Annotated in this window: 45 protein-coding genes and 1 tRNA gene (1 of these 46 only partly in view); 25 read left to right on the forward strand and 21 right to left on the reverse strand. The window is 39.1% G+C overall.

Going from position 1 to position 49,024, the window contains the following annotated elements; genetic code table 11:
• A protein-coding gene (bglX, locus tag RT138_RS02525) for a beta-glucosidase BglX (RefSeq protein WP_313189390.1) crosses the window boundary here: on the forward strand, window positions 1-1,632 show its 3' portion. It extends 651 nt beyond the left edge of the window; the window shows 1,632 of its 2,283 coding nt (coding positions 652-2,283); its start codon lies beyond the left edge, outside the window; its stop codon occupies window positions 1,630-1,632.
• A 62-nt stretch (window positions 1,633-1,694) separates the two neighbouring features.
• On the opposite strand, the gene RT138_RS02530 is transcribed toward bglX, so the two are convergent.
• The 3 genes from RT138_RS02530 to RT138_RS02540 form a co-directional block, all read right to left on the reverse strand.
• Entirely contained in the window at window positions 1,695-2,312 is a 618-nt protein-coding gene (locus RT138_RS02530) for a hypothetical protein (RefSeq protein WP_313189391.1), read from the reverse strand.
• Window positions 2,313-2,383: 71 nt separating this feature from the next.
• The gene (locus RT138_RS02535; RefSeq protein WP_313189392.1) at window positions 2,384-2,914 is read right to left on the reverse strand and encodes a YfiT family bacillithiol transferase; all 531 of its coding nucleotides are present in this window, start codon (window positions 2,912-2,914) and stop codon (window positions 2,384-2,386) included.
• Between the two features lie 24 nt (window positions 2,915-2,938).
• On the reverse strand, window positions 2,939-3,793 hold the full coding sequence (locus tag RT138_RS02540) for a tetratricopeptide repeat protein (protein WP_313189393.1): 855 nt from the start codon (window positions 3,791-3,793) through the stop codon (window positions 2,939-2,941).
• A 192-nt stretch (window positions 3,794-3,985) separates the two neighbouring features.
• Between RT138_RS02540 and RT138_RS02545 the strand changes: the two genes are divergently transcribed.
• Both RT138_RS02545 and RT138_RS02550 read left to right on the forward strand, forming a co-directional pair.
• Window positions 3,986-4,070: transfer RNA gene (locus RT138_RS02545), tRNA-Ser, on the forward strand.
• Window positions 4,071-4,516: 446 nt separating this feature from the next.
• Window positions 4,517-5,290 (forward strand): alpha/beta hydrolase, encoded by a 774-nt coding sequence (locus RT138_RS02550; RefSeq protein WP_313189394.1) that lies wholly within the window; start codon window positions 4,517-4,519, stop codon window positions 5,288-5,290.
• Window positions 5,291-5,341: 51 nt separating this feature from the next.
• Here RT138_RS02550 and RT138_RS02555 read toward each other — a convergent pair whose 3' ends face one another.
• Window positions 5,342-5,698 carry a hypothetical protein gene (locus RT138_RS02555; RefSeq protein WP_313189395.1) on the reverse strand — a complete coding sequence of 119 codons (357 nt, stop codon included), beginning with the start codon at window positions 5,696-5,698 and terminating at the stop codon, window positions 5,342-5,344.
• A 162-nt stretch (window positions 5,699-5,860) separates the two neighbouring features.
• Between RT138_RS02555 and RT138_RS02560 the strand changes: the two genes are divergently transcribed.
• Both RT138_RS02560 and RT138_RS02565 read left to right on the forward strand, forming a co-directional pair.
• Complete coding sequence (locus tag RT138_RS02560) at window positions 5,861-6,205, forward strand: n-acetylglutamate synthase (RefSeq protein ID WP_313189396.1); 345 nt, start codon at window positions 5,861-5,863, stop codon at window positions 6,203-6,205.
• 168 nt (window positions 6,206-6,373) lie between these two features.
• Complete coding sequence (locus RT138_RS02565) at window positions 6,374-6,991, forward strand: hypothetical protein (RefSeq protein WP_313189397.1); 618 nt, start codon at window positions 6,374-6,376, stop codon at window positions 6,989-6,991.
• A gap of 52 nt (window positions 6,992-7,043) precedes the next feature.
• On the opposite strand, the gene RT138_RS02570 is transcribed toward RT138_RS02565, so the two are convergent.
• The 4 genes from RT138_RS02570 to RT138_RS02585 form a co-directional block, all read right to left on the reverse strand.
• Complete coding sequence (locus tag RT138_RS02570; protein WP_313189398.1) at window positions 7,044-8,333, reverse strand: sugar porter family MFS transporter; 1,290 nt, start codon at window positions 8,331-8,333, stop codon at window positions 7,044-7,046.
• A gap of 22 nt (window positions 8,334-8,355) precedes the next feature.
• Window positions 8,356-9,519, reverse strand: a complete 1,164-nt coding sequence (locus RT138_RS02575; RefSeq protein ID WP_313189399.1) for a glycoside hydrolase family 130 protein — start codon at window positions 9,517-9,519, stop codon at window positions 8,356-8,358.
• A gap of 105 nt (window positions 9,520-9,624) precedes the next feature.
• Complete coding sequence (gene pdeM / locus RT138_RS02580; RefSeq protein ID WP_313189400.1) at window positions 9,625-10,275, reverse strand: ligase-associated DNA damage response endonuclease PdeM; 651 nt, start codon at window positions 10,273-10,275, stop codon at window positions 9,625-9,627.
• Entirely contained in the window at window positions 10,268-12,712 is a 2,445-nt protein-coding gene (locus tag RT138_RS02585; protein ID WP_313189401.1) for a ligase-associated DNA damage response DEXH box helicase, read from the reverse strand. The genes pdeM and RT138_RS02585 overlap by 8 nt, the downstream gene beginning before the upstream one ends.
• A gap of 83 nt (window positions 12,713-12,795) precedes the next feature.
• Between RT138_RS02585 and RT138_RS02590 the strand changes: the two genes are divergently transcribed.
• Window positions 12,796-13,353 carry an NAD(P)H-dependent oxidoreductase gene (locus tag RT138_RS02590; RefSeq protein ID WP_313189402.1) on the forward strand — a complete coding sequence of 186 codons (558 nt, stop codon included), beginning with the start codon at window positions 12,796-12,798 and terminating at the stop codon, window positions 13,351-13,353.
• A 74-nt stretch (window positions 13,354-13,427) separates the two neighbouring features.
• Here RT138_RS02590 and RT138_RS02595 read toward each other — a convergent pair whose 3' ends face one another.
• Both RT138_RS02595 and RT138_RS02600 read right to left on the reverse strand, forming a co-directional pair.
• The gene (locus RT138_RS02595; RefSeq protein WP_313189403.1) at window positions 13,428-14,066 is read right to left on the reverse strand and encodes a carbohydrate-binding family 9-like protein; all 639 of its coding nucleotides are present in this window, start codon (window positions 14,064-14,066) and stop codon (window positions 13,428-13,430) included.
• Window position 14,067: 1 nt separating this feature from the next.
• Window positions 14,068-15,183: a phosphotransferase gene (locus tag RT138_RS02600; RefSeq protein WP_313189404.1), complete on the reverse strand. Its 1,116-nt coding sequence runs from the start codon at window positions 15,181-15,183 to the stop codon at window positions 14,068-14,070.
• Window positions 15,184-15,404: 221 nt separating this feature from the next.
• On the opposite strand from RT138_RS02600, the gene RT138_RS02605 reads away from it, so the two are divergent.
• Window positions 15,405-16,724 (forward strand): hemolysin family protein, encoded by a 1,320-nt coding sequence (locus tag RT138_RS02605; RefSeq protein ID WP_313189405.1) that lies wholly within the window; start codon window positions 15,405-15,407, stop codon window positions 16,722-16,724.
• A 385-nt stretch (window positions 16,725-17,109) separates the two neighbouring features.
• On the opposite strand, the gene trxA is transcribed toward RT138_RS02605, so the two are convergent.
• A complete protein-coding gene (gene trxA, locus RT138_RS02610) occupies window positions 17,110-17,406 on the reverse strand; it encodes a thioredoxin (protein WP_093096417.1) in 297 nt (98 codons plus the stop codon).
• A gap of 99 nt (window positions 17,407-17,505) precedes the next feature.
• On the reverse strand, window positions 17,506-18,351 hold the full coding sequence (locus RT138_RS02615) for a GH25 family lysozyme (RefSeq protein ID WP_313189406.1): 846 nt from the start codon (window positions 18,349-18,351) through the stop codon (window positions 17,506-17,508).
• A 49-nt stretch (window positions 18,352-18,400) separates the two neighbouring features.
• Between RT138_RS02615 and RT138_RS02620 the strand changes: the two genes are divergently transcribed.
• Window positions 18,401-19,285, forward strand: coding sequence for a bestrophin family ion channel (locus RT138_RS02620; RefSeq protein WP_313189407.1), 885 nt, complete (start codon window positions 18,401-18,403; stop codon window positions 19,283-19,285).
• Between the two features lie 475 nt (window positions 19,286-19,760).
• Here RT138_RS02620 and leuS read toward each other — a convergent pair whose 3' ends face one another.
• Window positions 19,761-22,544: a leucine--tRNA ligase gene (gene leuS, locus RT138_RS02625; RefSeq protein WP_313189408.1), complete on the reverse strand. Its 2,784-nt coding sequence runs from the start codon at window positions 22,542-22,544 to the stop codon at window positions 19,761-19,763.
• 171 nt (window positions 22,545-22,715) lie between these two features.
• Between leuS and RT138_RS02630 the strand changes: the two genes are divergently transcribed.
• The 5 genes from RT138_RS02630 to RT138_RS02650 all read left to right on the forward strand — a co-directional run bounded on the left by RT138_RS02630 (window position 22,716) and on the right by RT138_RS02650 (window position 26,635).
• Window positions 22,716-23,594, forward strand: coding sequence for a cell division protein FtsX (locus RT138_RS02630; RefSeq protein ID WP_093096407.1), 879 nt, complete (start codon window positions 22,716-22,718; stop codon window positions 23,592-23,594).
• A gap of 29 nt (window positions 23,595-23,623) precedes the next feature.
• Window positions 23,624-23,878: a DUF3098 domain-containing protein gene (locus RT138_RS02635; RefSeq protein ID WP_313189409.1), complete on the forward strand. Its 255-nt coding sequence runs from the start codon at window positions 23,624-23,626 to the stop codon at window positions 23,876-23,878.
• Complete coding sequence (locus RT138_RS02640) at window positions 23,878-24,696, forward strand: undecaprenyl-diphosphate phosphatase (RefSeq protein WP_185214436.1); 819 nt, start codon at window positions 23,878-23,880, stop codon at window positions 24,694-24,696. The genes RT138_RS02635 and RT138_RS02640 overlap by 1 nt, the downstream gene beginning before the upstream one ends.
• Window positions 24,697-24,905: 209 nt before the next feature.
• Window positions 24,906-25,628, forward strand: a complete 723-nt coding sequence (gene truB, locus RT138_RS02645) for a tRNA pseudouridine(55) synthase TruB (protein WP_313189410.1) — start codon at window positions 24,906-24,908, stop codon at window positions 25,626-25,628.
• A 26-nt stretch (window positions 25,629-25,654) separates the two neighbouring features.
• Entirely contained in the window at window positions 25,655-26,635 is a 981-nt protein-coding gene (locus RT138_RS02650) for a bifunctional riboflavin kinase/FAD synthetase (RefSeq protein WP_313189411.1), read from the forward strand.
• 120 nt (window positions 26,636-26,755) lie between these two features.
• Here the strand turns inward: RT138_RS02650 and bshB1 are convergent, their stop codons facing one another.
• Genes bshB1 through RT138_RS02665 form a run of 3 tightly spaced genes read right to left on the reverse strand, consistent with a single transcriptional unit; the run spans window position 26,756 to window position 28,679 of the window.
• Window positions 26,756-27,475, reverse strand: a complete 720-nt coding sequence (gene bshB1, locus RT138_RS02655) for a bacillithiol biosynthesis deacetylase BshB1 (protein WP_313189412.1) — start codon at window positions 27,473-27,475, stop codon at window positions 26,756-26,758.
• A 49-nt stretch (window positions 27,476-27,524) separates the two neighbouring features.
• A complete protein-coding gene (locus tag RT138_RS02660; RefSeq protein WP_185214432.1) occupies window positions 27,525-28,022 on the reverse strand; it encodes a glutathione peroxidase in 498 nt (165 codons plus the stop codon).
• Between the two features lie 12 nt (window positions 28,023-28,034).
• Window positions 28,035-28,679 (reverse strand): DUF4294 domain-containing protein, encoded by a 645-nt coding sequence (locus RT138_RS02665; protein WP_237219462.1) that lies wholly within the window; start codon window positions 28,677-28,679, stop codon window positions 28,035-28,037.
• A gap of 137 nt (window positions 28,680-28,816) precedes the next feature.
• Here RT138_RS02665 and RT138_RS02670 point away from each other — a divergent pair, with 137 nt between their 5' ends.
• From RT138_RS02670 to RT138_RS02695, 6 genes are all read left to right on the forward strand, one after another.
• Entirely contained in the window at window positions 28,817-31,021 is a 2,205-nt protein-coding gene (locus RT138_RS02670; RefSeq protein ID WP_185214431.1) for a RelA/SpoT family protein, read from the forward strand.
• An 81-nt stretch (window positions 31,022-31,102) separates the two neighbouring features.
• A complete protein-coding gene (locus tag RT138_RS02675) occupies window positions 31,103-31,597 on the forward strand; it encodes a Fur family transcriptional regulator (RefSeq protein ID WP_093096388.1) in 495 nt (164 codons plus the stop codon).
• A gap of 125 nt (window positions 31,598-31,722) precedes the next feature.
• Window positions 31,723-32,994, forward strand: a complete 1,272-nt coding sequence (locus RT138_RS02680) for an adenylosuccinate synthase (protein WP_185214429.1) — start codon at window positions 31,723-31,725, stop codon at window positions 32,992-32,994.
• A 5-nt stretch (window positions 32,995-32,999) separates the two neighbouring features.
• A complete protein-coding gene (locus RT138_RS02685; protein WP_313189413.1) occupies window positions 33,000-34,280 on the forward strand; it encodes a chorismate-binding protein in 1,281 nt (426 codons plus the stop codon).
• A 143-nt stretch (window positions 34,281-34,423) separates the two neighbouring features.
• Window positions 34,424-35,428: an aspartate--ammonia ligase gene (gene asnA, locus RT138_RS02690; protein ID WP_185214427.1), complete on the forward strand. Its 1,005-nt coding sequence runs from the start codon at window positions 34,424-34,426 to the stop codon at window positions 35,426-35,428.
• Between the two features lie 70 nt (window positions 35,429-35,498).
• Entirely contained in the window at window positions 35,499-36,890 is a 1,392-nt protein-coding gene (locus RT138_RS02695; RefSeq protein ID WP_313189414.1) for an exonuclease domain-containing protein, read from the forward strand.
• Here the strand turns inward: RT138_RS02695 and dinB are convergent.
• Window positions 36,882-37,949, reverse strand: coding sequence for a DNA polymerase IV (dinB, locus tag RT138_RS02700; RefSeq protein ID WP_313189415.1), 1,068 nt, complete (start codon window positions 37,947-37,949; stop codon window positions 36,882-36,884). The two genes, RT138_RS02695 and dinB, sit on opposite strands and share 9 nt — an antisense overlap.
• 109 nt (window positions 37,950-38,058) lie before the next feature.
• On the opposite strand from dinB, the gene RT138_RS02705 reads away from it, so the two are divergent.
• From RT138_RS02705 to RT138_RS02725, 5 genes are all read left to right on the forward strand, one after another.
• Window positions 38,059-38,934 carry a carbon-nitrogen hydrolase gene (locus tag RT138_RS02705; protein ID WP_313189416.1) on the forward strand — a complete coding sequence of 292 codons (876 nt, stop codon included), beginning with the start codon at window positions 38,059-38,061 and terminating at the stop codon, window positions 38,932-38,934.
• A gap of 73 nt (window positions 38,935-39,007) precedes the next feature.
• Window positions 39,008-40,081 (forward strand): agmatine deiminase family protein, encoded by a 1,074-nt coding sequence (locus tag RT138_RS02710; protein ID WP_313189417.1) that lies wholly within the window; start codon window positions 39,008-39,010, stop codon window positions 40,079-40,081.
• 1 nt (window position 40,082) lies between these two features.
• Entirely contained in the window at window positions 40,083-41,285 is a 1,203-nt protein-coding gene (locus RT138_RS02715) for a porin (RefSeq protein ID WP_313189418.1), read from the forward strand.
• Window positions 41,286-41,414: 129 nt separating this feature from the next.
• Entirely contained in the window at window positions 41,415-42,533 is a 1,119-nt protein-coding gene (lpxB, locus tag RT138_RS02720; protein ID WP_313189419.1) for a lipid-A-disaccharide synthase, read from the forward strand.
• Window positions 42,534-42,578: 45 nt separating this feature from the next.
• Window positions 42,579-43,208, forward strand: a complete 630-nt coding sequence (locus RT138_RS02725) for a hypothetical protein (protein WP_313189420.1) — start codon at window positions 42,579-42,581, stop codon at window positions 43,206-43,208.
• A 233-nt stretch (window positions 43,209-43,441) separates the two neighbouring features.
• Here RT138_RS02725 and RT138_RS02730 read toward each other — a convergent pair whose 3' ends face one another.
• From RT138_RS02730 to RT138_RS02745, 4 genes are all read right to left on the reverse strand, one after another.
• Window positions 43,442-44,632 carry an ABC transporter permease gene (locus RT138_RS02730; RefSeq protein ID WP_313189421.1) on the reverse strand — a complete coding sequence of 397 codons (1,191 nt, stop codon included), beginning with the start codon at window positions 44,630-44,632 and terminating at the stop codon, window positions 43,442-43,444.
• Window positions 44,633-44,637: 5 nt separating this feature from the next.
• On the reverse strand, window positions 44,638-45,603 hold the full coding sequence (locus tag RT138_RS02735; protein WP_313189422.1) for a biotin/lipoyl-binding protein: 966 nt from the start codon (window positions 45,601-45,603) through the stop codon (window positions 44,638-44,640).
• Between the two features lie 2 nt (window positions 45,604-45,605).
• A complete protein-coding gene (locus RT138_RS02740; protein WP_313189423.1) occupies window positions 45,606-46,997 on the reverse strand; it encodes a TolC family protein in 1,392 nt (463 codons plus the stop codon).
• 179 nt (window positions 46,998-47,176) lie between these two features.
• Window positions 47,177-47,737 (reverse strand): Crp/Fnr family transcriptional regulator, encoded by a 561-nt coding sequence (locus RT138_RS02745; RefSeq protein WP_313189424.1) that lies wholly within the window; start codon window positions 47,735-47,737, stop codon window positions 47,177-47,179.
• Window positions 47,738-47,917: 180 nt separating this feature from the next.
• Here RT138_RS02745 and RT138_RS02750 point away from each other — a divergent pair, with 180 nt between their 5' ends.
• The gene (locus tag RT138_RS02750) at window positions 47,918-48,664 is read left to right on the forward strand and encodes a head GIN domain-containing protein (RefSeq protein WP_313189425.1); all 747 of its coding nucleotides are present in this window, start codon (window positions 47,918-47,920) and stop codon (window positions 48,662-48,664) included.
• The last annotated feature ends 360 nt before the right edge of the window (window positions 48,665-49,024 follow it).

The raw sequence follows: 49,024 nt of genomic DNA on the forward strand, positions 1-49,024 counted from the left end.
GATTATAATACCACTGATATGAGCTTGCATAGGATGTACAATGAATATCTACCACCCTATAAAGCGGCTCTAGATGCAGGTGCAATGTCGGTAATGACTTCATTTAATGATATCAACGGTGTTCCCGCAAGTGCAAACCATTGGTTGTTGACCGATCTTTTGCGTAAAGACTGGAAATTCAATGGGCTTGTTGTAACGGATTATACAGCAGTCAATGAATTAATCGACCATGGCTTAGGTGATCTTCAGAAGGTGTCTGAATTATCCTTGAAAGCCGGAGTGGATATGGATATGGTCGGTGAAGGATTTTTGACAACCCTTAAGAAATCATTGGGTGAAGGTAAAGTTTCTGAGGATGAAATCAATAGGGCGTGTCGTTTCGTATTGGAGGCTAAATATAGATTAGGATTATTTGAGGATCCGTTTAAATATTGCAGTGAAGATCGTGCGAAGAAAGAAATCTTGACTCCTGATCACTTGAAACTGGCTAGAGAAGCCGCAGGTAAATCCTTCGTGCTCCTGAAAAATGCAAGCAATACATTGCCCTTGAAAAAACAGGGAACTGTTGCTGTTATTGGTCCATTGGCTAATACTGGAGCAAATATGCCAGGAACATGGAGCGTCAGTGCTGATCTGAATAACACGCAGTCCTTGGTGGAAGGCATGCAATCTGTTTTAGGTGATAAAGTGAAAATTGTGACTCATTTAGGCGCCAATCTTACCGATGACGCTGCCTTACAAGAGCGTTCTACAATGTTTGGTCGAACCATTCCAAGAGATGACCGTAATCCAGAGGATATCATAGCTTCAGCCATCCAGGTTTCTCAGGCAGCGGATGTAATCGTTGCTGCTTTGGGTGAAAGTTCTGAAATGAGCGGTGAAAGCTCAAGCCGTACTGACCTCAATATTCCTGAAAGCCAAAAACGCTTGTTAGAAGCTTTAGTGAAAACTGGAAAACCGGTGGTATTGGTGTTATTCGCAGGCAGACCTATGACGCTTTCCTGGGAAAGTATAAATGTCCCAGCAATATTAAATGTATGGTTTGGTGGAACTGAAACCGGCAAAGCTGTAGCTGATGTGCTATTTGGCGATGTAAATCCTTCAGGAAAACTTCCTGCAACCTTTCCTCAGAACGTTGGTCAAGTACCCATGTACTATAGTCAAAAGAATACTGGAAGGCCTTTGGCTAAAGATGCCTGGTTTCAGAAGTTTAGGTCTAATTACCTAGATGTGAGCAATGAACCTTTGTATCCTTTTGGATACGGATTGAGCTATTCGAAATTTGAATATGCCGCTGTAAAACTGGATAAATCAAGCATCCATAAAGCAGATAAACTAAAGGTTTCGGTTACAGTGAAGAATAACGGCAATTTTGATGGCGAGGAAATCGTTCAGTTGTACCTTCAAGACTTAGTAGGCTCACAAACAAGACCTGTTAAGGAATTAAAAGGCTTCCAAAAGATCTTTATTGAAAAAGGGAAATCAAAAGAAGTTGAATTCATAATTGAAGAAGAAGATCTTCGATTCTATAATCAACAGTTAGAATTTGTATCAGAACCAGGAAAATTCAAGGTCTATGTTGGCACCAATTCAAGAGATGTACAGGAAGCTGAATTTGAATTAATGGACTAGAAGAACTTGCATAATAATAGTTAGAACAATGAGTAAGAGCGACCAATTATGGTCGCTCTTCTTTATTTTGCTTCGCTGAAAAAGTCTACTTCAATAAACTTCTGGAATTCGCTTTCGTCATCCTGCGCCAATTGAAACTGTTTGATTACTCCAGCAATATTCAATTTTGTTTCTGCCAAAAGTCCCGCATCTTTATCATGAGCTACCAGGACTGATTGACCAGAAAGCTCATCTTTTATTTCATAGACAATATAGGTCTCACTGATTGGTATCAGGGTAAATACATCAATTACCGGAATCGAGATATAACCAGAAATAACTCCTTCTCCTTCGATTTTTCTCGGTACTCCAGTAATAATAACTCCAGTTCCAGCTTCCAATGATTCCAATTCTCCATGTGAGTTTATTACTTGAGGTGCATACTTCTGGAAACTATCAGAAAGATTATCATCAAACCTTCCTTCAATTTCCTGTTGTTCCCTAGAGGAAAGGTTTTTCATGGCTAAATTCAAGAACAGGACTGCCTTTTGTTTTTGAAGCACTGCACCAGCGACCTTTGAAACCTCTGACTGTGAGATAAGGTCATCATCTGCTTTTGTGAAAATATTATAAAATTGACCACCATTGTCCAAGGCATCGATGGCTTGACTGGCACTATTGAAAGGTGTTATTTGTTCCATGTGTGAATTTATTATTGATATACTTAAATCTAAGTATTTTATTGTTCTAATAACAGCGATTTACCGATTATCTAGGTTTTTTTGGCATTTATGACATGGGTAAGATGATGATTACAATGCCAAGCATAGATCCCGATGGCAGTTTCAATACTGATTGCCTTCTTGCTTTCAGGATTGATAAATTGCTTTTTCAAATCCTCTTCCGAAAGGCTTTCCAGTAGTGTCGCCCAGCGCTGATGTAGTCCTTCCAAGATCTTTATCGAACTTTCAATAGGTTGCAAACTATCTGCAAGGCTAGCCCATTTGTCTTCCTTATAAGGTTTTATTATCGGTGTATCTTCCGTGAGTGCCAGTTTAAAACGAATAAAACTATTCATATGGCTATCAGCGCAATGATGAACCAATTGTCTGATGGTCCAGCCTCCTTCCCTATACCTCAATTCCAAATCCTTTTCCTGAAGCTTCTGTACTTCATTTTTTAGGTATTCAGGAAACTTAGCTATGGTATTGATCCAGCTTTCGATGGTTTCTTTACTAATATTTTCAGGTTGACTGAACTTACCGATGGGGTACCTCAGCTTTTCAAGTTGATCTTTTAGCATTTCATTAGGCTTTTATTCCTCAATTTAATTGGATTTATGCCAATTTTCCTCGAAGTAGTTAATGTATTGACGGTATTGTGATTCTGGTTCAGCATTCTGTACAACAATGCTTTTCCACTCATCAAATTTAGCTTTATCCTTCGCATGAAAGTAACTCTGAGCCATATTAATGGCCATTTCAGCGATTTGATTTTTATCAGAAGCGAGTTCTATTCCTTTTCTATAAACCTTTTCGGCTTCAGGTAAGTTATTGAGGTGTTTTAAGGAAAATCCGAGTTCACGGTAATACCAAAAGTTACTCGGATCATTTTCAATCGCCTTATTTAAAACGATTACAGCCTTATAGAAGCTTCCTGTAGCATTATAGGCATAACCCAGTTCAAATTCCAATCCCGGATAGTGTGGATCCTCCTGATAGGCTTTTTGCAGGATTGGCAAAGCTTTGATACTTGCGCCAGCACCATTCATCATTGAAGCTTTATGAACCCTTGTCTCAATGAAATCAGCATTCTGTTTATAATTCTGGAGCCATTCCGGTGGATTTGCTAAGCCTAGTTTTGTGACTTGTTCATCAGTCAGGACCCTCACATTAAAAGAGTTGCGATCAAGCCTCATGATAATGTTGCTGCTTGTGTCCAATCTAGGTACTTTATGGAATTCACTGTTTTTATATTCCAGTTCCCCCTGATAGTTAAAAGAATAACCAGCTTCAGAGTCCAGATAGATAAATCCTAATGCATAGGTATTCTGATTCTCCTTTTTATCAAAGATTACCCACTTGTCCTCGGCATCATAAAACTTGGTTTCAAAAGTCAGAGAGGACTTTTGAGCAAAGGCAATTTGTATCAGAGAAATAAAAAGGATAAGAAATTTTTTCATGCCGTATGACTTTATGCTAAAATCGGGAAATAAACGGTAAAAACTAAAAGTTGCCATGTATTTTAAGGGTATTTAACTGAAAATATATCGTTAATCATGGTTTTTTTCGTTGAATAAAAAATAATCAGGCTCATTTTCAGGCTAATAATAATTAAGTTTTGGAGAGCGTACAAAAATTTCTACTTTTGTCGCGGAGAGTTGGCAGAGTGGTCGAATGCGGCGGTCTTGAAAACCGTTAACTGTCACAGGTTCGGGGGTTCGAATCCCTCACTCTCCGCACAAAAAGCCTTCATCGCAAGATGAAGGCTTTTTTGCGTGAGTGAGGGATCGAACCTTGTGATGGCCAGGGTTCGACCCGAAGGGGGTTCAGGGTTTGCGTTGGGGGTATGTGGGGCTGAACCAATCCCTCACGGGTGCTGGTCGAAAATGTTTCTGGAAAACGAAATACAAAAAGAACCACAAAATCCGAAGTTCATCCGAAGTATCTCATCCTGTAAAACTTCAAAATCAAGAACATTATAATTTTCACTGATGTACAGTTCCTTAACCGAAGGTTAAGGATGACAAGGTCTATGAGAGTAAAATCATACAAACTCTTCACTTGTCGTTCGGAATCAGAAGTAAACAAAAGATTGATGAATGGCGTTAGTAATAGTTAAAAAAATATATGCCCACCTTTCCCTCCCATTTCTTAAATTTATCCTATCAAAAATCCTCTTCACCATGCAACCATCAATTTCCAATATCACTCCCATCAACGGAATCCAAATCTACTACGAAATATACGGAACCGGTTCCCCATTAATCCTGCTACATGGTGGGGGATCTACCATCCAAAGCAGTTTTGAACGAATCATCCCACTTTTAGCAAAATCCCACCAAATCATAGCCATAGAATCCCAAGCCCACGGTAGAACCTCCGACAGAAACTCCCCTTCATCTTTTACCCAAGACGCCGAAGATGTTGCTCAGCTGATGGACCACCTAAAGATCAAAAAAGCAGATATTCTGGGTTTCAGCAATGGAGCAACCACCGCTCTTCAATTAGCCATACATCATCCGGAAAAAGTGAACAAACTTATTTTAGGATCACCTTTAGCAAAACGTAATGGCGTAGCAGATGGCTTTTGGGAATTTATGAAGAATGCCAGCTTAGAGAATATGCCTTCGCAACTAAAAGAAGCATTCCTTAAAGTAAATCCTTCCGAAGAAGGATTAAAAATCATGCATGACAGGGATGCGGCAAGAATGGTTAATTTCAAGGATATCTCTGATCATGATCTACAATATATCCAAGCTCCGACATTAATAATATTAGCAGAGCAAGATGTAATACTTCCAAAACATGGAAAGGACCTTGAAAAATTAATTCCAAATTGCCAGTTGGCGATTGTTCAGGGCGTACATGGTGAGTATTACGGAGAAATCACTACTGTAGGTCCAGATTTCAAAGAAGAGGACCTTCCAGTTCCCTTGATTGAAAGGTTCCTGAATTAAATAAAAAAGCTGAATTAATCCTTAAGTCAGCTTTTTGTATCTAGGAAGATATTATTTAATCTTCAGTAACCGGATGGTATCCCCCTCTAAACTAAAAAACCTTAGGGTATCGACCTTAATATTAAATGGTATTTGCCTGTCAGCAGTATCAATGATAATACCTTCATTCGATTCCAAATTGAAATTATAGGTTCCCTCCCATTTTGTTGTATCATAAACCGCTTGGAGCATCCCATCTTTTAAAAAGCTTAATTCCAGTTCAACAGAATCTGAATCTGAATCCAATATTCCTTTACCTTTCCATTCCGTTCCAATAATGGCGATTTCTTCATCAACATTAAAATCATCCTTTACACAAGACGTAAATCCAATTGAAACCATTATCAAACCAAAAACCAGCTTTCTCATATTTTCCTAAATTATCTTGATTAGCCCTCCAATCATCAAGATTAATGCCAATATAGGGTTAGTGGATTTGACCTTCGGAATATTATATTTTAAATTTTTTCTTTGGAAGAATTATGATTTTAAAGATGAATGAAATAAATTTATTAAAAAATTATTCCTACTATGTTAATGGTAAACTATCATAACAAAACTTTCCGTACCGTCAGCAATTCTCAGAATGGCGAAACTTCCTCAGAAACCATATTTCATTATAAACAAGTTGGCAATATAGTATTTGCAGACTATCAGGGCGGCAATATTAAATACGGACATCTACTGGGACTAGTCAGTGAATATGGAACCATTGAAATGACTTATCATCAGGTAAATAGTTCCTGTGAACTGATGACAGGAAAGTGTGAATCGATTCCTGAAATATTGGACAATGGGAAAGTCAGGCTACACGAAAACTGGGAATGGACCTCCGGAGATTTTTCTAAAGGAAAGTCCATTGTGGAAGAACAATAATTTGCTTTGAGATCATTAATTATCCATAAGGATCCTATTAAAGATTTACTGAAGTCAAATGCTTGATTCTTGAATAAAACTCTTACTGGAACAAAACTAAATCCCCTACTTCTATTAATTGTTTATTATCAACAGATTTTATTCTTTAATCAATTTTTAATAATTTGAATGAAATCACGCTATATCAATATGGAAGAACAAAATCAAGCATTTAGAGCGATCATAGAAGAATTCAGGGTTAATCAAGATCCATCAATATTAGATCGCTTTAAACTGGATACACATCCTACCCCAGACAATAAATGGTCTTATGATCTAAATGCTTGGGATCGGGCCATGTTGATCCTGGAACTGTTCAATGAAAACAATGCCGCCGATAAACCCTTGATCAAATGGATCCTTGACGAAGAGATCAAAGGTCAAGAACTTGAAATTCCATATTATGCCTTAGATGTCATTGCCTATCTTTTGTATAAGCATATGGACAATGAAGATGTCTATCAACTCTTTATGTCCAAATTTGCCTATGGAAATGTATTCCATTTGGATGTTGAATTAATCTTTGGTCATGACAGGGAAGAAATGAAGGCATACCTGAAAGATTCCCAAAATGCAAACCCATTGAGCAAGGATATATTGGCAACTATTTCATCATATGAGCAAAATCCAGATGCAAAATTCAAGAGTCGTGAGGAGTATGTCAATTATTATGAAAACAGAAAAATAAAGCATATCCGCAATGATATTGAAGCCAGCAAAAAATATATGCAAACTGGAGATTATTGATCATTCATGCTCCAAACATAAATGGGCCACAAGATATTGTAGCCCATTTTAGTTATTTTAATTCTTCTTGAATCTGTTCTAGAGACTTTCCTTTGGTCTCTGGCATCCGCATCACAAAGAAGAAGGATACTACCACCATGATGGCATAGAACAAGAAGATATAGAAACCACCTGAAGCAAAATTCTCGACCACGATTGGGAATACCCAAGATATTAATGCAGCCATCACCCAATGTGTGGTACTACCTAAGGAGGTGCCTTGAGCTCTTACGGCATTCGGGAAAATCTCAGAGATAAAGACCCAAATAACGGCTCCCTGAGATAGTGCAAATGATGCAATAAATCCTATGATATAGAATAATAGAAACTCCGAAGCCCCACCTTTCAAGCCAAATGCGGTCAATAACAAAAAGATAAACATACCAACTGCCCCACTTAACAAGAGTTTCTTACGGCCATATTTATCGATAATGCTCATCCCGATCAGGGTAAACAACAGGTTGGTACCACCTATGAAAATAGGTTGTAGGAATGCCAGTTCCCTACTGAATCCTGCCATTTCAAATATTCGTGGCGCATAGTACAGAATGGCATTGATTCCAGTAAATTGATTAAAAACCGCTAATAGGACCGCATATATGATCGGTTTCCTATATTTCGCCTGGAACAAAGGAACTTTTTCTGAACCCGCATTTTCAGTGTTGAGCGTTTCCTCATACGCTTGGCCTAAATCATCAAATACTTTCTTGGCCTCTTCCCTTCTGTTGTTCAATGCTAGCCAGCGAGGAGAAAACGGAATGGTATTGAGCAATAATAGAAAAGCTAATGAAGGTATGGCCATGATTCCTAACATGTATCGCCAAGCATCGTCTCCGAAATTTGCAAATAAGTAATTCGTCAGGAAAGCGATAAAGATACCGCTGACAATCATAATCTGGAACATACCAGTCATTCTTCCTCTTAGTTTGGCAGGTGCTATTTCTGATATATACAGAGGACCTACCACGGAACTTACCCCAACAGATAATCCGCCCAAGAACCTGAAGAATAAAAACATATACCAGTTAAAAGATAGTCCACAGCCTATTGCTGAAAACAGGTACATCACGGCAACCACCTGTAGCACTCTTTTCCTGCCGTATTTTTGGGCAGGTTTTGCAGCAGCGATGGCTCCAAAGATGGTTCCGATCAAGGATATCGAAACTGTAAATCCATGCCAGAAAGAATTAAGATGCCACAGTTCCTGTATGATCTTTTCGGCTCCTGATATAACAGCAGTCTCAAAACCGAAAAGGAATCCTCCTAAAGAGGCGATAAATACATATTTCCAAATTTTACTCATAGGTTTAGGTGTTTGTCAGTGGTTATTTATTTTCGGGTACTGGATCAAAATCTGTTAATTTTGTGGGGTCATAGACGGCAACTGCCACTCTAGAATCCGCACAGCCATAATAGAGATACCATTTATTCTTAAAATAGGTCAATCCTTGAATGAACACTGTCCCATCCTTATACTGACCTGACTTCTCAAATTCTTCCATAGGTCTCAGGAAAGGGACATCCATACGTTGGATGACATGCGTAGGATCGGTATTGGAAAACAATACCTGCCCTGCACTGTAAGTGCCAATATTAAATCTAGGATCTGCTAATTCTTTTTTATCATGGTTCTTACCATTATACAATAGTAATATACCCTTATCGGTTAGGACAGCTGGAGGACCACATTCGGTCAGGGCTGAATCAAAATACCCTTCGCGAGGAGAAATAAATTTCGCTAGGTTTCCCTGTTCATCCAATACCGGTTCCCAATTGATCAGGTCTGTGGAAGTTGCTCCGGATACGCCATGTTCACCCCAATACATAAAATATTTGCCATTTACTTTGGTTATGACCAATCCGTCATTCTTTAATGTAGTCACTATGGAGGCTGATTTATGAGGCTCCTGATAGACCTTTTGGTATTTGGCGTTTTTGAAAATAGGCCCATGCTTTTGCCAAGTGATCAAATCTTTGGAGGTAGCAACTCCTAAGCGCGGCATTTTCCTGTTCCATTGTGTATAGAACACGACATAAGTACCATCTTCTGTAACGGCCAATCTTGGATCTTCCAATCCTCCCGGCCATTCATATTCGCGTTGGCTGTCTTTATCCGGAAATAAGACAGGTTCTTTGCGCCTCTTAAAGTGGATGCCATCATTACTTTCTGCCAAGCCCAATCTGGATGTCCTAAAACCGATCCCAATGCCAAATTTATCCTCAGCACGGTACAGAACATATACCTTACCATCTTTCACGACAGCACCGGGGTTAAAGGTGTCATTTTCCTCCCAACGAACCATGGAGTCACTCATCGGATCCATAAAAGTTGAAGTGGAATCAGGTAGGATAATGGGATTGACAGCATTTGGCCGTTCAAATCCACCTAAGGTCCAGACAATATCCTTGGTTATCGCCGCATCTGGTTTGGTCGATATGCAGCTGACAAAAAGAAACAATAGAGCAATGGAAAACAATCTATTGGACATGCTTTTCAGATTAATTAGGTTAATAAATCAAATCAGTAAACCGCTTTAGCAATTTGATATATCTAATATAAGACTAAAAATTATTTCTACAATAGCAATTGTTTATTAAAGCTCAAGTACAGAATCGTTTACAATGACGAAAATCTTATTGTTTCTATCTTTCTTGATCAGGTGCAAACCGGTGTATTTTCCAAACGCCGGGATCGTGAGCACTTTATCCTGAATAAAAAAGCATGGCAGTCGAAAAGATTGCCTTGCTCCTGCATCGATGAGACAGCCTGGATGAATATGCCCTACTATATTGAACATGTAGTCTGGTAAGCCAATTATGGGCTCATGGGAGAGAATCACACCTTCAGCTAGTAATACTTCATCCTTGATCTTCATGTTCATATCTTGAAAATGCTTTTCCTTCAAGATATCATGATTCCCTTTGGTCAGGGTAAATTGGATTGCGTATTTACTGATGCTGTTTATATGGGATTTTAATTTTTCCCAATCGGAATTCCATTCGGAATGGAAAAGATCTCCTAGGAACACGATTTCCTTGATATCAAGGTCCTGGATCAATAGGTTCATCCTATCCAGTTCTTCTTCGATGTTTGGTGATGGAACAAATAGACCTTCCTTACGAAAATGGGCTAATTTACCGAGGTGCCAATCGGAGATGATCAGCATAAAATATTTGGGAATATACATCACCCTTTGGGGTAACAGGTACATTTCCAATCCATTTAACTCTAAGCGTTTAGCCATCTAATAGTTGATTTTTCAGCTTTTCCAATCGGCTTTGCCAATCTTCATTGGAATAGCGCTCTCGAAAAGATTCTGCAAATATAGGGAACGCAAAGGGAGTTAATTTAGTAGGTCTACTAAAAATAATCTTATGTTTCGAGATTCGTTCAAAGGCCAGCTGCATTCTACCTTCCTCCAATTGAAAATCAAAGACTTCATCATATGCCTCCCGCAACAGAAGGTTGGAAGGCTCATATTCAGAAAAAACAGAAAAAAACAACCCAGCATTCGCCTGTAAATGCTTGCTTTTCATTTGCTTTCCTGGAAATCCCTGAAATATCAGTCCAGCAATACCAGCTATGTCCCGAAACCTCCTTCTTGCCATTTCCTGAACATTAATTCCAGAATTGATATCCTTGTGCAGGTTCTGTGGACTGAAAATTTGCTTTAACAGTTGGGTGTCAATTTCATAATCTGTTTCAGAAAGAAGCTCAATCCCATATTCATTTGTCGCAATGGAGAAGGTTGCAGGTTTTAACAGACTCAATCGATAGGCCACAACCTGAGCCATGCCTTCATGGACTAGTTTCCCTTCAAATGGATAGAAAAAGAGATGATAGCCATACTTGGTCTGTATATATTCGACCAAGAGCTCATCTTCTTTCGGAAGGGCCGAAAGCTGCTCCTGCTCTTTAAATAATGGTTTCAAGAATTTGATTTCTGGACTTATACCTACCGTTTTATGGATACTCTTAAAACTATGTCGAATGGCAATTCCAAGGTCTGGAGAAATGGCAAATCGCCCACCCATCCAGGATGGTACCACTCCTTTTTTCTTTTCAGATGCCTTCACAATGGCATCATTTGCTATAATCTGAACCAGTTCCAGTTGCCGACCAGAAAACCAAAAAACATCGCCGATATTCAATTTTGAAATAAAGGACTCCTCAATGGATCCCAAATATTTTCCTGAAAGAAATTTAACACGCATCATCAGGTCTGATACTATGGCACCAATAGACAATCGATGTCGCATCGCCAACTTTCTGGAAGTCACCTTGTATACCCCATCTTCCAAAACCAAGCGATGGAAATCATCATACGCTTGAAGGGTTGATCCTCCATGGATCAATAAGGACATGCATTGGTCAAATTCCTCTTGGGTTATCGATTCAAAGCAATGGGTCTGAGCTACCTCTTGCAGGATTTCATCTGCATAAAATCCATCTCCTACAGCCAAGGTCATGAGGTATTGAATCAAAACATCAAAAGATCTTAAATAGGGAATCCTACTTTCCACGATTTTCTCCTTCACGGCAAATTTCAAGGAATCTCCTTCAATGATCTCTAAGGAATTGGTAGGCACATAATATATGATTGAGGTAGCATCAGGCCTATGCCCTGAGCGTCCTGCCCTTTGCAGGAACCTGGCAATACCTTTGGGGGATCCAACCTGGACAACACAGTCCACGGGCCTAAAATCAACCCCTAGGTCCAAACTGCTCGTACAGACCACTGCCTTTAATTTTCCTTCATGCAGGGCCTCTTCTACCCAATTGCGGACCTCATCGCTTAAGGAGCCATGGTGGATGGCCAACAGTCCGGCAAATTCTGGATAATAGGTAATGATCTGCTGATACCAGATTTCGGCCTGCGACCTTGTATTGGTGAATATTAATGTTGTTTGGTAATTATTGATGATATCGACGACCTTGTCCAATAGCTTAATCCCTAGATGCCCGGCCCAAGGAAACTTCTCCAGATTATCTGGAAAGACCGTCTGAATATCCATTTTTTTATGGATTTCAGCCTTAATGAGAGTTCCATGGGTTCCTGGACCCAATAGTATATCTTTTGCTTCTTCCAGGTTACCGATCGTTGCCGATATACCCCAAATCTTCAAGTTAGGATTTATGGCCTTTAAACGACTTAGCGCAAGCTCAATTAACACACCTCGCTTGGACCCCAACAGTTCATGCCATTCATCAACGACAATGAACTCCAGGTTCTTAAAATACTCCTGCCCTCCTTTTGTTGCAAGGATCAGATGCACACTCTCCGGCGTCGTAATTAATGCTTGTGGCGGGTTTTTGCGCTGTTTCTGGCGAATACTGGTGGAAGTATCTCCTGTTCGCAATTCTATCTGGTAATCAAGGTCCAAGTCAACTGAAACTTGATTGGTCGCTTTATGGATCTCCTTGGATAGCGCCCGCAATGGGGTAATCCAAAGAGCATGGAGTTGTTTTTTCTTGCTTGCTTTGGGATTTGCCCCTTTAGCATAATATTGGGCAATGATCCCAAACCAGATGGCAAAGGTCTTTCCATAGCCAGTCGGCGCATTGAGGATTCCAGATTCTCCATTGGAAATAGCCTTCCAACATTGCTCCTGAAAGGCATGCGCCTTCCATCCTTGGTTAAAGAACCATACTTCCGCAAATTCATTTTTCACTGTAGACATCCAAAGAATGAAAATAAGAATTAATAATATCTTAATAACTTTTTATGAAGTATTTTGTTATAACCAATAACAAAGTAAATATTATGACAAATAAAAAAATAGGTGTTTTTGTAGGAAGTTTGAGAAAAGAGTCTTTCAATAAGAAAATTGCTAACTATCTGGTTTCTAATCCACCGGCAGGTCTGGAGTTAGAGATTCTAGAAATTGGCCAACTTCCATATTATAATGAAGATTTAGATCAAGGAAATCCTCCTAAGGAATATGTTGATTTCAGGAAAGCCGTGTCCGAATTAGATGCAGTGCTTTTTGTCACTCCAGAATATAACCGTGGGGTATCTGCAGTGCTGAAGAATGCCATAGACGTTGCTTCAAGACCGTATGGTAAAAATGTTTGGGATGGAAAACCAGGTGGCGTGATCAGCTCCTCAATTGGGGCAATCGGTGGATTTGGTGCCAATCATCATTTAAGGCAATCATTGGTCTTTATCAATGTGCCAACCATGGCTCAACCGGAAGCCTATATAGGTAATGTTGCGGCAAATTTCGATGAACAAGGTAAATTGGTCAATAAAGATTGTCAGAAATTCTTGGACTCCTTTATGGCAGCCTATAAAGAATGGATTGAAAAATTCTTAAAATAGCCGAATAGTATTGGCTAAATGAATGCAATGTCGGCAAGTTGGAACTCAATCCACTTGCCGATGTTTTTTATAGCTTACTGAAACTTGATTTCACCAAAGAATGCTGGCAAATGAAAATTAGGTTTTGGAAAATCGATGTCATTCCAAGCTACAAAATGAGGATTTGGTAAACTGTCCCCACATTTATAGAAATTTGCTTGAACTGTTGTTCCCCCTAATTCATCCGCTTTTTTCCCGAATAAAGAAATCGGTATGACCAGGATCATATCCCAAGTCTTATTACCTTGAAGGTTCTTTACTTGGGTAAAGGTGTTCACGCTTAATATCTCTTCCGCCGTCAATCTATTTCTGGATGCCTTATCCGAGGTGCCATAACCGATCAAGCCTGCCCCTAATGCATTAAATTCAAAATTATAATAGGTCTGGCGATCATCAAATGAAATAAAGAACTCCACACAGCTATCTTCCCAAATATTTTCATTTGGACGGATATATTGAGCTTTTACAAATTCCTCTTGAACATGATAATGGACATAAATCGACTCTTGATCATAGGCAACCTGAAATCTTACTTCAGGATTTACTGGAAACTCAGCTTGCCAAGGTGCTTGGTCTATTTGGTGCCAGTCTAATCCAAAAAGTCCCTTTGAAAGGCTCGCATAATCTAATTCAACGCCTGTAAGATCGATTTTTTTAACAATAAGTTCCTTCATATTAGTTAGACATTAGATTCTCCGCTAATATACCTGTTAATTTATCATTATTTACTTCGAGTTCATGGACAAGCTTCAATTGCGCTTTTGTCCTTACCAGGTTATGTTCTGGGTAAGCAATTTTATAATAGGTGTCCCCATTGATATAATCGGTCAGGAACCTAACAGCTTGCATATATGGCAATAAATGGACAGCAGGAATCAGAGAATCCACCTCGGTTTCTGTCAAAAACTCCTTGGCTTCTGAAAGATATCCCGCCGTGAATGATTGGAACAAAGGAATATTTAAAACAATTTTTGATATATCAGCTTCATCTTCCGCTGCTGAATTGATAATGGTACGGATAGCGTCTCCAAAATCATAAGCTACATAGCCTGGCATTACCGTATCCAAATCAATGACACATTGCACCTTATCATCCTTATCCAACAGAACATTGTTGAATTTTGTGTCATTATGGGTAATTCTCAAAGGCAATTGATTGGAACGGCCTAATTCTAGGATCGTCCGCATCTTTTCCTCGCGTTCAAAGATATAATCCAATAGATCCTGGATTTTCTCGACACGCTTTGCCGGATTTTTCTCAATTGCTTCGCGCAGGTTATTCAATCTAAATTCGATGTTGTGAAAATTGGGTAGAATCTCCACAATGGTTTTAGGATCCAGGTCACTCAATTGTTTCTGGAATTGTCCAAATGCCATTCCTCCAGAATAAGCCTGCTCTTGGGTTTCCAAGATATCATAACTCCTAGTTTCAGGGATCAAATGGAACACGCGCCAATAATCACCATTTTCATCTTGATAGTAGTTCTTTTGATCTTTGGTAGGAACAATAGTCATTGTTCTCTTCAAGACTTCCTTTTCCCCTAAGTGTGCTAGTTTTTTCTTGAGGTGCTTACAGACACTTTCTATATTATTCATCAGACCTTCCACATCCTGGAAAATATGATGGTTAATGCGCTGCAATAAATAAAGGTTATTTAGTTGGCTGTTGGTTGTTATCTTAAAGGTATCATTGATATGACCAGACCCAAAAGGTACAGAATCAATAATTTCACCTTCTAGTTTAAATTTCTCCGCCGATCTAATGCTATTTTCAGTTTTTTTGGTTGACATTACTCTTAATTCATTCAACATGCTATGTAATGAATGCAATATCTATAAACAGAATCAATAAATAAAATATTTTTTATAATCAAACGGTTGCATAATAAAATTGCATGCAGTCGATTTAAAGTATTAATTATAGGTTGTTTCCTTGCTTTAAAATCAATTTTAATCAAGTATTGAAAAGAATATTTCGTATTTTGCTACATGATTAGCGAGTTATACCCCATATGGTCACGGAAATAGTAATTATTCTCATATTAATAGTTTTAAATGGTATCCTGTCTGCGTCTGAGATAGCGATAGTATCCAGCAGAAAAGCAAGATTGCAAGCTGCAAGTTCTAAAAATAAAGGTGCCAAAACCGCACTTGAATTAAAAGAAAACCCAAACAACTTCTTATCGACCGTACAGATCGGTATTACCTTAATCGGTATCTTGACGGGTTTTTTCTCTGGAGGAACAATCTCCATCTACATTGCAGAACAACTTAATAAAATAGAAGCCTTAGCACCCTACAGTAACCAAGTTTCTGTTTTGATCGTGGTGTTGATTATCACTTACCTTTCCTTAATTATCGGTGAATTGGTGCCAAAACGGATCGGTATGGCTATACCTGAAAAGTATGCTTCCTTTATTTCGGTTCCTATGAATGTGCTGAGTAAAATCGTAAAACCATTTGTGTGGTTGCTGAGCATCTCAACCGAGTTTATCGTGAAGTTATTCAATATCAAGGTAAATCAGAATGCAGTGACCGAGGAAGAAATCAAGGCCTTGGTCGATGAAGGTGTGGATAGTGGAGCCATCGAAGGAATTGAACACGATATGGTGGATCGCGTACTTAGCTTAGGTGATAAGAAGGCAATAAACCTGATGGTTCACCGAAGCAAAATCACTTATTTGGATATCCAAGATAGCTTTGAAGAAAACAAAGCTTGCATTATCGCTGATGAGCATACGGAATATCCTGTCTGTGACGGTAATTTTGACCATGTCATTGGATTGGTGCATGTCAAAACCCTTTTGAAGGAATACTTGACCTCCAAGGAAATGGACCTGGCCAAACTGGTCACTCCTATCCCTTTTGTCAATGAGAATACATACGCCTATAATGTCCTGAAAACTTTGAAAATTGGCAAGGTTTTACAGGCTGTGGTAGTTGATGAATACGGTAGTCCTCAAGGGATCATTACCATGACTGATATCGTAGCCTCTCTGGTAGGTGGTTTCGACTCTCCGGAAACAGAAGAGAAGAAAACTATCAGACAACGTGAAGATGGTTCTTTTGTTATCGATGGTAGTTTCCAGCTGGATGATTTTATCGAGATGTTCAACTTGGACCTTACGGAGGAAGATGAAGATGAGATCGGTAATTTAACCACTGTGGCAGGATTGGTATTCTTATTATTGGACCATATACCTGAAGAAGGCGAAAAAGTGATGTACAAGAACCTGGAATTTGAAGTCTTGGACATGGATGGTCACAGGATCGATAAACTTAGTCTCATCGTCAAAGATCCTGCATCTGATGAAACAGCAAATATTGACTGATAATACTCATATAAAGACATCCGAAAAGCCACCATATTTGGTGGCTTTTTTTATGCGATTAATGTTCCTTATTACAGTGCATATATTCTGAATTATTTTTCAATATTGACCGAAGATCTTTAGCAAATTTTTTATACCCCTCAGTTTACCCTTATTCGAGACATATTCGGAAAATTCCGAATGTGTCTCGAATAAGGTCAATATAAAACCTAAATATTTTTATCAATTTTTGGATTGAATTTCTATTCTTGGAAATGCAAATTTGGAAGGGTTAGTTAGACCTAATATAGGCTTAATTAAAGGTCAGAATAATCAATTGAAAACTGGTAGATTAAGGTCAAAATAATAAGAGGAAATCAGCTGATGACTTCCTCTTATATATTCCTTAAGAAAAGGAATTAATGATTTTCAAAAGTTCATGTTTCGGCTGTAATCCACTTTGACGCCAAACCTGATTCCCATCTTTATAAAGGATTAAGGTTGGTACACCCTGAACATGGAATTTGCTTGCTACAGCCTGATTCTTGTCGATGTCGATTTTAATGATCGAGAGCTTCTCTCCCATTTCATCCTTAACCTCTTTTAAAATTGGTGCCAACATCTGACATGGTCCACACCAAGCTGCTGAAAAATCGATCAGGACCAAAGAATTTTTTTGAAGTATATCGTTAAATGATGCCATTGTATTATAATTTATAAAATTGAGCATTTAAGCTAATGGATTAAATGCATCGTTAATTCACTCGTTTCTATTAATAAGACAAAATTAAGCCTATTTCGTTTATTCTAAGCTCAATTTTTCTAGGTCTTCAATATCGCCACTGAATTGGTTGAGGTCCACAGGGCCTCTAATTCCCTTCACGGTTCCTTTCTCCGAGAATTGCCAGAAATTCCAGTGTTTCTTGGGCTTCTCTACCCAAAAATTATAGTTGGCAATCCAAAGGGTATAGTCCGAAAATTCCTTTTCCAGGAAATCAGCAAAGTATTTATCCCCTGAATATAAAACAGGCTTTATTTTATAATGTTTTTCGACTTGTACCAGCCATCTCTTTAGGCCAGTCTTTAAACTGTCCATAGACTGGTTTCTAGGCATTTCTTCGATATCCAATACCGGTGGTAAGTCTCCAGGTTCAAGGTCTACCGTGTTGATAAAGTTATTAGCCTGCTTAACAGAATTTTCCTTTGGCCGGAAGTAATGGTAGGCTCCCCTGAGTTTATTTCTTTTCTTGACCGCTTTCCAATTGGATTTGAATTTGCTGTCTTTTGCTTTTTCCCCCATGGTCGCTCGGATATATATGAAATCTACCGGGAATTCCTCATTGATCTTTAAGACCTCATCCCAAGAAATATCTCCTTGATATTGCGAGATATCGATTCCGAAGATTTTATCATCGTGCCTACGCATCAATTCGACATTCCGGATATCATATTTGCTATTATCTTCAGCGATCATCTTGTCCTTTTCAAACCATTTGACCATCAGGTATGATAGACCCGCGCGATGCTGCCAAGCAAAAATACCAATGACAATCAAGCATGGTATGGCAATACTCCAAAAAAGTAGATTACGGTTAATTTCTCTTTCGGAGACAACTTTTTTCTTGACCGTTTTGCGCTTTTTTGTCATATTGCGTGAAATTAGGCTATTTATAGATTATAGCCAAAAAAATTATTCAATGATTGTTTACAACCCCAAAGACTGGTTTAAAACCATTTCCTACCTTCATAACAGTAAAATTTTCAAGCGTCTTCTTCCCTATCTTATTATTTCGGTTTTGGTGTCCTGGGCTCTTGCATATTGGGAATTGGAATACCTGAAATTGTCCGACAGGACTTGGATGAAAAACATTACTACGGTGCATAATCTATTGGGCTTTGTACTTTCCTTATTATTGGTATTTAGAACAAATACTGCCTATGACCGCTGGTGGGAAGCCAGGAAACAATGGGGCGCCCTAACCAACACCAGCAGAACCCTTGCCATCAAGCTGAATGCCTTTTTATCGCCGGATGACAAGGTAAACCGAAGTTTCTATAGAAAGTCGATTGCCCTTTTTGCAGAGACGCTCTTTAGCTATTTAAGGTCTGACTATACCAAATTTATGCTGGATGAGAATGAACATCCTGAATTACAGGATCTGGATGAAAAGAAACATGGTCCCAACCAAGTAGCAGCCCTCATCTATAAAAAGACCAATAAAATCTATAAAGAAGGAATCCTTACGGGAGATCAACTAATTGTGCTGAATAAGGAATTGACATCTTTGACCGATGTGACCGGAGCTTGTGAAAGAATCAAGAACACACCTATCCCATTAGGTTATAGTGCATTCATTAAGACATTTATTGTGTTGTATACTGCGACCTTACCCATTGGCTTAGTCTTTTCAATGGGTTATTTTGTAGTAGCAGCTGTTCCATTTATATTTTATGTTTTAGCCACGCTAGAAATGATTGGCGAATCCATCGAAGATCCATTTGGCGCAGATTCTGATGACCTACCGATCGATAAGATTGCAGCAAATATCAAAAAACATTGCAATGAGATATTGTTGGGGTAATCAGGAAAGTTCCTCAATCTATCTCACTAACTGTCGTGTTGAGGAACGAAACATCTCGGAGTAAAACAAGGATTGCACTAGCGTACAGTTCCTGAACCTTCGGTTCAGGATGACAGGCTTTTTTTATAGGAACATTACAGATTCTTCACTCCTCGTTCAGAATTGGAAATGTTCTAAAGAAACACCGGCCAATTAATTGTTTGATGGGCATTAAATCCTGGCCCATCCTCTAATCCCGTACCCCGAGCGAAGTCGAGGGGAATCCTGGTTCAAATCCTGATCTTGGTCCATCCTCTAATCCCTTACCCCGAGCGAAGTCGAGGGGAATCCTTGTTCAAATCCAGATCTTGGTCCATCCTCCCATCCCGTACCCCGAGCGAAGCCAGGGGAATCCTGGTTCAAATTACCCACCCCCCCAAAAAAAGGGATAGCTTTCGCCATCCCTTTCATATTTCATGTGCTGCAATGTTATTACCTACACCACAATATTGATAATCTTTCCTTTTACAAAAATTACCTTCTTCACGGCCTTGCCATCCAATAATTTTTGGACATCTGCATTTTCTTTCAATATGCCCTCTACAGCCTGTTGATCAAGATCTAAAGCAAGAGGAAGGTTCATTTTCATTTTTCCATTAATGGAAACAGGGTATGCAAATTCACTTTCTACCAAATATTCTGGGTTGAAGACTGGATAGTTTGCATAAGAAATGCTGCCGGCTTCATTTCCTAGCTTAGACCAAAGCTCTTCGGTAATGTGTGGAGCATAAGGTTCTAGGACGATCAATAGATCTTGAAGGATCTTACGTTTGTTGGTTTTAAGATCGGTCAATTCATTTACACAGATCATAAAGGCCGATACGGAAGTATTGAAAGAGAAACGTTCAATATCTTCTTCAACTTTCTTGATGATCTTATGTAATGCTTTATATTCCGCTTTTGTTGGCTCTTCATCAGATACGTTGAAGTTTCCTTCAGCGTCATGGAACAAGCGCCATACCTTACGTAAGAATTTATATACACCCTCGATACCATTTGTGTTCCAAGGTTTTGCCTGTTCCAAAGGACCTAAGAACATTTCATATAGGCGAAGGGTATCTGCGCCGTATTGTTCGATAATATCGTCAGGGTTGACCACGTTGAATTTAGATTTTGACATCTTTTCAACCTCAGTGCCACAGATATATTTACCGTTTTCTAAAATGAATTCCGCATCATTATAATCAGGTCTAGACTGTTTGAATTTCTCCAGGTCTAGAACATCGTTATGTACAATATTTACATCAACATGCAATGGATTCACGGTGTATTGATCCTTCAGGCCTAAGGAAACAAATTGATTGGTTCCTTTTCCATCTGCATCCAATACGCGATAAACAAAATTGGATCTTCCTTGGATCATACCTTGGTTGATCAATTTCTTGAACGGTTCTTCCTCGTTATGATAACCGATATCTTTCAGGAACTTGTTCCAGAAGCGTGAGTATAGCAAGTGACCTGTAGCATGCTCAGAACCACCAATATATAGATCCACTGCCTTCCAGTAATCAACTGCATCTTTGGAGGCAAAATCCTGTTCATTTTTAGGATCCATATAGCGGAACCAATACCATGAAGAGCCTGCCCATCCTGGCATGGTACTCAATTCATACTCGTATTGGTCTTGGTATTTCCAACCTTCTGCACGACCCAAAGGCGGCTCACCAGTTTCAGTTGGAAGGTATTTATCTACCTCAGGAAGTAATAAAGGTAATTCTTCCTCTTTGATCAAATAAGGTAATCCATCTTTGAAATAGACAGGAACAGGTTCTCCCCAGTATCTTTGTCTGCCGAAGATGGCATGACGCATACGGAAATTGATTTTTGCCTTACCTAATTTGATAGCCTCCAGTTTTTCGATCAATGCCGGAACAGCTTCCTGATAGTTCATTCCATTGATGAAACCTGAATTGATATATTTTCCATCCTTATTGGGATCTGCTGCTTCAGAGATATCCTGTGAATCAGAGATCGGAATGATAGGAAGATTAAAATGCTTAGCGAACAGATAATCACGTTGATCTCCCGAAGGTACTGCCATAACGGCCCCCGTTCCATATCCAGCCAATACATAATCAGCAATCCAGATCTGTACATCTTCTCCAGTCAACGGATGTTTGGCATATGAGCCTGTAAATGCTCCGGAAACGGTTTTGGTATCAGCCATACGATCCAATTCGGATTTTTTGGATGTCTTGTCTATATAAGATTCGATTTCAGCTCTTTGCGCTTCCGTTGTTAAAGCAGAAACTAACTCATGTTCTGGGGCTAAAACCACAAAGCTAACACCGAAAATAGTATCAACACGGGTGGTAAATACTTCGATATTATCATTTAATTGAGGAACTGGAAATTTGACACTTGCTCCTACTGATTTACCGATCCAATTGCGTTGCATCTCAACCAAAGGTTCTGGCCAATCGATGGTATCCAACCCTCTTAAAAGGCGGTCTGCATAAGCAGTGATACGCATTGACCATTGCATCATTTTCTTTTGTTCCACTGGGAATCCGCCCCGTTCTGACAAACCGTTGATTACCTCATCGTTTGCCAGTACCGTTCCTAATGCAGGACACCAGTTCACTGTACTTTCTCTCAAGAAAGCAAGTCTATATTTTAATAGCTCAGTTTGTTTTTCTGTTTCAGAGAATGCTTTCCATTCATCCGCTGTAAAGGTCAATACATCCTCGTCAGATTCGGCTTTAATACCTTCTGAACCAGAAGTCTCAAATTTTTGGATTAAGGTAGAGATAGGTTCTGCCTTATCGGACTCCTTATTATACCATGCATCGAATAGCTGCATAAAGATCCATTGGGTCCAACGGTAATATTCCGGTTCAGAGGTACGGACCTCACGTGACCAGTCATAAGAGAAACCAATGTTATCTAGTTGCTCTCTATAGCGGTTGATATTCGCTTCAGTGGTGATAGCTGGATGCTGTCCAGTTTGGATGGCATATTGTTCAGCTGGCAGACCAAAAGAGTCATAACCCATGGGGTGCAATACATTGAAGCCTTTTAATCTTTTGTAGCGTGAAAAGATGTCGGATGCAATATAGCCGAGCGGGTGACCAACATGCAGCCCTGCACCAGAAGGATAAGGAAACATGTCCAAAACATAGTATTTTGGTTTTTCAGTAGATTCAGAAGTCTTGAAGGTCTGGTTATCAGCCCAAAACTTTTGCCATTTTTGCTCGATAGATTGATGGTTATACTCCATTATAAATTATAAAAGTATGGTACAAAGAATTGCGAAATTAGCGAATTTAGGGTAAATTCGGTATAAAAGTTTTTTATTCTATACAATAAATTCTGATATTCGCTGTTAGAAAATTAGTATTGGGAAAAAATAAATCCTTACTTTCGCAAGGATAAACGCAGAATCAAATATATGTCAGTGATCGAACAGGGTTCACCAAGGAAAAAAACTAAATCAGTATACGTATCTACAGTAATCAGTATTGCACTGGTTCTATTGATGACAGGTCTTTTGGGACTAATTCTAGTCCATGCTAAAAACTTATCACGTTATGTAAAAGAGAACATCGTCTTGAACGTCATCGTAAATGATAATGTCAATGAAGGTGATGTGCTGTCGCTACAGAAGGATCTGGAAAAAGACCCTTATGTTTTACGTTCGGAATATGTAAGCAAGGAACTCGCTGCAAAGAACCTTAGAGAGGATTTGGGTGAAGACTTTGTTGAATACTTAGGTAGAAACCCCTTACTGCCATCTATTGATGTGTACATGAAGGAACAATACGCGAATAGCGATTCGATCCAGACCTTCATCAATAAGATTGGGAAAAACAGCCGCATTAAAGAGGTGGTTTACCAAGAGTCATTGATTGATATGGTCAACAAAAACATCCGTGTGATCAGTATCGTAATTCTAGCCTTTACCGTGATTCTATTAATCATAGCCGTGGCTTTGATCAACAATACCATTCGTCTAGCAATCTACTCACAGCGTTTCTTGATCAAGAGTATGCAGTTGATCGGTGCTACGAAAGGCTTCATCCGCAAACCATATATATTATACGGGATTGCCCATGGATTGATCGGTGCCCTGATTGCTATCTTACTATTGATTCTGACCTTACAATTTGCCCAAAAACAAGTGCCTGAATTGGTATTCTTACGCGATTGGTTTGAATTTGCAATGATTTTCGCCATCGTTTTAGGATTAGGTATCTTGATCTCTGGAGCAAGTACATACTTTGCCGTTACCAAATATTTACGTGCTAAATCAGCAAGTTTATATAGATAAAATCGATCAATTGTTAATCCGTTCAGAAAATGAGTCAAACTAAGAATGTAAAAGGAACTCCAGCAAATGCTTCAAATGCGGGGTTTGTATTTAAGAAAATAAACTATCAATTATTCGTTTTGAGTATCGTTGTTGTGGCCATTGGCTTCATCTTGATGATGGGTACAGAGGACATCTACAGCTTTACCAAAATCACTTTGGCACCTATTGTTGTGGTGGCTGGTTTTGCATTAGGATTTGTAGCAATATTGTATAAACCTAAGAACAAAACAACCCAGGAATAATGAGTTATTTAGAAGCAATTATCCTCGCTATCGTCGAGGGTTTAACAGAGTACCTTCCTATTTCTTCTACTGCTCACATGGGCTTTACGGCCGCATTGATGGGGATGGAAGAAAGTGAATACCTAAAGATGTTCCAAGTATCTATCCAATTTGGAGCTATCCTTTCCATTGTTGTCCTTTATTGGAAAAGATTCTTTGATTTCAAAAACCTTAAATTTTACTACAAATTAGCCATTGCCGTTATTCCAGCCCTAGTATTGGGTAAATTATTGGATGATAAGATTGAGGCGGTGTTAGGTAACCAGATTGCCATTTCGACCGTGTTGGTTTTAGGGGGTGTGGTCCTATTGTTTGTGGACAAATGGTTTAAGAATCCAAAGATTACCGATGAGAAGGAAATTCCGGTTAAGAAGGCCTTTATTATTGGTATTTGGCAATGTTTGGCGATGATGCCAGGAACTTCACGCTCTGCAGCATCTATCATCGGTGGTTTGACCCAAGGTCTTGACCGTAAAGCAGCTGCTGAATTTTCCTTCTTTTTGGCCGTTCCAACCATGCTTGCCGTAACTGTCTACTCCATTTTCGTAAAAACATGGGCGGAAGGAACAGAACATGCGGCAAAAGGTTATGAGATGATCATGGCCAGCAATGAAAACATCATGATTTTTATCATCGGGAATATCGTTGCGTTTATCGTTGCCATGATCGCCGTAAAAACCTTCATCAGCGTCCTAACAAAATATGGCTTCAAATTCTGGGGCTGGTATAGAATTGTTATCGGTATAGCGCTGTTGGTGTTTTTTTATACGCAAGGATAGTAGTGAGATTTAAGATGTGAGATCTGTGATAGAAAATTTAAAATATAGAAGGACCTATTAGGTCCTTTTTTAGTACCAATAATTCCTCAAATCTCAAGTCTAATATCTCACATCTAAATAAAATTCCTATTTTTGCAGAAAATTAGCCAGAGGAAATATTCTGAACTGATGAACAGATTGGAATGAATTCCATGAAACTTTAATATTAAATGAGCGAAAATATAGAAGGACAAGCTAAGCCAAAATTTGCTTTTGCGGAGGGTGAAGTTTTATTAATCGATAAGCCATTAACGTGGACTAGTTTTGATGTCGTTGGTAAATTGCGCAACAGCATTAAACCGATGAAGGTTAAGGTTGGACACGCTGGAACCCTAGACCCTTTAGCAACCGGACTCCTGATCGTTTGTACTGGTAAGATGACCAAGCAAATCGATGGTTTTCAAGCTGAAGACAAAGAATATACAGGAAGCATAACATTAGGAGCTACTACTCCTTCATATGACCTAGAAACTGAAATTGACCAAACTTTTGACTATTCTTTCTTGAAGGATGAAGATATCTTGAATACAGCAGCTTCTTTTGTTGGTGTCCAAGATCAGTTCCCTCCTGCCCACTCCGCTATTAAAATTAACGGAGAGCGTGTTTATGAGAAAGCTAGACGTGGCGAAGAGGTCGAATTAAAGGCCAGACGGGTTGAAATCATGGAATTTGATATTGAAAAGATCGAATTGCCAAAGGTCTACTTCCGGATTAAATGCAGTAAAGGAACTTATATCCGTTCCATCGCCCATGACTTCGGTAAAAAACTGAACTGTGGCGGACATCTATCTTCGCTGAGAAGAACAAAATCGGGGGACTTTGATGTCAAAGACGCCTGGGAATTAACGGAATTAATTAATCAAGTAAGGGAGTTAAAGAACCAAACGGTTTAATAGTTCTAACCTTAGAAAATCATATAATGAAAATATACAGAAATCTGGATGAATTCAAGGCGTTGGATTATGCTATCGTTACGATAGGGACATTTGACGGCGTGCATGTTGGTCACCAGAAGATTCTAAATAAGTTGACCGAATTGGCAAAGGATAATACTGGCGAGACCGTTTTGTTAACCTTTTTTCCGCATCCAAGATTAATTATCAATCCTGATGACGATAGCCTAAGGCTGATCAATGATATTGAAGAAAAGGTGGAGCGATTGGCGCTGGCTGGTATCGACCACTTGATCATCACTCCTTTCACCAGGGACTTTTCCAATCAAAACCCAGAAGAATATATTTCAGATGTGCTGGTCAATAAAATTGGATGTAAGAAAATTGTTATCGGATATGATCACCATTTTGGAAAGGACCGAAAAGGTACGATCAAGGATTTAATTCATTTTTCTGAGATTTTTGACTATACCGTAGATCAAATCCCTGAACAGGACATCGAAGATGTAGCGGTTTCTTCCACCAGAGTGCGCGAATCGTTGATCAAAGGTGATATCATCACGGCTAACAAATACCTTGGGTATCCCTTTGAATTGACCGGAACTGTGATTAAAGGTGATCAGATTGGCCGTGAGATTGGTTTTCCGACCGCAAACTTACACGTCCATGAATCCCATAAACTAATTCCTGCTTATGGTATCTATGCCGTGGAGGTAGAAATCTATCCTAAAACTACTGAGGTGGTAACAGGTGATTATTTTGAACCGGTACCGGAACGCGTTGCAAAAGGGATGTGCTATATTGGAACCCGTCCTACCGTAGATGGCATGAACAGAAAAATTGAGGTTAACCTATTGGACTTCAACGATGATCTTTATACAAAAACCATCCGTGTAAAATTCCTTGAATTTATCCGTCATGACCAATGGTTCGAAAGCCTTGAACTCATGCAGGAACAGATCAAAAAAGACGAAGCTGATATCAGGAAATATTTCGAAGGGAAGTAGTTTTTTAGATGTGAGATCTGAGTATTGAGATTTGAGATTGAAAATTTATTTAATATCAAGATTATAAGAAAAGGACCAATTTGGTCCTTTTTTATTTCTCATATCTCACATCTATCAAAGCTAATAAAGTTCAAACAGGTCATTCACACCTAAGATCTTTCGACTGGTAAATCCTTCGGCGTATTTCACTTGAATGGATCTTCCGAACTCATGTGCCCTAGCTTTTGTGGAATCCATGAAGTCAGGGTTTGAGATATAGGTCTGCGGTTCGTCATCTTGGTTCTCGACATTGAATTGTGAGGTGTAAGCCAATATTGAACGCTCCTTGATGTCCCAATACTTCGTAATGTCTATTAAGATGTCTGGTTGAATATATTTGTCTTGGATCAATTGAAGCTGTAACCTAGGACGAAAGGGTTCTTGCGCCTGGCCGTCCAATTCAGTTTCTATCCTTCTTAAACCAGCAAGGAACAATGCGTCATTGACAAGCTTGCTCGCACGGCCATGATCTGGATGACGGTCCTCCCAAGCATTGGTAATAACGATTTCAGGTTGAAACTTCCGAATTGCCTTAATCACTTCCTTCTGACCTTCTTCGTTGTTCTGGAAGAATCCATCACGTAACCTAAGGTTCTCACGAACGGCTACACCAAGTATTTTTGCAGCATCTTGAGCTTCCTGGGCACGGATTTCTGGAGTACCACGTGTACCCAATTCGCCTAAAGTAAGGTCTACGATCCCTACTGTTTTACCTTCAGCTACATATTTGGCAATAACACCACCGGCTCCCAATTCTGCATCATCAGGATGAACGGTCATGACAAGTAAATCTAATTTCATCAAATTGTGTATTAAGTACAATACACAAAACTACTAAAATTTAAAGCGATTACTTATCTCCTAGAAGCTCTTCAATACGATTGTGGACTTTTTTTGACATTGGGCTTGTCAATGAATAGAAATGATCGACTACTTCACCCTTTTTATTAATTAAATATTTATGGAAATTCCACTTCGGGATAGTGCCAATCTTTCCGTTTTCCTCAATGTTGGTTAGATACCTGTAAAGTGGGTCAGTAAACTCCCCTTTTACATGGATTCGCTTAAAAACAGGAAATGTTACTTGCCTATTGATCCGGCAATAAGTCTCCAAGGTCCTTCCGGTCAAGGGTTCTTGGTTCCTGAAATCATTGGAGGGAAAGGCCAACACCTCAAAACCCAACTCTTTATATTTCTTATATAGATTTTCAAGGGTCCTGAACTGTCTACTGAAAAAGCAATTGCTTGCTGTATTGACAATGAGTAAAACTTTGCCTTCAAAATCTCGAAGTGATCTCTTCTGTCCACTAAACTCTAATGCATCATAATCATATACGGTCTTACTCATAATAATAGGTTTTTAACGTTTTACCATCGGCCGCGAACGTTCGTACTCGCGAATAATATTCTCTATCTCATAATCTTCCTGAGGATCATATGTACTCTTTAAATTATGGCCAAATATCTTGGCCACACCTTGATATACAAATGCGGAAATACCGCCTTTCATGTCTTTTACTAGGTCATAACTGGTGTTTCCAGTCTGTCTTTCTATCAATTTGATCAAGATCTTTCCTTGAGAAACGCTGAGGTTCTTGACTTCTGAGGTGATCTTATCCTTGATTTCTCGCTCGCACTCCTTGATCAATCTCTTCTCTTCACGCCTTGAATTGGCCAAGGCTAAGTCCCGGTCTAATTGCTCATATCTTTTTTGGGCATAGATAGCATAAGGAAGAACCCGAATCACATTCCTTCTTAACCTTAAATATTTCTGCCTATCCTCTTCTGTTTTAAATGTTCGCCTAGCGTAAATGACAACCTCCTCGATTGGGAACCAAGGAACAACTTCGCCATTATCAAGGGTTGTAGTTGCATAATGTTCTACCACCTCAGGTTTACCCGGTCCATACTGAGGTTTTATCAATGTTTGAGCAAAGCCAATCCCTGGCAGTACAAACAAGATCGCTGCGATAAAAACCCACTTTATGTTACTTCCACACATCATCAATATAATAAGCCCTATGCGATAAAATTCATTTTTTTTCTGTATATTTATACTTTACAATTTAGTATAAAATCTTTAATTATTTGTTCAATAAATATAGCAAATTATTTTATTTTTTTTGATAGCAATGCAATTTTATGGAAGAATATGTGATTGATATTGAGGCTGAAAATAAGGAAATCCGTAAAAGATACCGCGCACTTTTAAGGGCTTGTAAGCCCACTCTTCAAAAAGGAGATAAGCAACAGATCAGAAAGGCCTTCGATTTAGCACTGGAAAGCCATAAAGATATGCGCCGGAAATCTGGCGAACCTTATATTTACCATCCTATCGCTGTAGCACAGATCGCTGCAGAAGAAATCGGACTTGGAACTACTTCTATTGTTTGTGCATTGCTACATGATGTTGTTGAGGATACGAGTGTTACCCTTCAAGATATCGAAGAACAGTTCGGAAAAAAAGTGGTCCGTATCATCGACGGGCTGACCAAGATCTCTGGGATCTTTGACCCGAACAGTTCCATGCAAGCCGAGAACTTTAGAAAAATGCTGTTGACCCTAGCGGATGATGTTAGGGTAATCTTAATTAAACTGGCTGACCGTCTTCATAATATGAGGACCATGGAATTCATGGCCCGCCATAAGCAATTGAAGATCGCTTCGGAAACCAGCTACCTTTATGCTCCCCTAGCCCATCGACTGGGTTTGTATGCCATAAAATCTGAGCTGGAAGACCTCTCGATGAAATATACGGATCCTGATACGTATAAGTTTATCGCGAAGAAACTGAATGAAAAGAAGGCTGAACGTGAAAAGTTTATCGCTGACTTCATTTCTCCTATTCAAGAAATTCTAGCTGAAGAAGGCATCAATGCTTCTGTTTTTGGAAGACCTAAGTCCATCCACTCCATCTGGAACAAGATGCGCAAGAAGTCCATTCCTTTTGAAGAGGTGTATGACCTATTCGCAATCAGGATCATCATTGATACAGATGATGAAAAGGAAAAAACAGAATGTTGGAAGGTCTATTCAATCGTAACTGACCTTTATCGTCCGAATCCAGACCGCTTGCGTGACTGGGTGTCTTCACCGAAGGCAAATGGCTATGAGTCTTTGCATACGACCGTTATGGGCCCGAGAGGTCAATGGGTAGAAGTACAGATCAGGACAAGAAGGATGAATGAGATTGCTGAAAAAGGTTTTGCTGCCCATTGGAAATATAAAGAGTCGAACTCTGACAATGGTTTGGATCAATGGATCCAAAAGGTACGCGATATCTTGAACAATCCGGAACCTAACGCCCTGGACTTTGTGGATGATTTTAAAATGAACTTGTTCTCCGACGAGATCTTTATCTTCACGCCTAAAGGTACCTTGGTGCAGCTTCCGAACGGAGCTACGGCTCTTGACTTTGCCTTTGAAATCCATACCGATATTGGTGCAACTTGTATTGGCGCCAAGGTAAACCATAAACTGGTTCCCCTGAGCCACGAACTTCTGAATGGTGATCAGGTAGAGATTATCACCTCCAGTAAACAGACCCCAAAAGAAGATTGGCTAAACTTTGTTGTAACGGCAAAGGCGAAGTCAAAAATCAAATCATCCTTGAAGGAGGAGAAACGTCGTGTTGCTGAGGATGGTAAGGAGATTTTGGAGAGAAAACTGAAATCTTTGAAGATTACCTACAACACGGAAAACATCAATAAAATTGCTAATTTCTTTAAGTTCCCTAGTTCGCAGGAGTTATTCTATAATGTGGCCAAGGGTGCTATCGATATTAAGAACCTTAGGAATTTTGTTGCCAATGAGCGTTCTGAAGACGCCAATCAAAATCAATTCCAGTCCCATATCAATGGGTTGGTGGAGAAGATCAACAAAAAGGATGATACCATCCTGATCGGCGATGATTATCAGAAAGTAGATTATACATTGGCACCATGCTGTAACCCAATCCCTGGTGATGATATCTTTGGGTTCTTGACCGTTAATGATGGCATCAAGATTCACCGTACAAGTTGCCCGAATGCTTCAAAATTGATGGCTAACTATGGCTATAGGATATTAAAAGCGAAATGGGCATCATTGCACAATAATGTCGCCTTCTTAACTGGATTGAAGATAGTCGGTATTGATGATGTGGGCTTAGTAAATAAGATCACAACCGTCATTTCGCAGGACTTCAAGGTGAACATCCGTTCTCTTTCCATTTCCAGTAACGAAGGGATATTTGAAGGGGATATCATGGTCTTTGTAAACGACACCAATCAATTAGATAGTTTAATCAAGCATTTGAAGCAGATTCCAGGCATTACTGGAGTAACACGATATGAGTCAGAAAACTAAAGACTTACAAGGTCTTGACATTTTCACATGGATATTACCATCCTATTTTGGTAAATTTGGAACTTATAAAGGAAATACCTTATGAAACAAGGGGAAAATTACGAAACCGTAAAGAAGATTTTTGAAGCCTACTTAGAAAACAAAAATCTCAGAAAAACACCTGAGCGTTATGCAATCTTAGAAGAAATCTACTCGAGATCAGACCATTTCGATGTAGAGTCTCTATATATCCACATGAAAAACAAAAAATACCGTGTAAGTAGAGCGACGGTATATAATACCTTAGAATTACTGGTATCATGTGACTTGGTGACCAAACATCAGTTTGGCCGCAATATGGCTCAGTTCGAAAAATCGTATGGTTACAAGCAACATGACCACGTTATCTGCATCGAATGCAATAAAGTAGTGGAATTTTGTGACCCTAGGGTATACCAGATCCAATCTATGATTGGTGATCTATTGAACTTTGATATCAAGCACCATTCCCTAAACCTATATGGAATCTGTGCAGACTGCAGAAAAAGTAAACTCAACCAAGAGGCTCCCGTAAAAGAAGCAGTAATTTCAAATTAATTTAACATTCGAGGAATTAATATATACCTTTGTTCGGAAAAAGGCACATTAGCACCTTTTTCCGAATTTTTTTTGATTCGTGAATAAACAAAATAAATTTTAACTAATAAATTTCAAGTAATACTATGCAAGTTGATGTGCTATTGGGATTGCAGTGGGGAGACGAGGGAAAAGGGAAAATCGTTGATGTTTTTTGTCCAAAATATGATTTGATCGCTCGCTTCCAAGGCGGACCAAACGCGGGACACACTTTAGAGTTTGACAACAAGAAATTTGTATTGAACACTATTCCTTCAGGAATCTTCAATGAAGGAACCCTAAACCTAATCGGTAACGGTGTTGTAATCGACCCTATCATCCTAAAAAGAGAATTGGACAACCTTAAAGCTGCTGGATTCGATCCAGTTGGTAAAGGGAACTTGGTAATTGCGCGTAAAGCACACTTAATATTACCAACCCATCAACTATTGGATGCAGCATCTGAATCTAATATGGGTGCTGGTAAGATCGGTTCTACACTTAAAGGTATCGGTCCAACTTATATGGACAAAACTGGCCGTAATGGCTTAAGAGTCGGAGATACTACTCTTCCGGACTTTATGGAGCGTTACGAAAAACTTAAGCAAAAGCACCTTTCCATGTTAGCTCACTATGGTGAGATTCCTGATTTTTCTGAAAAGGAAAAAGCGTTCATGGATGCTATCGAATTCTTGAAATCTATTCCTCATGTAGACTCTGAACACCTTGTAAACCAATACTTAAAAGACGGTAAACGTGTGTTGGCAGAAGGTGCACAGGGAACTCTTCTGGATGTTGACTTCGGTTCTTATCCATTCGTAACTTCTTCAAATACCACTACTGCTGGTGCATGTACAGGTTTAGGAATTGCTCCAAACAAAATCGGAGAAGTATTCGGAATCTTTAAAGCCTATGCAACTCGTGTAGGTGGCGGTCCATTCCCGACAGAACTTGAAAATGAAACTGGCGAGAAATTACGTCAATTAGGTCATGAGTTTGGCGCGACTACAGGTAGAGCTCGTCGTACCGGATGGATCGATCTTCCTGCATTGAAATATGCCATTATGATCAACGGGGTTACCGAATTGATTATGATGAAAGCGGATGTATTGGATACTTTTGACAAGATCTACGTTTGTACACACTATAAATACCAAGGTGAAACCATCGATTACATGCCATATGAAATCATAACTCACCAACCTGAGCCTATCCTGAAAGAAGTTGAAGGATGGAATACAGATTTGACTGGTATCCGTAGTAAAGATGAAATTCCAGCTGCATTGAACAATTACATCGCATTCTTAGAACAAGAATTGAATGTGCCAATTAAGTATTTGTCAGTAGGTCCAGATCGTACGCAAACTATTGTTTTATAAGAAACATGGCAAAAGCCATTTTTGAAACGGACTCTTCTACATTCTTACTTCAGGCACTTAATTGGTCTAAAGGATTTGATACGGTATGTCTTTTTCAATCAAATGGTTTCCAAAATCAATATTCAAAGATTGGGAATCTATTAGCCATCGGTGCTAAGGAGGAATTCTCAGCCAATGTAGGATCAGTCTTTACTGATCTAGAAAACTTTAAATCCCGGTATCCAGACACCTTGATACCGGGATTTCTTAGTTATGATCTCAAAAACGAAGTCGAAGATCTTCAAACCAACCACCCTAATCCACTTGGTTTTCCCGATGCATACTTCTTTATTCCTCAGATTTTAATTGAATTCAACAAGGATACCATCAGTATCACTGCGGAGGATCCTCAACAAACATTTGAAGAGATCAGTATGTTCCCAAGCTTGGACCTGCATTATCAATTTAAGGGCAAGATACATCCTAGAATGGATCAAGAAGGATATTTTGATGCATTCAACAATATCCAAAGGCATATTTATCAGGGTGATATATATGAAGCCAACCTCTGTCAGGAGTTTTTTGACGAGCAAGTAGAGCTTGATAATCCAGAAGCCCTGTACCTGCGTTTGAATAGCCTTTCCCCTACTCCTTTCTCATCTTTCATCAAGGTCAGGGACAAGTACATCATCAGCGCTTCTCCCGAACGCTTTCTTGCAAAAAGAGGAAAAACTTTGGTTTCCCAACCGATCAAAGGAACTGCAGCTCGAGGAAAGAATGCAAAAGAAGATGAAGAGTTGAGGAACAATCTTGCAAGAAATCCCAAAGAGATTGCAGAGAACGTCATGATTGTGGATCTCGTTCGAAATGACCTGACGAGAAGTGCCATTCCGGGAACAGTTGAAGTGACGGAGAAACTCGGAATCTATACCTTTGAACATGTCCACCAAATGATTTCCACGGTATCTTGTGAAATGGATGAAAGCCTAACTGAAACTGGAGTTATCCGAAACACCTTTCCGGCAGGTTCAATGACTGGTGCACCAAAGATTTCAGCCATGAAATTATGTGATAAATACGAAACATCACGTCGCGGAGTGTATTCAGGAGCTATTGGATACTTTTCTGCAGACGGTGATTTTGACTTTAACGTGGTCATCCGTACCATTCTCTTCAATAAAACCCAACAATACCTATCCTTCCATACCGGCAGTGCCATCACTGTAGATGCTAATGCAGCACATGAATTCGCCGAATGTTATACCAAAGCAAGTGCGATTTTGAAAGCTTTAGAACAAAAGCTTTAAATAAATTCATCAGAGACCCAATATATTGTAGTTATTTTTTCAATAAAATCTGCAAATCATTAACATTTTGTTATTTTTGTTTCGATTATGAAAATTAGTGGACAGATGTCTTACTAAGCTATGTTTATATTGTAAAATTTTTAATGGGACGTCATATTTTAAAAAGAGAGCAAGCGATCACGTTTGTTAAAGAAACATTTGCATCTCGATTGAAGGAAGTATTAAACCTCACACCTGTTTCTTCACCAATAGTGGTCTTGGATGGGACAGGAATTAACGATGATTTAAATGGAATCGAGAGACCTGTGTCTTTCCCGATCAAATCATTATCCGACCAAAGAGCCGTTGTAGTGCACTCCTTGGCAAAATGGAAAAGAATCAGATTGAAAGAATTGGAAATGGAACCTGGAGAAGGTATCCTAACTGATATGCGAGCATTACGCCCCGATGAAGATTACTCCCCGATCCATTCTATATATGTGGATCAATGGGACTGGGAAAAATGCATCCGTTACGATGACCGTAATCTAGATTTCCTGAAAGAAACTGTAGAAAAAATCTACGGAGTAATCTATTCTACCGAACAAGCGGTTGCGGAAAAATATCCTCATGTAGAAACTATCCTTCCAAAAGAAATCAAGTTCATTTCTTCCGAAGAATTGTTGTTAGCTTATCCGCACCTATCTCCTAAAGAGCGAGAAAACGCTATCTCAAAGGAATATGGGGCCGTATTCCTGTATGGAATTGGAGGCGCTCTTTCCAACGGGCTTGCCCATGATGGCCGTGCAGCAGATTATGATGATTGGAGCACAGACAATAGCCTTGGATACAGAGGGTTAAACGGTGATATCTTGGTGTGGAACCCTATCCTAGGTTCTGCCTTTGAACTATCATCCATGGGAATCCGTGTCGATAAAAAAGCACTGATGACCCAATTGGAAATCAGAAACAGCCTAGACCGACAAAAACTGACCTTCCACCAGATGTTATTGAACGATCTATTGCCAGAATCCATTGGCGGTGGTATCGGTCAATCCAGAATCTGCATGTTTATGTTGAAACTAAAACATATTGGAGAGGTTCAAGTAAGTATCTGGGATCCAAAGAAAAAAGAAGAACTCCTAGACCAAGGAGTTGAATTACTATAATCTTTAAAGATTAATTGAAAATAATACTAATAATTTTAGTAAATAAAATTATTAGTATTATTTTTGTTTAATGGAGTCTTCACACTTTGCTATAGTCGATATCGAAACCACTGGTGGTTATGCCTCTGCCAGTCAAATTACTGAAATAGCTATTTTCATTTATGATGGCGATCGAGTAATAAACGAATACAGCACCTTAATCAATCCTGAACAACCTATTCCATTCCATATCCAAGCTCTTACGGGCATTACAGATGAAATGGTCAAGGACTCCCCTGTTTTTGCTGATGTGGCAGAAAAGGTTTTCAGTCTCTTGGAGAACAAGATTTTTGTTGCCCATAACGTACATTTCGATTATTCCTTCATCCAATCTTCCCTGAAAAGTTCAGGTTACGACTGGAAAGCATCCAGGCTCTGTACTGTCAGGTTATCAAAAAAGATCTTTCCAAACCTTAATTCATATAGTCTTGGGCGTCTTTGCCAATCCTTAGGCATTGACATACAGGATAGGCACCGAGCGAAGGGAGATGCCGAAGCTACGGTTACCTTATTCCAGCAACTTCAGGAAGCCGATAGCCATCAAATTATTGAAAACTCCATCAAACATAAGGCTAAGGAGCAGCGCATCCCGACCCATATTTCCTCTGAGCAGGTCAATAACCTTCCCATGAGTACCGGAGTATATATCTTTAAGAATTCCAGTTCCAAGATAATCTATGTCGGTAAAGCAAACAATATTAAGAAAAGGGTGATTTCCCATTTTACGGGAAATAATACAGGACAAAGGAGACAAAGCTTTATCAATGAAATCTGCTATATTGAATTCCAGGAAACTGGAACTGAATTAATGGCATTTCTATTGGAGTGCCACCTGATCAAGAAGAACTGGCCGATCTACAACCGAGCTCTAAAGAAGTTTGAACCCAAATACGGTCTATTGGACTATGAAGATCAAAATGGATATATCAGGCTTTCCATCTGCCAGGTTCGAAAAAATGTAAAACCCATTTACTATTTCAATAGCGTTCATGAATCAACGCAACTTTTACTCAAATTGGTGCAAGAATTCGAACTAGATTTGCGCTTATGCTCCTTCTTTTCTAATCCAAATTTGCCGAAGGAATCAAAGGAAATTAATTCAAATAAAACCTTACCCGCATTGGATGAGTACAATCTCAAAGTAACCCAAGCTATTGAGTCCTTGACCGACCAGAAACGCAGTTTTGTGATTTTGGACAAAGGAAGGAACATGAACGAGAAAAGCTATGTATATTATAAGGACAATAAGGTATATGCCATTGGATTCGTTGAAAATGAAGATGAAAACATGGATATTGAAAATATTGTCAGCCAAGATGATCTGGTGATCAATAACTTTTACATGAACCACTTAGCAGAAAGCTATGCAACATTATATCCCAACAAAGTCCTACAATTAAAAGGTGTTCCTTCTCTAGAATAGAGTCAATTGATATCCCTCTTCCACAGCTTCTAAATCATGAAAATTCGAAATCGTAACTCCCAGTAACCTGACCCGACTTTCTTGCAGATCCAGTTTATTCAAAAGGTCCAGGGCTTGATTCTCGATATCCACGAGCTGTTCCATGGGCGTGAAAAAGGTCCGGCTTCTTGTAATCTGCGTAAAATCTCCAAACTTCACCTTTAAGGTAATGGTCTTACCAAACTTCTCTGCTTTTTTGAGGCGCTTGAATAATTTGCTTGAAATCCTCTTTATTTCTTCCACCATATCCTCCCGTTCCCTTAGGTCTGTTTCAAAAGTATCTTCCACCCCGATGGACTTACTGATCCTATTGGGTTTAACAGGGCGGTTATCCTCCCCACGGACAATTTGATAGAAGAACTTTCCCGACTTTCCGAAATGCTGGATCATCTCTATTTCCGAAAACCTCTTCAGGTCATGTCCATTGAATATCCCCATTTGGTTCATCTTTTTGGCCGTTACTTTTCCGACTCCAAAGAACTTCTCGATAGGCAATTTTTCCAGAAATGAAACGATCTTCGAAGGCCCAATAAAAGTCAAGCCATCAGGTTTCTGGAAATCGGAGGCGATTTTAGCCACAAACTTATTGACCGAAACCCCAGCAGAGGCGGTTAAACCCAGTTCTTCAGAAATGGCATCTTTAATTTGCTTCGCTATTTCAATTGCTGAACCTATCCCCTGCTTATCTTCTGTTACATCCAAATAGGCCTCATCTAAGGACAAAGGCTCGATCAAGTCCGTATATCGGCTGAATATGGAACGTATATGATTAGAAACCTCCTTATAGACATCAAATCTCGGATAGGTAAAAAGTAAATGTGGGCACAGTTGCAAAGCCATACGGGAAGACATTGCCGATTTCACACCAAATTTCCGGGCTTCATAGCTTGCAGTGGCCACAACTCCCCTGCCATCTGGCGAACCGCCGACAGCAAGGGGCTTTCCTCTAAATTCAGGGAAATCGCGCTGTTCCACAGAAGCATAAAACGCATCCATGTCGATATGAATGATCTTTCGCATTATCCAAAAGTAAAAAAATGGTATTAATACTACATATCAAAAGCCCAAATTTGACTTTAAGCCATGAAATTATAGTATCTTTGCGCTAAGTCCAATATATTATTAAAAAATGAGTAAAGTAAAAGTTGGTATGGTTCAAATGTCTTGTGTAAAAGACAAACAAACGAACCTAAACAAAGCTATTGAGAAAGTTCGTGAAGCTGCTGCCAAAGGTGCACAAATTGTATGTTTACAAGAGTTATTTACTTCTTTGTATTTCTGCGATGTGGAAGATTACGATAATTTTGATTTAGCAGAAGCAATCCCTGGACCTTCTACAGATGCCCTTTCTGCCGTGGCTAAAGATTTAGGAGTAGTAATCATTGCTTCTCTATTCGAAAAAAGAGCACAAGGATTATATCATAATACCACAGCTATCTTAGATGCAGACGGTTCTTACCTTGGTAAATACCGCAAGATGCATATCCCTGATGATCCGGCATTTTACGAAAAATTCTATTTCACCCCAGGTGATCTAGGATATAAAGTATTCAATACAAAATTCGGTAAGATTGGCGTGTTGATCTGTTGGGATCAATGGTATCCGGAAGCATCCAGGATCACTGCCCTTATGGGTGCTGAAATCATGTTCTACCCTACTGCTATCGGTTGGGCGACTGATCAAGACGAGGAAACCAATCAAGACCAATATAATGCTTGGCAAACTATCCAACGCTCTCACGCAGTTGCAAATGGAGTTCCGGTAGTATCGGTAAACCGCGTTGGTTTTGAACAAGATGGTGCCATGAAATTCTGGGGCGGTAGTTTTGCTACCAATGCACAGGGTAAATTATTGTACTTAGCCTCTCATGATAAAGAGGAAGTGGAAGTGGTGGAAATCGATTTAAATCAATCCGATTATTTCCGCAAACACTGGCCTTTCCTACGTGACAGACGTATTGAAACCTATAGCCCAATTACCAAAAGGTTTATTGACGAAGATTAATAAGCTCTAATTTAAAATATAAAAAGAACTATGTTTTGTACCACGAAACATAGTTTTTTTACGCTAATTTATTATGACAGCGCATATCAACTCAGATTTATATTCATTTCAAGATACCCCCAAAGCTCAAGGCTTTGTTTTTCCAGCAGAATGGGAAAAACAGGAGGCACTTTGGTTAAGTTGGCCACACAAGGAAGAATCTTGGCCAGGAAAAATCGAAACCATTTACGAACCATATGCCCAGTTTATCAAGCTGGTTGCCGAAGATCAACTTGTCCGCATCAATGTTGCTGATGAAGAAATGAAAGCATTTGCTCTTTCTCATATTGAAAAATCAGGTGCTAAAATGGAAAACATCAGCTTCTATTTCAACCCGACCAATGATGCATGGTGCCGTGACCATGGCCCTGCCTTTGTGATCAATCGCGAAACCGGCGAGAAAGCTATCGTTGACTGGGGTTACAATGCTTGGGGCGGAAAATATCCACCATTTGATCTAGATGATGTAGTACCCACAAAAATCGCGAAGGAATTCAATCTTAAACTCTTTACTCCGCCAATCGTGATGGAAGGTGGATCCGTAGAATTTAATGGTAAAGGAACTATCCTGACCACCACCGCTTGCCTTTTGAACGAAAACAGAAACCCTCATCTCAACAAGGAACAAATTGAAACTTACCTAAAGGATTACTATGGCCAAGACCAAGTCCTATGGTTAGGTGACGGTATTGTTGGTGATGATACGGATGGACATATCGACGATATTACGAGATTTGTTTCAGAGGACACCGTTCTAACGGTCGTTGAGGAAGATAAATCGGATGAAAATTATGCTTTATTACAGGAGAACCTAGAAAACTTAAAAGGCATGAAGCTTTTGGATGGTCGCTCTCTAAAGGTAATTGAATTGCCAATGCCAAGACCGGTAGAATACGATGAGCAAAGGCTACCTGCTTCATACGCAAACTTTTACATTGCAAACAGAGTGGTTATTGTACCTGTTTTTAATGATAAAAATGATCAAAAAGCCTTAGAAATTATTCAAAGTGTCTTCCCTGATAGAAAAGTAATCGGAATCGATTCCGTTGATATTATTTGGGGATTGGGAAGTTTTCACTGTTTAAGTCAACAAGAACCTTCAATATAATATGAAAAACCTAAAACAGCTCTTATTAACCTCGGCATTCATCTTTTTAGGCCTATGTATGGCACAGGCTCAAGAAAGAGATGACCGTGCAACAATATTGAATTTCAAAGGTATTCAGTATAAATCGAATGACTCTTTGTTCTATATCAACTTTCGTTTTAGAATGCAAAACCGTTTAGGTTTCAAACAGGAACTGAATGATATCGACGATGGTAAATTTGATGCCAGGATCAGAAGACTGCGTATGCGTATGGATGGATACATCTATACCCCAAAGATTTCTTATTCGGTACAATTGGCCTTTACCCGCAGTGACCAGGATTACGATGATACCAAGGTAGCAAATATCGTAAGGGACGCGGTGATGTTCTATAACTTTTCGGATGACTTCTATATCTCCTTTGGACAGAATAAATTACCGGGTAACCGACAACGTGTAAATTCCTCGGGTCAATTGCAGTTCGCCGATCGTTCCTTGGTAAATGACAACTTTACCCTTGACCGTGACTTTGGTATTTCCCTGAACTTGAGTAAGAAAATCGGAAATATGCCATTCAACGCAAAAGCCGCTATCTCAACCGGTGAAGGCCGTGCTGCAGCTTCAACCGATCCTGGTTTAGCATATACCGGTCGTGTTGAATTCCTCCCTTTGGGTAAATTTACCAATGAAAATGATTACCAAGAAGGTGACTTAGAACGAGAAGAAACACCAAAAGTATCTATTGGTGCTGGCTACAGTTATAACGATAGAACCAAAAGAGAAGGTGGCCAGTTAGGTAGGTTTGTACAAAATCCTTTCACTTTCAAAACCACATTTGCGGATGCGATGTTTAAATACAGTGGATTTGCATACCAAGCTGAATATATGCGTCGTGACGTAGATAATCCATTTAACATCACAGATGAAGAAAAGCCACAGGAAACTGTAGCATATAAGGGATGGGGTGTAAACCAGCAAATGTCCTATCTATTGAACCATGGCTATGAAATAGCAGGTAGATACACCTTGGTTCAGCCGGATAGTGAGATCAAGGCATTTGAGAGACAGACCGAAGTGGTGGAATTGGGCCTTACCAAATATATGAAAGCCCACCGCTTGAAATTCCAATTGAACGGTAACTATACCTTCAAAGATGGCCATTTCAACAACAGTAATGACAAAAGCTCTTGGGGCGCCATGTTCCAAGTTGAATTGGGAATCTAATATTTTCCGATACCTCATATCCAAAGGCTGCAAGTAATTTTGCAGCCTTTGTCATTTAATCCTATGGATTTTCCCCTTTTATTGCATCATGGTTATAAGAATCCTTATCTTTAAAGATTAATTGTTGCAATGAAGTATTACTTAATAGCCGGTGAAACATCAGGCGATCTGCATGGTGCAAACCTGATCAAAGCATTAAAAAAAGAAGACCCCGAAGCTGAATTCCATATTGTTGGAGGCGATCAGATGCAAGAGGCTGCCGAAGTCCCTGTCCTGATCCATACCTCTGAAATGGCATTTATGGGCTTCGTGGAGGTTTTGATGAACCTTCGAAGCATTTCCAGGAACCTTAAAAAAGTGAAGGAGGATATACAAAAGGTCCAACCTGACTGTCTGATCCTGATTGATTTCCCTGGCTTCAATATGAAAATAGCCGAGTTTGCCAAGAAGCTCGGAATTACGGTCAACTATTATATTTCGCCTAAAATTTGGGCCTGGAATCAGAAACGCGTTTACAAGATCAAAAAAGTGGTGGACCATATGTTCTGTATCCTTCCATTTGAGGTCAAGTTCTATAAAGAATTCAGATATGATGTAGACTATGTAGGCAATCCCCTATTGGATGCAATTTCAGCCTATAAGTTCCAACCTGATTTCCGAGAAAAAAATGGCTTGGACAAAAGTCCGATTATTGCATTATTGCCGGGAAGCAGAAAAATGGAAATCGAGCATCTCCTTCCTGAAATGGTAGATCTGTACAATCGTTTTCCTGCGCATCAACTTGTCATTGCCGGAGCCCCCAATATTGACCTGAGCCTATATCAAAGGTATATTGGCGATTACCCTATCCCAGTCATATTTAATCAAACCTATGACCTTCTAAAGCATGCTGAGGCAGCAGTGGTGACCAGTGGTACAGCGACCTTGGAAACTGCACTCCTAAGGGTGCCACAGGTGGTCGTCTATAAAGCAAATCCTATTTCGGTCATGATTGCTAGACAGGTCATTAAAGTTCGGTTTATCTCTTTGGTTAATCTGATCAACGATTATCTTTCCGTAATCGAATTGATCCAGAAAGATTGTACCACGTCTAATATTTCCGATGAACTTGGTTTATTGATATCTAACCCTGAGCATCGGGCAAGTGTGTTAGAAAATTATGATGTCCTTATGGAGAAAATGGGAACTCCCGGTGCCTCCGAAAAAACCGCTAAATTGATAGTGGAATATATGAAGGCTGAAAATTAAACTTTTTTCCAATAATATTGTCCTAATATACAGGAGGATAATGAAATGAAATACATATTAAGTTTAGCGTTAATTTTAGGTAGCTTCTTTACATATGCGCAAGAAGTTCAACATATTCCACGCCTAGAGCTTGGGAAAAAAGACAAAAAAGTTTTCAGCAGAGGAGATTCTTCCATGATCTTGAAAATAGATACATTGATCATGAAAGATAAATCCAAAATAGAATTCTATGCCAAAAAGGATGTAAAACTCGAAATTGGATATGCTGAAATCGGAAAAAATGTGGTGATTACCGGGCAAGACAGCAAGAACAATGCAACCAATATAGATATGGACATCAATTTTAAAAAATTGGGATCCCTATTCATAATTGCTAGAGGTTTGGATGCCTTCAACGGTACCAAGACATTCCCGAATGGCAACGGTGGAAAAGTTAGTATTACCTATGATCCAACAGGAGTCAATCCACAAACCAAGGATAAAAAAGGCAACAATTACTTATTTGTTGATATTAAAGAAGGTGGTCTTAGGGTTAATCCAACTAGTGAGATTGGACAGATCTACAGCCGTATCTCTATGTCTTATCCTGGCTTAAGAGGAATGCCACAAGGACAGATTTACTCTGGTTCTCCTGGTAGAGAAGGATCAGTGGAAATAAAAGCAAAGGAATTATAACAGAATAAAATATTAGTCCGCGCTATTTTCGGAGCATAAAAACGATCAGGTGTAAGCATCTGATCGTTTTTTTATTACCCTTTATTATTGATATTGGGTTCGAATCATTCTAACCATGTTTTGACCTTATTCGAGACATATTCGGAAATTTCGGAATGTGTCTCGAATAAGGTCAGAAGGAGCTGTACAATTTTATGAGTTGTTCTTCTTAAAAGAATAAAATTGTATGGGCTCTACCCTATTGCATGTTGCGTATTTTCTTTTGTTTTATTTTCTTTTTTAGCCTTATTGATCTTCAACTGCAAGAGAATTATTGAAGCTATAAAGGTAACTATTGCAATTATGGCTAATCCTAAAATCGGGCCATGCAAATATGCCGATGTACCTTTTTCGATCATTAAGGTACGGAAAATCTGTAAATAGTGCGTCAATGGAATCATTTTCGCAATGCCTACCACCCAATCAGGCATTTGGCTCAATGGCCATGTAAAACCACTCAAGATAAAACTTGGGGTCGCGATGACCATCAAGATCTCTGTAGCCTTCAACTGACTTGGAATAGCGATACTGACCAGCACACCGATAAAGCTTACTGCCAAGAGGAATAACATGGTTGATCCAAAGAAAGTCCAGCCATCGAGTTCTAATGGCATCCTATACCAAATCGAATAAGCATAGTACAGTCCAAAGATCAGGAAGGACATTAGGATATATGGCAAAATTTTTACCAAGATCAGAACAAATACGTTTTTAGATCTGCCGACCAATTCGTTGAACGTGCCTTTTTCGAACTCTGAGGCAAAGCTCAGTGCCAGTCCAAGCATCATAACCTGTTGCAATACCGTTAACAGTACCCCTGGCAACATAAAATACAGGTAGTTACCACTGCGGATATTTTGCTTGATCATGGTAATCTTAAAAGGTTCAAACTGTTTGCTGGCAACGAATTCAGGTACACCTTTCTTCTGTTGAGCTTTGATCTGGATTCCTGCTTTTAAGGTCGATGCAGCAACATTCACGGCCATCATGGCGTAATTGGAAGTCAAGGTGTTGGAGGCATTGACAAACAAGGTCAGTTCCGTACTTCGATTATAATTAATGTCGGACGAAAAATTACGAGGGATCTGAACGACTACGGTTGATTCCGTTTTCATGGCTTCATCTTTAGCCTTAAAAGGATCGTTGAGAACCTTTGCCACATAAATGACTTCATTTTCCTCAAACATATCGATCAACTGTCTACTCAATGGGCTTCTGTCTTCATCCACTACAATGATGGGTAAATTAGTAACTTTACCCTTCTTATATACTCCGCCTACCAAAACACCATATAGCACAGGAGCACCAAGGAAAAGGACAAGCAATACTTTATTCTGAAAGAAAAGCTTGAATTCTCTTATTATTAAACTCCAAAAATTCTTCATGCTAATTAGTTTTGTTTGACTAAGAAAGTCGCTTTAGTTAATAGATCCTTAGATTCCTGTTTGTCCACTGGTTTTAAATGGATTTCAAATAAGGTCTCCTGTTCTTCAAAATCAGGATACGCCGTGGAGATATTTGCATAAGAACTCAAGGGTTTAATGGTTTCTACTTTAGCCTTGATTTCCTTATTGTCCAAATATGGAACGGTAAGGATTTTCTCTTGTCCTTTTGTAAAGTCTTTTACCTTGCTTTCAGGAATGGTTACCCTAAAAAAGGTGGCGTCATTGATGTATCCCGAAACCAAGCTGTATCCTGCCAAGGCAAGCTCACCGACCTGCAGATTGATGTTTTCTACAGTCATATCTTGCGGTGCTAGGATATACCTTTCTTTGCCGGCAACTTTAACTTCGTCCACAGCACCTAGGGCACGCTCTTTCTGGCCTAAGGCCATTCTTTGTTGCTCAATACGGGCACCATGCTGTACATCTGCTAATTCAGCCTGGGCAGCAAGGTATTGATTCTTTGCACCTTGATATTTTGCATATACTTCATCATATTTCTGTTGAGCAATCAATGAATCCTTTAAGAGATTGTTCATGCGGTCCAGGGACTTCTGAGCAAAATCAAATTGTTCCTTGAGACCATCTACTTTGGCATGCAGTTGTTTCAACTGTCCATCAGTTGCACCCTTCACAGCCATTTCGTATTGAGCCTGTGCGGCAGCTAATGCCCCTTCAGCTTGAATTGATTTCGCATCTACTTCTGGTAACTCCAGTACGATCAAGGTATCCCCTTTGTGGACAGACTCTCCTACCTCCACTAGAATCTTCTGGATCTTTCCCGGGATTTTTGTGGTCACCGCGATTTGATCACGTTCAATTTTTCCTTCTAATTTTGTTTCCTTTTTAGCATTGTCCCCAGAACAACTTTGTAAAAGAATAATGCCTGCTATTGTGTATATAATATTTTTCATGATTATCTAGTGATGGTTTGGTATAAGTTTCCGTTTGCTTTCAATAACTCCGATGCTGCCAAGCGCTGATTTAAGACTTGGTTGTAAAAGCCCAATGATTGTTTGTAAAATTCATTTTCTGCTTCCAACCTTTCTGTCACATCCGCCAAGCCTTCTTCAAACTGTCGAGAAGCTAAGTGTAGATTGTTCTTGGCAATTTCAACTTGCTGGTTGCTCACGCTTATTTTTTTCATGGCCAAATTATAATCTACTTCAGTTTTTCGCTGTAATAGGGAAAGCTTCTCCTTGGTGTCAGCAAGTTTGTTTTCATTGATCTGAATATCCAATCTTGCCTTATCAATCGCCGTTTTGTGGGCTTTTCCTTCAAATATGGTCCATTTGACCCCTACTCCCAAAGCAAAATTGGGTGCCATCCTTAAATGATTGGCTTCTAATTTTAAATCACCCAAATGTGGAAGGTCTTTCAAGGTAGCATTTGTACCAAAAGCATTGAAATAGGAAACATTCCCAAATGCAAATACCTGCGGAAGCTTGGCTCCCTTTTCTTTTTTCAACACATATTCATAGGCTTTTTGAGAGGCTTCCAGTGCTTGAAGCTCCTTTCTGTTCATCTGTTTAGCCGATTCCATTTCCAGATTGATCTCTTGAAGCTGATAATTGACAGCTTCCAACTCCTCAATATCCATCCCTGTCAGTTCCTGTAGCTTAAAGTACAGGAGCTCCCTATTACTTTGCACCTCTGCTTTTTTACTTTCCAACTCCAACATCGCCAACTTAATCTTATCGCGGTCATATGGGATTGCAAAGCCATTTTCAATTCCTTTCACCACTTTGACGTGCTCCTTATTCAATCTTTTCTCAGAGTCGATAATCAACAGGTCAACTTCTTTCAGGAGCATCAATTGGTCAAAACTGTGCAACACTTCTTGGGCCAATTCATCATAACCAGCTTCAGTCATCAATTGTTGCGCTTTAAATTTCTGTTCCAATGCCTTTTGCCCGTTAGTGATCTGCAGACCACTGAATATGACCTGGGTAGCTGTTACGCCAGCCATTCCAATTTGAGTAGATAGATTCATGCGTTGAGAACCATCAAAAATGCTGGTACCTAGCAAAGGCAAGGTTTTAGCAGGAAGATCCACATCAATGTTGCTGTTCAGGTAACCATACATGGCATTTGCAGAAACAGTCGGCAACAACTTTCCTTTTACGTTTTCACGGTCCAATGCTACCTTTTGATTTTCAAGGTTGGCATTGATCAGTGATTTATTATAATTAACTGCCTTTTCAACAGGTGCTCTGAAAGCTTCCAGCCCCTCTTGCCCATAAGCAGTCATGGTTGTAATCAACACGAAAGCTAAGCTTGATAAGGTTTTATTAATTTTAAAATCCATTTTGAATCAGTTTGACTTAATCTTTTAACAAGACAAAGATGCAAGTGTTTTAGATGAATAAATTTCAGATATCTTAAAAAAGAACATTTATCTAAAATTCAATCCATAATAAATACCATTAAAATGATCTTATTGAGTATGGAAGATAAAATTAGCTGCAGGTGGATATAGAAAAATTACTATTTGATCCCCCGTATTACCGAGAGTGTCTGTTGGGAAATGCCAAGGTATGAAGCGATATGTCCTAAAGACGCATTTTGGAATAACTCCGGATTTTCTTCAATCAACGCATTATAACGCTCATGAGCCGTTTCAAACTGGGTTTTGTAAAACCTATTGGAAAAGTTTATCAGGGAGTCTAAAAGGACTTTTTGAATAATCTTATTGACGGTAATATCTGTATTAGAAAGTTCTTCAATTGCTGCAAACGGAATCAAGCAGACCTTGGAAGGAGCCAATGCCTGAAAGCCAAAAAGAGATGGCTTTTTATAAAAGACACTTTCAATACCGGTTCCAAAGCTATTTGGACCAAAGAAATAGTGTGTTATTTCTCTTTTGTTTTTATAATAGTAAATCCTGGTAAATCCAGATTCGATAAAATAAATATATTTTAAGTAGGTATCAGGCTCAAAGATTACATCCCCTTTAGCATATTCTTTGACTTCAATAATTGAATCAAAGAATTGCTCGAGCTCATCATTGATATGGTAAAGTTCCTTAAAATAATTTAATAGGGTCATCGGGAATTTCTGCTGATAAACATTGAAAATATTGTTTTTAATTGGCCTAAACAAATGATTTATGCATTATTTTTTTGGTTAGAGCGATCCATTGAAAAAGAATTTTTCTGAAAAAAATAATTACATTTATGGTAAGAATGCTGTTTGATATGGCAGCTTCAAACTAATCAATTATAAAAAATGAAAATTACACTAACAGTCATCATGTTAGCCTTTATTACATTGGCGCATGCACAGCATCATGAAACTAGAAAAATCGGTAATATTTCAGGGATTTCGGTTGCTTCAGGTATTCAAGCTAAGTTTATCAAATCTTCAAAAAATGAAGTGGTAGTCGATGTTTCCCGACAAGATCTATTAGATAAAATTGTAACTGAGGTCAGGGGCGGGAATTTAAAGATCCAGGTAAAAAGAGGCAGCAATATCAGAAATGCTAATTCATTGAAGGTTACTGTATATAGCAATTCTACCATTAATTCAATTGCAATCAGTTCAGCAGGATCATTAGAGATCTTAGATCCAATAAGTGTCAATAATTTCAATGCAGACCTCTCCTCTGCGGGAAAATTGAAAACTGGAAAGGTTGAAGCTACCTCTTCGGAAATAAACCTCAGTTCTGCCGGTAAAATGTCAGGTGAATTAAAGACCGAAAAATTGGCAATCAATGCTTCCAGTTCTGGAGAATTGACCCTTTCTGGTTTGGCCAAACAGACCACTGTAAATATGTCCTCAAATGGTAAAGCATTTTTACAGAACCTGAAGACCACAGATTTAACGGTTAATGGTAGCTCAGGTGCCGGATTGAAAATCAATGTATCCAATGAATTAAACGCAAATGTTTCATCAGGAGCAAAAGTCGAATATTCAGGTAATCCTAAATCAAAATCAGTCAATCATTCTTCAGGTGGTTCAGTTAGCCAGCTATAAAATATTTTATTAAGGAATTAAAGGAGCTAAAGCAAAAACGATGTTCGATTAATCGACATCGTTTTTGCTTTAGCTCTATATAGTTTACCATCCATGCTAAAATAATTCATCCCCGCTGGGGATGTATGGCGGATAAAATATATTCTTCTGGAAAATAAATATAGGTCTGAATGGCTATAAACAAAGTTCTATCAAACTTGCCATTGGTACACAGGAAGGATCTCGGAATACAACAAGCCCATATTTATTTTAAACAACAAAAAAAGTATTGCCTCACGAGTTGCATTGGCGAACAGGTCCTTTAACTTCATTTTCCGCCTTTCAGTCATTCTGACGAAGGAAGAATCTCGGAATACAACA

It is taken from the genome of Sphingobacterium sp. (assembly GCF_032065005.1).
GTDB lineage: Bacteria > Bacteroidota > Bacteroidia > Sphingobacteriales > Sphingobacteriaceae > Sphingobacterium.

Coding starts and splice junctions, on each gene's coding strand:
- RT138_RS02745 (WP_313189424.1), bottom strand. CDS start 47,737: ATGACCCTATTAAATTATTTTAAGGAACTTTACCATATCAATGATGAG.
- truB (WP_313189410.1), top strand. CDS start 24,906: ATGAGCGAAAATATAGAAGGACAAGCTAAGCCAAAATTTGCTTTTGCG.
- RT138_RS02635 (WP_313189409.1), top strand. CDS start 23,624: ATGAGTCAAACTAAGAATGTAAAAGGAACTCCAGCAAATGCTTCAAAT.
- RT138_RS02565 (WP_313189397.1), top strand. CDS start 6,374: ATGAAATCACGCTATATCAATATGGAAGAACAAAATCAAGCATTTAGA.
- RT138_RS02575 (WP_313189399.1), bottom strand. CDS start 9,519: ATGTCCAATAGATTGTTTTCCATTGCTCTATTGTTTCTTTTTGTCAGC.
- RT138_RS02620 (WP_313189407.1), top strand. CDS start 18,401: ATGATTGTTTACAACCCCAAAGACTGGTTTAAAACCATTTCCTACCTT.
- RT138_RS02685 (WP_313189413.1), top strand. CDS start 33,000: ATGGCAAAAGCCATTTTTGAAACGGACTCTTCTACATTCTTACTTCAG.
- RT138_RS02555 (WP_313189395.1), bottom strand. CDS start 5,698: ATGAGAAAGCTGGTTTTTGGTTTGATAATGGTTTCAATTGGATTTACG.
- RT138_RS02590 (WP_313189402.1), top strand. CDS start 12,796: ATGACAAATAAAAAAATAGGTGTTTTTGTAGGAAGTTTGAGAAAAGAG.
- RT138_RS02585 (WP_313189401.1), bottom strand. CDS start 12,712: ATGTCTACAGTGAAAAATGAATTTGCGGAAGTATGGTTCTTTAACCAA.
- RT138_RS02665 (WP_237219462.1), bottom strand. CDS start 28,679: ATGATGTGTGGAAGTAACATAAAGTGGGTTTTTATCGCAGCGATCTTG.
- RT138_RS02675 (WP_093096388.1), top strand. CDS start 31,103: ATGAAACAAGGGGAAAATTACGAAACCGTAAAGAAGATTTTTGAAGCC.
- RT138_RS02570 (WP_313189398.1), bottom strand. CDS start 8,333: ATGAGTAAAATTTGGAAATATGTATTTATCGCCTCTTTAGGAGGATTC.
- RT138_RS02600 (WP_313189404.1), bottom strand. CDS start 15,183: ATGTCAACCAAAAAAACTGAAAATAGCATTAGATCGGCGGAGAAATTT.
- RT138_RS02615 (WP_313189406.1), bottom strand. CDS start 18,351: ATGACAAAAAAGCGCAAAACGGTCAAGAAAAAAGTTGTCTCCGAAAGA.
- trxA (WP_093096417.1), bottom strand. CDS start 17,406: ATGGCATCATTTAACGATATACTTCAAAAAAATTCTTTGGTCCTGATC.
- lpxB (WP_313189419.1), top strand. CDS start 41,415: ATGAAGTATTACTTAATAGCCGGTGAAACATCAGGCGATCTGCATGGT.
- RT138_RS02605 (WP_313189405.1), top strand. CDS start 15,405: ATGGTCACGGAAATAGTAATTATTCTCATATTAATAGTTTTAAATGGT.
- RT138_RS02715 (WP_313189418.1), top strand. CDS start 40,083: ATGAAAAACCTAAAACAGCTCTTATTAACCTCGGCATTCATCTTTTTA.
- RT138_RS02670 (WP_185214431.1), top strand. CDS start 28,817: ATGGAAGAATATGTGATTGATATTGAGGCTGAAAATAAGGAAATCCGT.
- RT138_RS02735 (WP_313189422.1), bottom strand. CDS start 45,603: ATGAAAAATATTATATACACAATAGCAGGCATTATTCTTTTACAAAGT.
- RT138_RS02740 (WP_313189423.1), bottom strand. CDS start 46,997: ATGGATTTTAAAATTAATAAAACCTTATCAAGCTTAGCTTTCGTGTTG.
- dinB (WP_313189415.1), bottom strand. CDS start 37,949: ATGCGAAAGATCATTCATATCGACATGGATGCGTTTTATGCTTCTGTG.
- RT138_RS02560 (WP_313189396.1), top strand. CDS start 5,861: ATGTTAATGGTAAACTATCATAACAAAACTTTCCGTACCGTCAGCAAT.
- RT138_RS02595 (WP_313189403.1), bottom strand. CDS start 14,066: ATGAAGGAACTTATTGTTAAAAAAATCGATCTTACAGGCGTTGAATTA.
- RT138_RS02550 (WP_313189394.1), top strand. CDS start 4,517: ATGCAACCATCAATTTCCAATATCACTCCCATCAACGGAATCCAAATC.
- RT138_RS02680 (WP_185214429.1), top strand. CDS start 31,723: ATGCAAGTTGATGTGCTATTGGGATTGCAGTGGGGAGACGAGGGAAAA.
- RT138_RS02540 (WP_313189393.1), bottom strand. CDS start 3,793: ATGAAAAAATTTCTTATCCTTTTTATTTCTCTGATACAAATTGCCTTT.
- leuS (WP_313189408.1), bottom strand. CDS start 22,544: ATGGAGTATAACCATCAATCTATCGAGCAAAAATGGCAAAAGTTTTGG.
- asnA (WP_185214427.1), top strand. CDS start 34,424: ATGGGACGTCATATTTTAAAAAGAGAGCAAGCGATCACGTTTGTTAAA.
- RT138_RS02705 (WP_313189416.1), top strand. CDS start 38,059: ATGAGTAAAGTAAAAGTTGGTATGGTTCAAATGTCTTGTGTAAAAGAC.
- RT138_RS02630 (WP_093096407.1), top strand. CDS start 22,716: ATGTCAGTGATCGAACAGGGTTCACCAAGGAAAAAAACTAAATCAGTA.
- RT138_RS02660 (WP_185214432.1), bottom strand. CDS start 28,022: ATGAGTAAGACCGTATATGATTATGATGCATTAGAGTTTAGTGGACAG.
- RT138_RS02535 (WP_313189392.1), bottom strand. CDS start 2,914: ATGCTAAAAGATCAACTTGAAAAGCTGAGGTACCCCATCGGTAAGTTC.
- RT138_RS02650 (WP_313189411.1), top strand. CDS start 25,655: ATGAAAATATACAGAAATCTGGATGAATTCAAGGCGTTGGATTATGCT.
- RT138_RS02695 (WP_313189414.1), top strand. CDS start 35,499: ATGGAGTCTTCACACTTTGCTATAGTCGATATCGAAACCACTGGTGGT.
- bshB1 (WP_313189412.1), bottom strand. CDS start 27,475: ATGAAATTAGATTTACTTGTCATGACCGTTCATCCTGATGATGCAGAA.
- pdeM (WP_313189400.1), bottom strand. CDS start 10,275: ATGGCTAAACGCTTAGAGTTAAATGGATTGGAAATGTACCTGTTACCC.
- RT138_RS02640 (WP_185214436.1), top strand. CDS start 23,878: ATGAGTTATTTAGAAGCAATTATCCTCGCTATCGTCGAGGGTTTAACA.
- RT138_RS02725 (WP_313189420.1), top strand. CDS start 42,579: ATGAAATACATATTAAGTTTAGCGTTAATTTTAGGTAGCTTCTTTACA.
- RT138_RS02710 (WP_313189417.1), top strand. CDS start 39,008: ATGACAGCGCATATCAACTCAGATTTATATTCATTTCAAGATACCCCC.
- RT138_RS02530 (WP_313189391.1), bottom strand. CDS start 2,312: ATGGAACAAATAACACCTTTCAATAGTGCCAGTCAAGCCATCGATGCC.
- RT138_RS02750 (WP_313189425.1), top strand. CDS start 47,918: ATGAAAATTACACTAACAGTCATCATGTTAGCCTTTATTACATTGGCG.
- RT138_RS02730 (WP_313189421.1), bottom strand. CDS start 44,632: ATGAAGAATTTTTGGAGTTTAATAATAAGAGAATTCAAGCTTTTCTTT.